The sequence below is a fragment of the Devosia sp. FKR38 genome, from assembly GCF_005222805.1.
Lineage (GTDB): Bacteria > Pseudomonadota > Alphaproteobacteria > Rhizobiales > Devosiaceae > Devosia.
The window spans coordinates 1-57,671 of the sequence record NZ_STGC01000002.1 but is presented as its reverse complement, the minus strand read 5'-3'; the positions used below and the strand labels follow the sequence as shown (position 1 = coordinate 57,671).

Genomic DNA, 57,671 nt, shown 5'->3' with positions numbered 1-57,671 from the left:
GGCTGGGCCGAGGCCAATGGCTTTGCCGGCCAGCGCGGCCGATTGCTGGCTTTGCCCGATGCAGAGGCTGGCCTCAGCGGCTATCTCTTCGGCACCGGGCCAGCCGAAGATCGGCCCACGCTGGTGTTAGGCCTTGCCGCCGCGGCGCTCCCGGCAGGCAATTATGAACTGGCGGGGGCATATGGCGACCCCACCCTGGCAGCGCTGGCCTTCCGCCTGGGCGCCTATCGCTTTGACCGCTATCGCGCGGTCAAGCCTGCCCCGACCCTGGTCCTGCCGCCAGGCGCGGACGCCGATGAAGTCGAGCGCCTGCTTGCAGCCGCAACCATTGCGCGCGATCTGATCAACACCCCGGCCAATGACCTGGGCCCCGACGCTTTCGAGGCCTTCATCCAGACTTTCGCCGCAGACCGGGGCATGGCGATCACCGTGACGCGCGGCGACGATTTGCTGGCGCAGGGCTTTCCCATGATCCACGCCGTCGGCCGCGCTGCCGCCGAGGCGCCGCGCCTGATCGACCTGAGTTGGGGCGACCCCAGCCATCCCAAGGTGACCCTGGTCGGCAAGGGCGTGACCTTTGACACCGGTGGCCTCGATATCAAGCCGTCCTCGGGCATGCTGATCATGAAGAAGGACATGGGCGGCGCGGCCAATGTGCTGGGCCTGGCCCATGCCATTGTCGCGGCCGGGCTCAAGCTGCGCCTGCGGGTGCTGATCCCCATCGTCGAAAACGCCATCTCCGCCTCGGCCTTTCGCCCCGGCGATATCCTGCGCTCGCGCAAGGGCCTGACTGTCGAGATCGGCAATACCGATGCCGAGGGCCGGTTGATCCTGGCCGACGCCCTGGCCCTGGCCGACGAGGAGAGTCCGGACCTACTGCTCGATATGGCCACGCTCACCGGCGCGGCCCGCGTCGCCCTGGGGCCCGAACTGCCCCCGCTCTACAGCACGGACGACGCGCTCGCCGGTGCCTTGATGGCGTCGGGCCTGCGCAGCGACGATCCGCTGTGGCATATGCCCCTGTGGTCGCCCTATGACGCCATGATGAGCTCCAAGATTGCCGATGTGAACAATGCCGGCACCGGCGGCTTTGCCGGCTCGGTCACGGCGGCACTGTTCCTGCGCCGCTTCGTCAGCAATGCCAAAAGCTGGGTGCATCTGGATATCTATGGCTGGGCGCCCGACGCCCGTGCCGGTCGCAGCCAGGGCGGCACCGATCAGGGCATCCGTGCGGTCTATGGCCTGCTCAAGCAGCGCTATCCCAGATAGTTGACTAAAGCAACTAACTCGTTGATCATGTCAAGCATTCGCTTTGGGTGATGGCCGATGACTGACCAGCAGATTGCCGATATTCGCGCTTTCAACCGCTTCTACACCAAGCAGATTGGCCTGCTTGAAGAGCATTTCGCCGATGGGCCGCTCAGCCTGCCCGAGGCGCGGGTGCTCTACGAGATCGACGCCCGCGGACACGTTACCGGCAGCGACTTGTTCCACGAACTGCGGATGGATCGCGGCTATCTGAGCCGCATGCTGGCCAAATTCGTCGATGCCGGTCTGACCGCAGTATCGCCCACCCCGGGCGACCGGCGCAGCAATACCATTGCGCTCACCGCCGATGGCGACCTCATCGTCGAGCGTCTCAACCGACGTTCCGACGACGCCGTAGCCGACCTGGTCTATCGCCTCAGTCCGTCCCAGAAGGGCGAATTGGTCGATGCCATGCGCACGGTCCGCCGTCTGCTGGGCGATGCGTCGCTGTCCCGGGGCCCGGTGGTCATCCGTGGCCACCGGCTGGGTGAACTGGGCTGGCTCGTCCACCGGCAGGGCCTTGTCTACAATGAGCAATTTGGCTGGAATATCGAGTTTGAGGCGCTGATCGCCGCGATCTATTCACAGTTCCAGTTTGCCCCGGATGCGCCGCCCAAACAGCTGTGGGTCGCCGAGCAGGATGGCGCCATTGTCGGGTCGATCTTTGTCATGCCGTCCGATGGGCTGCCCGGTTCAGCCCAGTTGCGCATGCTCTATGTCGAACCGGCCGCGCGCGGGCAGGGAGTCGGCGCCGCGCTGGTCGGCCAGGCCGTCAGCTTCGCCAGGCAAAGCGGCTATCAGCGGATGCGGCTCTGGACCCATGCCAACCAGACCTCCGCACGCAAGCTCTACGCTGGCGCCGGCTTCGAAATCGTCGAGACCATGCCCGAGCACAATTTCGGCAAGGACCTTGATGGCGAGATCTGGGAGCTGGCGCTTTAGGTCAGCAAGCTCAGTAGCCGCGAGCGCGATCGACAACATTGATCAGCGGCGCTCCGGCCTCGTGATCCCGAATGATTTGGCTGAAATAGGCGACGCCGCTGGTTTCAGAACTGATCGCCGCAATATGGGGCGTGATGTAGCAGTTCTCGATATCCCACAGCGGGCTATCCTGCGGCAGCGGCTCGGTCTCGAACACATCCAGGCTCGCCGCGCCCAGCGTCCCATCCTGGAGCGCAGCCACGATATCGGTCTCGCGCTGGTGTCCGCCGCGCGCCGCATTGACGATCACCGGCCCGCCCGCCAGCCGGTCGCGCCGCAGCTTGCGGAACGTTTCCATGTTGAGAATGCCAGCCGTCTCCGGCGTCAGCGGCAGCAGATTGACCAGAATGTCGGTGCCGGCGAGGAAGTCGTCAAAGGCTGCGGCGCCGACAAAGCCGGTGACGCCCTCGATCTGCTTGAGTGTGCGGCTCCAGCTGCGCAGGTCAAACCCCAGCGGCAACAGCCGCCGCACCGCATCCTGCCCCAGCACGCCCATACCCATGATGCCCACCGTGCTTTCTGAGGCCGCCGGCGGATAGAGCTGGCTCCAGCGCCGCGCCATCTGGTCGGCCCGGAAGCGGGTATAGAGCCGGTGGTGCATGGTCACATGGGCCACCACATAATCGCTCATGCGCTGGCTGAGATCGGAATCCACAAAGCGCACGATCGGCGCTGCGGGCAGTGCCGGGTGCTTGAGCAGGGCATCCACGCCCGCCCCCAGTGACAGAATGGCCTTGAGCCCGGTGATCCCGTCAAAGGCATCGGCCTTGGGCTTCCACACGAACATGTAGCGCACCTCGCGCGGGTCGAAGTCATCGCCGCGCCGCACCACGCGATAGCCGCCCAGCGCCTGGCGCAGCTTTGTCGCCCAGCTGGCTTCATCGACATCGGACAGGTGCAGCAGCAGCATGATCGGTCTCCTCAAACAAAAAAGAGCCGCGCCATATTCGGGCGCGGCTCTGAAATCGGTTCAGGCGATGAAACGCCCTATTGAGCCGTCGTCGCCGCCGGAGCAGCCTCGGTGGCGGCAGCCGGTGCGGCTTCGGTGGTTGCCGCAGGAGCCGCTTCGGTGGTGGCGGCAGGTGCTTCGGCTGCCGGGGCGGCTGCGGCAGGCGCAGCCTCGGCCGGTGCAGCAGCCGGTGCTGCGGCGTCAGCCGCAGGGGCAGCTTCGGCCGCCGGAGCCGCTTCAGCAGCCGGTGCTGCTTCGGCGGTCGGGAACGGCACCGGAGTGGCCGACAGGGTCTGCAGATAGGCCAGGATATCGGCGCGCTCTTCAGCCGTGCGAATACCGGCGAAATTCATCTTGGTGCCCTTCACATAGGCACTCGGCTTGGTCAGGAACGCATTGAGGTTCTCATAGGTCCAGACGTCGCCATTGGCATTGTGCTCTTTCATGCCATCGGAATAGGCGAAATCGGCAACGCTGCCCTCGGGGCGACCGACCACGTCATACAGATGCGGACCCTGCTTGTTGGGCTCGCCCTCGCCGAAATTGTGGCAGGACTGGCACTTCTTGACGTCATTGGCGCCCTTGGCCGGATCGGCGCTGGCCAGCAGCACGGCCAGCGGCACTTCGGCCGGGGCTTCGGTGGCGGCACCAGCATCGGCCACTTCGGGCTCGGGCAGGGCATAGCCCGGGCCACGGCCTTCAATGGGGTGGTACACTGCCTCGGCGACGAAGCCGACACCCATGACAAACAGTAGAGTGCCCAGAACGGCGCCCATGATCTTGTTTAGTTCGAACGAATCCATTTGGTCTCTCTGCCAGTCCATCCCGCCAGGACGATAGCCGAACTCCGCCCAACTTTCGATTGTCCAAACGGAAAATCGCCTCAACAGCGGTGCTCGACGCGCGCGGAAGATAGTCGCAAGGCCGTGATGGTGCAACCATGCAAAGCCCTGGTGCGACATTTCCCCCACAAGTGCTGCACATGCCCGCCTTTCGGCGGCGAATTGACTCCGCTTTGTGCCGGGTTCAAAAGCCTCCTGCCTTCCACGAACGGACCTGCAGATGACCAACAAGATTGCCTTCCAGGGCGAGCCCGGCGCTTTCAGCAATGCCGCCGCCAACAATGTGTTCCCCGGACAGGACATGCTGGGCTGCGTGACCTTCGAGGAGACCATCGCCGCCGTGCAATCCGGCCGCGCCGACTATGCCGTCGTGCCGGTCGAGAATTCGCTCTATGGCCGCATCACCGATATCCACCACCTGCTGCCCCAGAGCGGGCTGTTCATCATCGGCGAGACCTATCTGCGCGTGGAAATGACCCTATTGGGCGTGCCGGGCGCCACGCTGGCCGATATCAAGTCGGTGCAGTCGCTGTCGGTGGCCCTGGGCCAGTGCCGCCGCTTCATCACCGAAAATGGCTATCGCACCATCAATGCGGTCGACACGGCCGGTTCGGCCCGCGAAGTGGCCGAAAAGGGCGACAAATCCGTGGCCGCCATCGCCTCGCGTCTGGCCGGCGAGATCTATGGCCTCAACGTGCTGGCCGCCAATATCGAGGACGCCAGCCACAACACCACGCGCTTTCTGGTGCTCTCGCCCCACGAGCAGCGCGCGCCCCAGGGCGGCAAGGTCAAGACCACCTTCGTGTTCCGCGTGCGCAACGTGCCGGCCGCGCTCTACAAGGCCATGGGCGGCTTTGCCACCAATGGCATCAACATGACCAAGCTCGAGAGCTATATGGTCGATGGCAATTTCACCGCCACCCAGTTCTATGCCGATATCGAGGGCCACCCCAACGACCCGGGCGTCATCCACGCCTTCGAGGAACTCGATTTCTTCACCGATTCCATGCACGTGCTCGGCGTCTATCCGGCCGCCGACCACCGCTAGAGCGTTTCCAGCAAAAAGTGGACACCACTTTTGCGGTTCGGAAGCGCGACCAAACAAGATCCGAGAGCAATTTCACCGGTTCAACGATGCGGTGAAATGCTCTCGGCGCAGCGCGCCCCGGCGCATCCGCCGATTGACACCGGGCGACCCACCGCTATGGTCCGCCCGCAACGCATTGAGGAACCAGCCATGTCGCACGCCGATCTCGCCCAGATCATTGATGATGCCTTCGAGGCCCGCGCCGAGATCAATTTCGGCACCACCGGTGCGGTGCGCGAGGCCGTCGAAGAGGCGCTCAACCTGCTCGATACCGGCAAGGCTCGCGTCGCCGAAAAGATCGATGGCGCCTGGCAGGTCAACCAGTGGCTCAAAAAGGCCGTGCTGCTGTCCTTCCGCCTCAACGACAACAAGATGATCGAAGGCGCGCCGGGCGGCTCGTCCTATTGGGACAAGGTGCCCACCAAGTTCGAGGGCTGGAGCGAGAACACCTTCCGCGAGGCCGGCTTCCGCGCCGTGCCGGGCGCCATCGTGCGCCGCTCGGCCCATATCGCCCGCAATGTCGTGCTCATGCCCAGCTTTGTGAACCTGGGCGCCTATGTCGGCGAGGGCACCATGGTGGACACCTGGGTCACCGTCGGCTCCTGCGCCCAGATCGGCAAGAATGTGCATATCTCGGGCGGCGTCGGCATTGGCGGCGTGCTCGAGCCGCTGCAGGCCGGCCCGGTGATCATCGAGGACAATTGCTTTATCGGCGCCCGCTCCGAAGTGGTCGAAGGCGTGGTGGTCGGCGAGGGCTCGGTGATTTCGATGGGCGTCTTCATCGGCGCCTCCACCAAGATCGTCGATCGCGCCACCGGCGAAATCCACATCGGCAAGGTGCCGCCCTATTCCGTGGTGGTCTCCGGTTCGCTCCCTGGCAAGCCGCTGCCCAATGGCCAGCCTGGCCCGAACCTTTATTGCGCGGTCATCGTCAAGACGGTGGACGCCCAGACCCGCTCCAAGACCGGCATCAACGAGCTGCTGCGCGACTGACAAGGAAGCCGAGCCCATGATCAAGCTGCTGTTCTCGCTCGATGGTCGCATCAATCGGCAGCGCTTCTGGCTGGGTGTCCTGCTGGTCGTGGTGCTCAATGTCGTGCTCTCGGCCCTGCTGCTGCAGCTCGGGTTCGGCAACAGCCAGACCCAGTCGGGGACGGTCGCCATCGACGGCCAGATCCAGCAGCAGTTCATGCGCACCGTCTTCGTGCTCGCGCCGCTGCCGTCACTGCTGCTGAGCCTGGTGTCGGCCGTGCCGATGACCATTCTGTCCATCAAACGCCGCCGCGACCGCAATGTCTCGGGCATTGACGTGATCATCTTCACGGCCCTGGCCATGCTGACGCAGGTGCTGGCTCTGGCCGGACTGGGCGGCAGCATGGTGGTCGGCGTGCTAGGCACCATCCAGGGTATCTGGAGCCTGGTGCTGCTGGTGCAACTGGGCTTTCTCAGCGGCACGCGCGGCGCCAACCGCTATGGCCCCGATCCGCTGGGCTATGGTGACGCCTGATCCCAGCGCGCAAGGAGCATGTGCAGATGACTGACGTTTCGGCCCTGGCCATCACGCTCCTCAAGCAATTGATTGCCTGCCCCTCGGTGACGCCGGCCGAAGCCGGGGCGCTCGATGCCCTGGACGCTGCCCTGACCGCCATGGGCTTTGCCGTGACCCGCCTGCGCTTTGAGGGCGATGGCTCCTATCCCGTCGATAATCTCTTCGCCACGCGCGGGCAGGGTGGGCGTCGCCTGCTGTTCGCCGGCCATACCGACGTCGTGCCGCCCGGCGATCTGGCAACCTGGACCAGCGATCCCTTTGTGCCGCGGGAGGCCGACGGCAAGCTGTTTGGCCGCGGCGCTGCCGATATGAAATCGGGCATTGCCGCTTTCGTCGCCGCCTGCGCCGCCATTCCGCCCGAGGCCGGCACCATCCAGCTCGCCATCACCAATGACGAGGAAGCCGACGCCATCAATGGCACGGAAAAGCTGATGGCCTGGGTCAGCCAGCAGCAGCACCATTTCGATTTCGCGATTGTCGGCGAACCCAGCTCGGCCAGCACTTTGGGCGACAGCATCAAGATCGGCCGGCGCGGCTCGCTGTCCGGCCGCATCACGGTTTCGGGCACCCAGGGCCATGTCGCCTATCCCGACAAGGCCAACAATCCCCTGCCGGTACTGGCGCAACTGGTCACCGCGCTCGACACCACGATCGATACGGGCACCGCGCATTTCCCGGCCACCAATCTGGAAGTGACCTCCATCGATGTCGGCAACGACATTTCCAATGTCATTCCGGCGTCCGGCAACCTGCGCTTCAACATCCGCTACAATGATCTGTGGACGCCCCAGACTCTGGCCGACTGGGTGCGCGGACGCATTGCCACGGTTGATCCGCGCGGCACCCAGATCGACTTTGCCGTGTCCGGCGTGCCATCCCGTTCGTTCCTGTCGCCGCTGAGCGCCGATGTGGACGTGCTGGCCAGCAGCATTGCGGATGTCACCGGCAAGCGCCCAGAATACTCGACCGGCGGCGGCACATCGGATGCCCGCTTCATCGCCCAATATGGCCCGGTGGTGGAATGCGGCCTTGTCGGCCCCTCCATGCACAAGGCCGATGAGCATATTGCCCTGAGCGATCTCGAAGGCCTCGCCGAGATCTACCGTCGCTTCATGCTGGCCTTCTTTGCGGTGCCGCAATGAAGAGCTTGAGCATCCTCTCCCGCGCCGTCACCGGCTGGCGGCTGATCGTCCAGAGCCATCCCGGCTGGCGCAGCCAGTTTGCGCTCACCGTGCCGGGGCTGGTGACGGCGCTCCTGCTCTATGCCTTTGTGGCGTTTCTGGCCGTGGCGCTGACCTCGATGAGCATCGGCATGCCGGGCCTCGTCGGCGTCATCGCAGCCATGGCCGTGCTGGCGCTGCCCATCCTGGCCTTTGTGCTGGTGCTGCTGGGCACCCGCAAAATGCTCAACGATACTCAACCGCTGGTGCCAGCGCTGGTGCCGGGCGTCTATGCGCTCACGGCTCTCTTGCTGCTTGAGGGGCTGTTGGCGCTGTTCGCCGGCCCGCTCGTCATGCTGGCCTGGGTCGGCGTCGCTTATCTGCTCTATTGCCTCATGCGCGTCGCAATGGGCTGGCATCCGGGGATTGCCGCCGGTTCTGCGGTTTTGACCTTCGTGCTGCTTGTCGCCCTGCGCATGGCGCTCTACATGGTGTCCAACGCTGCTTCCCCTATCTGATTGATCGAGATACGCCTTGGCCCAACCGACCCAGACTTTCTTCGATGAATTGATCGCCGCAGCGCGCGGCTGCGTGGCCCTGCTGACCGGCCGGCGCAATGCGCCCGACTATTTCGACTTCAGCCAGCGAGGCCTTGTCGGGTCCTTCATCGCCTTGGTGCTCAGTCTGGCCGTACAGGCCTTTGGGCCGCAATTGATCGGCATCTCGACACCGCCCGGGGTCTCCATGAGCGTGGTCATCCTGGCCTCGATTGTCACGGCGATGCAGTTTGGCATTGCCTTTGTTGTGCTGCGCCTCCTGGGACGAAACGATGGTTTTGTCCCCTTTGTGGTCGTGCAAAACTGGGCGACCCTGTTTCAGGGTATTCTTGCTGTCACCGCCATCGGCGTGTTTGGCCAGCCCTTTGCGATGAACACCGCCGGCGAGGCCGCCCAATTGACCAGTGGCAGCATTCCCTTTGTTGTCCTGGGCATCGCCGCACTTGTCATGTCGGTCAATATTGCTCGGCTGATCGTCACACTGCGCCCAACCTATGTTGCGCTCTTTGTGGCCTCACAACTGGGCACCGCCCTGGTGCTGCAGCTGATGCTGGGGTCGATGTTCTAGTAGTCCACGCGCGTCAAATAGAGCCCATCGGGTGGCGCCATGGCGCCGCAGCGGCTGCGCTGGCGCGCGTCGAGCGCGGCACGGAAATCCTTGGGCGACCATTTGCCTTCGCCCACCAGCTTGAGCGAACCCACCATCGAGCGCACCTGGTGATGCAGAAAACTGCGGGCGCTGGCGACCACCACGATATGGTCGAGTTCCCGCCGCACCGAAAAGACATCCAGCGTCCGTACCGGAGAATTGGCCTGGCACTCCGCCGAGCGGAAGGTGGTGAAGTCATGCTTGCCCAGGATGAGCCCGGCAGCATGGTCCATGGCATCGGCATCAAGCGGCATGGGCACATGCCACACGTGCTGCCGTTCCATCACTGCCGGCGCCCGCCGGTTGAGAATGCGATATTCATAGTGTCGCGCCAGGGCAGAGAACCGCGCCTCAAAACTCTCGTCCACCGCCTCGACCAGCAGCACCGCCACCGGATCGGGCCGCAGGTGATAGTTCAGCGCCTCGCGGATGCGGAACGGGTCCCAATCCTTGCCGAGATCGACATGCACCACCTGGCCCAGCGCATGCACGCCCGCGTCCGTGCGTCCCGCCGCCTGGATGGAGATGGTCTCGCCTGACATGCGCCCGATGGCTTCTTCCACCGCCTGCTGCACGCTGGGGCGATCGGCCTGGCGCTGCCAGCCCGAAAACGGGGTTCCGTCATATTCGATGGTGAGCTTGTAGCGCGGCATCTAGAGGACGCTGGAGGGCAGCGTGCCGGCGCCGCGCAGGAAGGTGGCGGCATCCATGGCGCCCTTGCCCTCGCGCTGCACCTGGGTCAGCCGTACGGCACCGCTGCCGCAGGCAATGGTGAGGTTCGGCCCCAGCGTGCCGGGCGCGCCGCTTCCGCTGGCGAGCGTCGAGCGCAGCGCCTTGACCCGCACCGGCTTGCCGCCCAACTCGATCTCGAACCAGGCGCCGGGGAAGGGCGAGAGGCCGCGGATATGGTTGTGCACCGTCTCGGCGGGCAGCGACCAGTCGATGCGGCTCTCGGCCTTTTCGATCTTTTTGGCATAGACCGTGCCGTCTTCGGCCTGCGGCGTGAAACTGAGGCTGCCGCGCTCAAGAGCCGCCAGGGCCCGGCCCATCAGGTCGGCGCCCACCCGCATCATGGTGTCGTGCAATTCGCCCGCCGTCATGTCGGGGGGGATGGCGATCACTTCGCCCAGGCCGATCGGGCCGGTATCAAGGCCCTCTTCCATCTGCATCACCTGCACGCCCGTCTGGGCATCGCCGGCCATCACGGCGCGCTGGATGGGTGCCGCGCCGCGCCAGCGCGGCAGCAGCGAACCATGCAGATTGATGCAGCCCAGGCGCGGCGCATCCAGCACCGGCTTGGGCAGCAGCAGGCCATAGGCCACCACCACGCCCAGATCGGCATCAAGCGCTGCAAAGGCGGCCTGTTCGTCTTCGCCCTTGAGCGAGCGCGGCGTGAACACCGGAATGCCAAAGCCTTCTGCGGCCACATGCACCGGCGACTTGCGCTCTTCCTGCCCGCGCCCGGCGGGTTTTGGCGCGCGCGTATAGACAGCCACCACCTCATGGCCCGACGAGACGATCTCGGTCAGGGTCGGAACGGAGAACTCCGGCGTTCCCATGAAGACGATGCGCATGCGTGCGGCTCCTCGGTCTGGGCCTCTGCCCTCAGTCATTCCGTGCGGGCACCTCGTGATGCCGGCCAGAAAATGGATCACCGGGACAAGCCCGGTGATGATGGTCGTCAACTCTTAAGGGGCGAAGGCGCTAGCCGGCGGCGCGCTTGGCGGCCTTTTCAAACTTCTTGATCACCCGGTCGCGCTTGAGGCGGCTGAGATAGTCGATATAGAGCACGCCATCGAGGTGATCGAGCTCGTGCTGGATGCAGACGGCCAGCTTGCCCTCGGCGTCCAGCGTCACCTCTTTGCCCTCGAGGTCGGTATAGGTCACCGTCACCTCATTGGGGCGCTCGACCTCATAATACAGCTCGGGGATCGACAGGCACCCTTCCTCGGTCACCTGCATCTGCTCGCCGAAATGGGTGATCTCGGGATTGATCATCACCAGCGGCGTGGGCGTTTCGTCCTCGCCGGCCAGATCCATCACCACGATGCGCTTCATCACCCCGATCTGCGGGGCGGCCAGGCCGATGCCGGGCGCGTCATACATGGTGTCGAGCATGTCCTTGGCCAGTTCCTTGATGGAGTCATCGACCGTATCGATCGGATCGGTGACGGCCCGCAGGCGCGCATCAGGAATGACAAGAATGGGGCGGATAGCCATGTGTGTTGATCCGGCGAAAGGGGAATTGCCTTTCGATATGGTATTTCCGCGCAGCAGGTCAACTCTTGTGGCCTTTCGACACGCCTCTGTTGTGGGGCTGGACCTGCGGAACATTCTGGCAACGCCTCGAATCGGCTAGACTCCCCCCATGGACACACAGCTCTTCATGCTCGGCGATTGGCCGATCACCACCGCCACCGCCGCCCTGGCCGCCGGGCTCCTGCTGGCCCTCGGCCTCGGCATTGCCGTGATCTCATCCATGCGCGCCAGCGCCGCCCGGGCCGAGGCCGCCGCCCAGCAGGCGGCCGATCAGCTCCGCAGCAATTTCCAGGCCCAGATCGCCGAGCGCGACCGCCGCATCGAAGACATGGATCGCCAGATCCAGCAGGAGCGCCAGCGTGGCGAAGGCCTGCTGGACGCCGAACGCAGTCGCAGTGCCGAGCTTCTGGGCGAAGTCTCGGGCCTGCGCGCCCGCATGGCCGAGCAGGAAAAGCAGTCCGCCGAAAACCTCAAGCGCTTTCTCGAAGCGCGCCAGCACATGACCGACGAGTTCAAGGCCATTGCCGGCGACGTGCTCAAAAGCCATGGCGAGACCTTCTCCAAGCAGAACCGCGAGCAGGTCGACAACCTGCTCAAGCCGCTCAACGACAAGATCATCGCATTTCAGAGCGAACTGCTACGCGATCGGGCAACCATGGGTGAACAGATTCGGGCCCTTGCGGCTAGCAATTTGCAGATCACCACCGAGGCGCAGAACCTCACGCGCGCGCTCAAGGGCAATTCGCAAACCCAGGGCGCCTGGGGGGAAATGATCCTCTCCACCATCCTCGAGGGCTCAGGCCTGCGCGAGGGCGAGGAGTTCATCACCCAGACCAGCCACACCGCCGAGGACGGCAGCCGGGTGCGCACCGATGTCGAGGTGCTGATGCCCAACAATGACCGGTTGGTCATCGATTCCAAGGTCTCGCTGACCGCCTTCGAGGCCTATGTGAATGCCGAAGAAGAGACAAAAGGCCAGTATCTACAAGCCCATATCGTCTCCATCCGCACCCATATCCGCACGCTGGGCGAAAAGACCTATCAACGCCATGCGCGCAGTAGCCTGGACTATGTGATGATGTTCGTGCCCATCGAATCCGCGCTCGCCACGGCAATCCAGGCCGATGCCAAGCTCGTCGAATACGGCATGAGCCAGGGCGTCATGCTGACCACCCCGACCACGCTGATGACCGTGCTGCGCACCGTGCGCAATGTCTGGGACATCGAGAAGCGCCACCGCAACGCCGAGGAAATCGCCAGCCGCGCCGGCGCGCTCTACGACAAGGTGGTGGGTTTTCTCGGCAGCATGGACAAGCTCGACGGCCATCTCGACAAGGCGCGCAGCAGCTTTGATGCGGCGCGCGGGCAGCTGTCGTCCGGCAAGGGCAATGTCGTGCGCCAGGTCGAAATGCTGCGCGAACTGGGGGCCAAGTCCAGCCAGATCATTCCGACTGGCTGGGAAGGCAGCGACGAGCGTCAGGACCCGCCGGCCTCGACGCTTCGCCTGGTGGTGGATGACCCCGGCGATCTGGCCTGAAAGCGCAGGACGCTGGCCGGTCGGTGCGACAAGACGCCACCAGCCGGTGGTAATTGCTGCAATGGTTACCGATCATTGACGGCCAGTCTAAAGGGCTGGCATTGCCTGTTTCTAGAATTGTCCGGCGGGCGAGAACTGTGAGAACTCGACCCCTCTTACTTGGCTGCCCGCCGATTGCAGACAATTGTATCGAATTGTTTGCATGCCCCTTAAAATGGCAGTCGCATTGTCGTCCCAGACAGCCACACAGGCGTTTGGGGACGGCAATGGACACGATTTCTACCGCTCAAGAAGCAACACTGCGCAAGTATTTCTGGGTTGAGGAGCGCCGGTTCTATGACCGCGCCCGGGCGGACCGGTCCGCCGGTGCTGTCGTCGCCCAGTGCCTCGGCCTTGACCTGTCCAAGGCTGATGCTTTCGCCGACCAGGTTGTCGAAGCGGGCATTCGCTCCCGCGATGGGCGCGGCGGGTTTGACTTCCTCGCCACCCAGATCGCGGCCTGCGGCTACGGCATCGACCAGCTGCGCGCGTACTATGCCGCCGTGACCGCCGATGTTGGCGGTCTGGCCCAGGCCGCTTAGGCCAACGGCGCTTGGCTAGATGCTGGTGCGGGCCTTGAGCGCCTGGCTCAGCGTGCCTTCGTCGAGATAATCCAGCTCGCCGCCCATGGGCACGCCATGGGCCAGCCGCGTGATGGTCAGGTTCTGCCCGCTCAGGCGGTCGGTAATATAATGCGCGGTGGTCTGGCCCTCGACCGTGGCATTGACCGCCAGCACGATCTCGCGGAACTGCGGCGCCCGGGCGATCAGCGCATCGATGGTGATGTCATCGGGCCCCACGCCATCGAGCGGGGACAGCACGCCCCCCAGCACATGATAGCGCACGGCGCCAACGCCGGCGCGCTCCAGCGCCCACAGGTCCGCCACATCCTCGACCACGATCAGCATGCCGCTCTCGGCCCGCCTCGGGTCTGCGCAGATGGTGCAGGGGCTCACCGTATCGACATTGCCGCAGATTTCGCAGGTGCACACCGCCGCGACGGCGCGGTCCAGCGCCGCCGACAGCGGGATCATCAGCTGATCCTTCTTCTTTATCAGCTGCAACACAGCCCGCCGCGCCGAGCGGGGCCCAAAGCCCGGCAGGCGCGCCATCAGCTGGATCAGCTGCTCAATCTCGGGTCCGCCATTGGCCAATTGTGCGGCAGCCTAGAACGGAAACTTCATGCCGGGCGGGATCGGCAGGCCGGCGGTGACCTCGGCCATCTTGCGCTGCATCTCGGCTTCGCTCTTGCCCTTGGCATCGGCATGGGCGGCGATGATCAGGTCCTCGAGCACTTCGACATCGTCTTCCTTGAATAGGGACGGATCGATCTTGAGGGCCTTCAGTTCACCCTTGCCGCTGAGCGACACGGTGACCATGCCGCCGCCGGAACGGCCTTCGACAACCAGCTCGGCAAGCTCGGCCTGCATGGCCTCCATCTTGCCCTTCATTTCGCTGGCGGCCTTCATCATACCCATGATGTCTTTCATTCGTCGTCCTCTTCGGGTGGTGGGGGCGGCACATCGTCAACCACGGCGGCGGCCTCGTCGCGCACCGTCACATTGACGACCTTGGCGCCTGGAAATGTCTCGAGAATGGCCTTGACCAGCGGATCGGCATGGGCGGCCTCGTGGGCGGCCTGCTTGCGCTGCTCAGTCTCCTGGCGCAGCGTCAGCCCCTCGGGCGGCTTGGTGGAGACCATGACCAGCCAGCGCTCGCCGGTCCACAGCTGTAGTCGGGCCGAGAGCGTGGCGATAATGCCGGGATCGGTGCCGTCCATCAGGGCCACTTCGATGCGGCCCTGTTCAAAGGAAATCGGGCGCATCGAGCCTTCGAGCGCCAACTTGACCAGCACATCGCGCTTGGCGCCGGCCAGGGCAATCAGATCCTTGTAGCTGGTGACGGTCGCCAGCGCCGGCTTGGGTATGGCAATGGCCTGCGGCGCCTCAGGCGCTGCCGCCACGGCGTCAACCGGCTCGGGCTGTTCGATCCGCATGGCCGAGGCGCTGGATGCACCACCACCTGAGGGTCCCGAGGGGCGGTCGCTGCGCGGTGGCAGGGCCATGCTGGGCATGGCAGGGGCCGGCGCCGGCTGGTTGGCCAGCTTGGCGATCAGATCGTCCGGGCTCGGCAGATCGGCGGCATAGGCCAGCCGGATCAGCGCCATTTCGGCCGCCTGCAGGCTATTGTTGGCTCGCGAGACTTCCTCATGGCCCTTGAACAGGATCTGCCAGGCGCGCGTCAGCGCGCGCATGGGCAGCTTGCTGGCCAGTTCGGCGCCGCGGCGGCGTTCGTCCGGCGTCAGCGAGACATCGTCAGCCGCTGCCGGTACCACCTTGATGCGGGTCACCAGATGGGTGAAATCGGCGAGGTCCGCCACCAGCGTCTGCGGATCGGCGCCCAGGTCATAGAGCGTGCGCATGGTGCCGATGGCCTCGCCGATACGGCCGCCCATCAATTCCTCGAACAGGTCAATGATGCGCGCCCGATCGCCCAGGCCCAGCATGGCCTTGACCGTGGCCGCCGTCACCATGCCATTGCCATGGGCAATCGCCTGATCGAGCAGGCTCAGATTGTCGCGCGCCGAGCCTTCGCCCGCCCGCACGATCATCGCCAGCGCCTCGGGCTCAAAGCCGATCCCCTCCTGATTGAGGATCGATTCGAGATAGGCCGACATGATCTCGGGCGTGATGCGCCGCAGGTCGAACCGCATGCAGCGGCTCAGGATCGTCACCGGAACCTTGCGGATCTCGGTGGTGGCAAAGATGAACTTCACATAGGGCGGTGGCTCTTCCAGCGTCTTGAGCAGCCCGTTGAAGGCCGCCGTGGAGAGCATGTGCACTTCGTCGATGACATAGACTTTGTAGGGCGCCGACGATGGCGCATATTTCACCGAGTCGATGATTTCGCGGATGTCGCCGATGCCGGTATTGGAGGCCGCGTCCATCTCGATCACATCGACGTGGCGGCCTTCGATGATGGCGCGGCAGTGCTCGCCCTCGACGCTCAGGTCGAGCGTGGGATGGGGGCCGCTGGCGTCTTCATAGTTGAAGGCGCGGGCCAGGATGCGGGCGGTGGTGGTCTTGCCGACGCCGCGCACGCCGGTCAGGATAAAGGCGTGGTGAATACGGTTCTGCGCAAAGGCATTGCCCAGCGTCTGCACCATGGCGTCCTGGCCGACGAGCGTGGTGAAGTCGCGCGGGCGATATTTCCGCGCAAGCACGAGATAGGGCGATGATGCAGAATCGGAGCCAGCCATTTCGCTTTCTTACCACATCGGGTGGGAAAGCCTCTGCCTGGGCTGTGCAAACCCTGTGACGGCCAAAGGCTGCAGTAGGAGGCTGGCAACGACCCGTGAAGGTCTCGTTGGGGCTGCTTCCTTCCGGACCTGACCCGGTTGGCGAGGAACACGTCCGCGCCAACCTCCCGATGCGCTATATGCGAACAAAAAAGGGCGTTGGCAAGACCCAACGCCCTTTGACCTGCAGGGGGCCCGACTACTGGCGCGGATCGCCGCCCTGGGGCGTGATCTCAAGCGGGGGATTGAAGCTGTTGGCGATCAGAGCCCAGTCGACGAACTTGAAATTGGTCGAGTCGACCTCGCCGTCCAGGCCGTTGAGGTCCGCAGCATAGCCATCCTGGGTGATGAACAACCCGTTCTCAAACCCGGGCAGACCCAGCGACAGCACATCGGCGCCATCACTTTCCTGCACGGCATCGATGTCACCGGCCGCCGCCACGCGGAACGAGCCGAGCAGGCTCATGTCCTTGGTGATGTCAAACACGGCGAAGCTGTCGTCATAGGGCGCATCGGGCGCCGGCGCATCGCCGTGCGCGCCGCCCTGGCTGGACGCCAGCAGATATTTCGTGCCGGTCGCGGCGTAGTAGATGCTCAGCCCTTCCACATCGCGCGCGATGACGCTGTCGGGATGGTGGAAGCTGCTGCTGGCCGAACCGCGCGTGGTGTAGGCCAGCTTGGGCTCGCCACCCGTAACCGGAACAGTCCAGATGCCCACATCTTCCTGGCCGGCGTAGATCGTGCCCGTGGTCCGGTCGATCACGGCGCCTTCGAACTGCGGGCTGAAATCGAGCAGCGGATCGTCGTCATTTTCGGCCCATAGGTCCTGGCCATCCTGGGTGGTGACGCCGCGGAATTCATGGTCGAGCACAGCCTGAACCTTGCCGCCAGCCGTTGCCATCAGCGTGAACACGCCAACCGTCGGCTGATGTCGCTGTGTTCCCACGATCCAGGTCTTGCCGGCGGCCGGGTCGCTCCACGCGGCAAGGCCATAGACCGTATTCTGGTCATCGACCGGATTGTCCTCGGTCGCAGTGCCGTCATTGGTGTAGCGCTTCGGAAAGGCACGGGCGGCTGCCGGATCGGTGATCTCGCTCAGCGGCTCGGCGGCCGCCGGGTCGATGCGGAAGGCGCGGATGATATCGAGCCCGCGATCCGCGGCCAGCACGAGGTCTGCCTTGGAGCCGTCATCCAGCGTGAAGCCATAGACGATATCGACATTGTTGATGCGGCCATCTTCGGCGGGGAGAACGGTCTGGATCAGGCTGCCGTCGAGACCATAAACGCGAATGCCGCCATTCTTGACCGCCGTAACCACAAGGCTTTTGGCGCTGTCTGCAGCATTGACGAAAATTGCCGGATCGTCGGCATCTGCGTCCGCATCCGCCTCGGTCAGGATGGGGGTCTGCAGCGTGGGGGCAACCTCTGCAACGCTCTGGGCCAGCGCGGGCAATGCGCTCGACGACAAGAGAATAGCAACAAGCACACAGGGCAGGGTTCGCATGGAGGATCTCCCGGGGAAATTTCACAAACTCCTGCCGCGCCTCGGCAACAGCGTGACGACGCTGCAATGACGCTCTCGTGACGGCGTCGCTAACTTTCGCATCGGCACGGCAACGCGCTACAAGGGCCCCACCAAGATGGAGCCCAACAATGGCCAAACGCCGCCCCACACCTTTGCGCACCTCTGGCGAGGATGTCGCCGCCAGCAAGCGCGCCCCGCACACTCCCCAGACCGAATCGGCGGCATTCCGCCTGGCCTTCGCCGACGATGAATTCCTCACCTCCGAGGACACGCGCGGCATTCGCTTCCAGCTCGAGTATCTCAAGAGCGAGTTCCGCCTGCGCGAGCGCGGCATCAATTCGACAGTCGTGCTGTTCGGCGGTGCCCGCATTCCCGAGCCGGGTAAGGCGGCCTGGGCGGCGCGCAATGATGTCCAACGCGCCAATCTTGAGGCGGCTTCGCACTACTATGACGAGGCGCGCCATTTCGCCCAGCTCGCCTCCGCCACCTCCAAGGCGCTCGACTTCAAGGACTATGTGGTGGTCACCGGCGGTGGGCCCGGCGTGATGGAGGCCGGCAACCGCGGCGCGGCCGATGTCGGCGCGCCCTCGATCGGGCTCAACATCGTGCTGCCGCATGAGCAGGCGCCCAATCCCTATGTGACGCCGGAACTGAGCTTCAACTTCCACTATTTCGCTACCCGCAAGATCCATTTCCTGATGCGGGCCAAGGCAGTGGCCGTATTCCCCGGCGGTTTCGGCACGCTGGACGAGTTCTTCGAGACCCTGACCCTGATCCAGACCGGGCGCATGGCGCGCATTCCGCTGCTGCTGTTCGGCGCAGGCTTCTGGAGCAAGGTCATCAATTTCGAGGCCCTGGCCGAAGCCGGCACAATTGCCCCCACCGATCCCGACCTCTTCACCATCGTTGAGACCGCCGAAGAGGGCTGGGATGTGATCCGCAAGTTCTACAATCTGCCGGAGATCAATGAAGTGCTGCGCGGCGACTAGCGCTGCATTTCAGCCCTACCGCACCAAACATTGCGCGATGCGCAATGGCAGTGTCACAGTCTGCGGATAGGCGTCGCTGGCGTCGAATCGGGGGCAGCAGTTGAACACATATAATCTCGTCGTCATCGGCAGTGGTCCGGCCGGCCGTCGCGCCGCCATCCAGGCGGCCAAGCTGGGCAAATCGGTTCTGGTGGTGGAGAACCGGCTCCGCCTGGGCGGCGTGTCGGTCCACACCGGCACCATCCCGTCCAAGACGCTCCGCGAGACCGTGCTCAACCTCTCCGGCTGGCGTGAGCGCGGCTTCTATGGCCTGTCCTATCGCGTCAAAAAGGACATCGAGGGCAAAGATCTCGGTGCCCGCCTGCGCATGACGCTGGACTATGAGATCGAGGTGCTCGAGCACCAGTTCGCCCGCAATGGCGTGCGCACCTTCGCCGGCAAGGCGCGCTTCATCGACGCCAACCACATCAGCGTCACCGACCCGACGGGCGATGTGCACACCTTCGGCTTCGAGCATGCGGTGATCGCGGTGGGCACGGCGCCCTATCGCCCGGCCAATATTCCGTTCAACGACCATTCGGTGGTCGATAGCGACAGCCTGGTGTTCGAGCCGCGCGTGCCGCGCAGCCTGACTGTGGTCGGCGCCGGCGTTATCGGCATTGAATATGCCACCATCTTCTCCGCGCTCGACGTGCCGGTGACCATCATTGAGCCGCGTGACACCATTCTCGATTTCATCGACCGCGAGATCATCGAGGAATTCACCCACGACCTGCGCAAGCGCGGCATGACCATTCGCTTCGGCGCCAAGGTCGAGACGGTGGAGCTCGACGAGCAGGGCTGGCCGGTGGCCATTCTCGCGGACGGCCGTCGCATCCGCTCCGACATGCTGCTCTATGCGGCCGGGCGCAGCGGCGCCACCGCTGACCTGGGGCTGGAGAATTGCGGCATCGTCCCGGCCGATCGCGGGCGGCTCAAGGTCGATCCGATCACCTTTCAGACCTCGACGCGCAATATCTATGCCGCAGGCGACGTTATTGGCTTTCCCTCGCTCGCCTCGACGTCCATGGAGCAGGGGCGCATTGCCGCCCTGCATGCCTGCGGCGCGGCCATGCCGCCAGCGCCGGCGTTCTTCCCCTATGGCATCTATGCTGTGCCCGAAATCTCCACCGTCGGTCTCACCGAGCAGCAGGTGCGCGAACAGGGCATTGCCTATGAGAGTGGCGTCGCCCGCTTCCGCGAGACCTCGCGCGGCCACATCATGGGCCTGCAGTCGGGCATGATGAAGATGATCTTCTCGCTCGAAACGCGCAAACTGCTGGGCGTGCATATCGTCGGCGAAGGCGCGACGGAGCTGATCCACATCGGTCAGGCCGTGCTCAACCTGGGCGGTACGCTGGATTATTTTGTGGAGAATGCCTTCAACTATCCCACCCTGGCAGAGGCCTACAAGATCGCGGCCCTCGATGCCTGGAACCGCATGCCGCGCAATACGCCCATCGCGCCGATTGAATAGAGCGGGCTGGCGCCGCAGCGATGGCCGGACTAGGTTCGCGCATTCTGTTTGTGAGAGCGTGCTGCCATGTCTGAACCCTTTGATGCCATTGTCATCGGCGCCGGTCAGGCCGGCCCGTCGCTGGCGGCGCGTATGGCCGGAGCCGGCAAGCGCGTTGCGCTGATCGAGCGCCGGCATCTGGGCGGCACCTGCGTCAACGATGGCTGCACACCCACCAAGACCCTGGTCGCCAGCGCACGGGCAGCCTGGGCCGCCCGGCGGGCCGGCGATTTTGGCGTCATGGTCAAGGGACCGGTCAGCGTCGACATGGCGGCGGTGCGCGCCCGCATGGATGGCGTGGTTGCGGCCTCGGTTGCCGGCCTTACGGACTGGCTGGCCGGCTACAGCACGCTTGAAGTCATCCGCGGCGAAGCCAGTTTTGCCTCGCCCACCGAGGTCGCAGTGAACGGTCGCCTGCTGCGTGCGCCGCAGATCTTCATCAACACCGGCGGCCGAGCGAGCCTTCCTGATTGGCCGGGCCTGAACAAGGTGCCCTACCTCACCAATACCTCCATCCTCAGGCTCGATAGCCTGCCCGGACATCTGGTGATCGCCGGGGCCAGCTACATCGGGCTCGAGTTTGCCCATATGTACTCCCGGTTCGGGTCCAAGGTGACTGTCGTCGAGCGCGGGCCTCGGGCGGCGCAGCGCGAGGATGCCGATATATCCCAGCACATCCGGCAGATCCTGGAAGCCGAGGGCGTGACCTTCCTGTTCAACACCACCATTGAATCGGTGGCCCGGGCCGGCCATGGCATGCTGGTGTCGTTCAAGAGCGGTGAGCGTCGTGCCTCGGTGGAAGGCAGCCACCTGATGGTGGCGCTGGGGCGGACGCCCAACACCGAAGCGCTAAATCTGTCTGCCGCCGGCGTCTCCACCGATGCGCGGGGCTATATCGTCACTGACGATCACCTGCGCACCAATGTGCCGGGCATCTGGGCTCTGGGCGACGTCAACGGTCGCGGCGCCTTCACGCATACCGCCTACAATGACTTTGAAATCGTCGCCGACAATGTCCTCGACGGCGGCACGCGCTCGGTGGCCGGGCGCATGCCGGTCTATGGGCTGTTCATTGATCCGCCGCTGGGGCGCATCGGCATGACTGAAGACGAGGTTCGGCGATCCGGGCGTCCGGCGCTGATTGGTACAAGGCTGATGAGCAATGTCGCGCGCGCCCGCGAGCGCGGCGAAACGCAGGGCATGATGAAAGTGCTGGTCGACGCCGAGAGCAAGAAGCTGCTGGGCGCCGCGGTGCTGGGTATTGGCGGCGATGAGGTGGTGCAAAGCCTGTTGCAATTGATGGCGGCCGGCACGCCCTACACCACCATGATGCAGACCGTGCATATTCACCCGACGGTCAGCGAGCTGATCCCCACCATGTTGGGCGAGCTCAGGCCGCTCGACTAAAGGCTCTGGAACACAACCGCCGTGCTGCGGCCGCGCGCCTTGGCCGCATAGCAGGCCGCATCGGCCTCGCCCATGAAACCCAGTGGTGACGACGGCGCCTCGGTGATGACGGTTACGCCCACGCTGGCCCCCACACGATAGGTGCGTCCTGCCCAGTCAAACAAGAGGGCGCCAATGGCGCGCACAATCTTGTCCGCCAGCGCCTTGCCGCTCGCCATGGGGCAGTCGAGCAGCAGCACTGCAAATTCATCGCCGCCAATGCGCGCCGCCAGATCATGTCGTCGGCAGCTGCCGCGAATGGTCTGGGCGATCTGGCGCAGCAAAGCATCGCCCGCGGCATGTCCCGCCGTATCGTTGACGGGCTTGAAGCGATCCAGATCCAGATAAAGCAGGCAATGCGTGCTCTGCGTCGACCGCGCACTGGCAATGGCCGCGTTGAGCGCCCGCTCAAAGGCGGCGCGGTTGGGCAGGCCCGTCAAATCGTCATGGGCGGCCGAATGGGCCAGCGCCCGCTGCATGGCCCGGCTCTGCGTAACGTCCTGGAATACCAGCACCACGCCGGCAAGGCCGCGGTCACCGGTCTTGACCGGCGAAGCAGTGCAGCGGATGTCGCGGCCAATGCCATCCGGCCCAGTGAGCAGGACGTCGCCATCGATATAGGCGACCTCGGAGGTTTCCAAACACTGCGACACCGGGCACGGAAGTCGATCGCCGCTTTCGCCGCTGGACAGCGGAAAGATGTCTTGGACAGGCCGCCCCAGGCCGTCAGCGCTGCTGACACCGGTGAGCAGTTCTGCCGCCGAGTTCATGAAGATCACCGTGCCCATGGCATCCGTAGAGATCATGCCGTCGGCAATCGACTCCAGCGTCACGCGCAGCCGTTCCTTCTCGGCCGCCAGTTCGAGTTCCACGGTCTTGAGCCGGGTGATGTCCGTGTCCGTACCCAGGGTTCGGATCGGTGTGCCGTTCTCATCCCACTCTACCGGCTTGCCCCGGCTGAGGATCCACACATAATTGCCATCACGCTTGCGCTCGCGATACTCAAGCGCGTCAAAATCGTCGTCGCCTCGATCCTGTTTTTTCATGTTGATCAGCACATGCGCGACGTCATCGGGATGGATGCGCTTGATCCATTCCGCATGGTGGTCTGCCGGCACCGGCTCGTCGGGCGGAATACCCCGCATGACGCGCCACATGCGCGAATAATACATGGTGTCGGTGCGGATATCGTGGTCCCACACGCCCTGCCGCGCACTCTCCAGCGCATAGTTGAGGCGGCTCTCGGAGAAAGCCAGCGCCGCTTCAGCCGCTTTCTGCCGCTCGATGCTGGTCAATTGCAGAATCAGACACTCGCGCCCCTCGGCAAAGTCGGCGCGCAGCAGAGAAATGGCGAGCATCACCCAGACCAGGGAGCCATCGGCATGCCGGACGCGATACTCGCCGCGATAGCTGCCGACCTCGCCGCGGATAAGCCGTTGCACATGCAAAGTGACAGCGGTTTCGCCTTCGCCATCGTCGCGCACCAGATCGGTCAGTCTGCCGCCAATGGTCAGCGCTGCGGCCTGCCCGAGCATCGTCTTGATGGCGGTATTGGCATAGAGCACCACCCCGGCAAGGTCACAGACCACCATGCCAACAGGTGCCGCATCCAGGATGCGATCCAGGATGTTGTCGAGCCGCGCAAGGCGGCCCGGCTTGGCAATGGCTGCAGTCGGCGACGCACTATTCATGGTGATAGTGTGCGCCAATGGCCTTAATAGCTCATTGAACTGATAGCTGAATATGCCGACTGGGGTTCAGCTATATTCCGAAGGACTTAATAAAGTCTCGCTCTATTGCTAAACCATTCCATTCGCCCGGAATTTCGCTATCGAAAATCAGCGTGTAGGGGCCTTTGTAGCCCGCCTCTTCTGCCAGGGCGACACAGGCGCCGAAATCGGCTTCGTCCAAATCGCCATCCAGGAAGCTCGCCTTGGCGTGGCAGAGCTCGGCGCGACCGAAGATCGACTTGAGATCGGAATACTTGTCCGGCCCGCCCCAATTGCCGAAATCGCCCAATAGGCCAACGCGCCCGTCGAGCTTGTCGAGCAGATAATGCACATGGGCGGGTTCGGCCAGAAGGTCAAACCAGTTCTCGGTGACGAGCCGCACGCTGGAGCCGGAATTGCCGTCGGCCAGCGCCGTCAGCGCCTTGACCGAACGGTCCAGCGCATCGCGCGTCGGTTTCTGCTTGCCGGCGATGATGCGCGCATTCTCGGCACCCAGCTCATTGGCCACCTCGATCCAGCCGGCAATCCAGGCCTGGTCGCGCGCGCCATGCTCGGGATGGCTGATGTCGCCGGCATCGATCAGCAGCGTCTGCAGCCGCACATTGGCGATGCGCAGCTGGTCGCGCAGCTCAGCCAGATAGATCGGATCGCGGCTGCGCATGTGGAACGAGACGATCTCGAGGCGATGATAGCCATGGTTGGCCAATACCGACGGCAGGCCGAGCAGGGATTCCTCGCCAGCGCCATAGGTCTCCTGCATCGGACCGACTTCTGAGGTCGTCAGGTCGTGCGGATAGGTTTCGCCCAGCAGGCGGTGCAATGACCAGGTGGATACGGCGATACGGTCGGGGCTGATCTGAGCCATGGCTTCGTCTCCAGTTTCGTCGCGGACATTTTCATGCCGGTTCTGCCGGTTCAACCGGTATTGTCGTTCAAACTATGGCGGCGCCTGACGAAATCAGGCTTTGGCGCTAGAGCTTGTAGATGCGTTCGGCATTGCGGTGCAGCAGCTTGGCCTGTTCGTCCGGGCTGGCCGACTGGATGATCTCACGCGTCGCATCGACCCAGCGGGTCAGCGAACCGGTCAGCATTACCACGGGATGGTCCGAACCCCAGACCACACGGTCCCAGCCGAAGCATTCGATGATGTGCTCGACATAGGGACGGATCGTGTCGACGGTCCAGTCCGCGCCGGCATAGGCCACCACTCCGGACACCTTGGCCATCATATTGGGCAGCCGCGCGATCGAGCGGATATGCTGCCGCCATGGGTCGAGCCCTTCACCGGTGATGTCGGGCACGCCGCAATGATCGAGGATAAAGGTCACGTCCGGGGCCTTTTCGGCCAGCATCTGGCCGATGGGCAGCTGGTCATGGCGCACACAGAGATCAAAGCTCAGGTCATAGTCGGGCAGGTGGCGCAGGTTTTCCACGAACAGATCGGACTGGCTGAGATCATCGGGCGCTTCATGCAGGATACGCCGCACGCCTTTGACATGGGCGTGTTCGCTCAATTGCTCGATCTGGTCGACAAAGCCCATGCTTTCCGGACGACAGGCCGCGATGGCGCCGGCAATGCGTGGCAGGGTGAGGACAAACTCGGTCTCGGCCAGCATGTCGGGGTCGGCCACATCAACCTCCATATGCAGGGCCGTCTCGATCCCCAGCGGCACAGCCTCGGCAAAATAGGACTCAACGCTCCAGGGCTTGTTGATGCTGGGACGCCGGACCAGCCAGGGATAGCTGAAGCGCTCGGGGTAGATCAGATGCAGATGGGTATCGACGATGCGCAATGAACAATCCTCACTCAGACGCCTGAACTGAGGCTAGCAGACGGACCGCGTGCTGCGACAGCCCTTGCGTGCCCCAACTGACATGTTAGTTCTTGCCAGCGTCCGGCAATTGTGGTCACGCTCACACCAAAGCGTGGCCTGCCAGCCTAGGCGCATGCACCATCAGCCAGAATACAGGATCACACCATGGCCGACCTTGCCGGCAAAATCGTCCTCATCACGGCCGCCGCCCAGGGCATCGGGCGCGCCTCTGCCGAAGCCTTTGTCAGGGCCGGCGCCAAGGTGATTGCCACCGATGTGAATGCGGCCAAGCTGGCCGAGCTCGACGGGCTGCCCAATATCACGACGCGCGTCCTCAACGTGCTATCTGCCGATGCCGTCACTCAGGCGGTGGCCGAGATTGGCCATATCGACGTGCTGTTCAACTGCGCCGGCGTGGTGCATTCCGGCACGGTGCTCGAGATGACCGATGCGGAGATGGATTTTGCCTTCGATCTCAACATCAAGGCGCAGATCCGCACCGTGCAGGCCGTGTTGCCGCAGATGCTGGCGCGCAAGGATGGCGCCATCATCAATATGGCGACCGTCGCCAGCTCGGTCAAAGGCGTGCCCAACCGCGCGGCCTATACCATTTCCAAGGCGGCCGTGATCGGCCTCACCAAGTCCATCGCCGCAGACTATACCGCCCAGGGCATCCGCGTGAATGCCATCTGCCCGGGCACGGTCGATAGTCCGTCTCTACATGAGCGTTGGCACGCCACCGGCGATTTCGAGGCGGCGCGCAAGGCCTTCATCGCCCGCCAGCCTATCGGTCGCATCGCCCAGCCCGAGGAAGTGGCCGATCTGGCCGTCTATCTGGCCGGCGCCACTTATACGACCGGGCAGATCCATATCATCGACGGCGGCTGGACGGCGTGACGACATAAGAAACGGCACGGGGCTCAGACGAGCACCCGTGCCGCTGTCTAGACCTTATGCGCCTAGTAGGCCCATTCGCCCTTGCGCATCACCGGCTCGACGCTGCCATCGGCATGCACGCCATCGATGTCGATCTTGTCGCTGCCGATCATCCAGTCGATGTGGATGTTGGAGCTGTTGCCGCCCTGGGCATTGATCTGCGCCTGGGTGAGATCCTTGCCGCCCACGAAGCAATCCGAATAGCACTGGCCCTGCGCAATGTGGCACGAGGCGTTTTCGTCGTAGAGCGTGTTGAAGAACAGGATGCCCGAGGCCGAAATCGGCGAGGAATGCGGCACCAGCGCCACTTCACCCAGGTGACGGCCACCCTCGTCGGTGTCGAGCACCTTGTTGAAGATGTCCTGTCCCTTGGAGGCCTTGAGCTCGACCAGGCGACCGCCCTCGAAGCGCGCCTGCATCTCTTCGATCAGCGTGCCATTGTGGCTGAGCGGCTTGGTGGCCGCCACATGGCCCTCGACGCGCAGGCGATGCGGCGTGGTGAACACTTCTTCGGTGGGGATATTGGGATTGCAGGTGATGCCGTTCTTGGCTTCCGACGCGCCACCCTTCCAGCGATGGCCATCGGCCAGGCCCACCGTCAGGTCGGTGCCGGGGCCAGTGTATTTCAGCGCCGAGAAGGCCTTGCCATTCAGCCAGCTCCAGCGCGCCTTGAGATTGGCATTGTGCTCGGCCCAGGCGGCAATGGGGTCGTCGACATGGACGCGGCTGGCCTTGAAGATGGCATCGGCCAGCTTGCCGACGGCAACCTCTTCGCTGTCATTGGGGAACACGAGCTTGGCCCAGGCGGCGCTGGGGTAGGAGACGATGTTCCAGTTGATGTCAAAGCCGGTGATCAGCTGCAGGGCCGGCTTATAGGCCGCCGAATTGGCGCGGTTGGCGCGGCTGACCTTGTCCGGGTCCTGGCCGGACAGCATCATGGGATTGTCGCCAGCAATGGCCAGACGCGCCGCATTGCCCTTGAAGGCCTCGGCCATGCCCGAGTAGAGCCAGCCGGCGGCCTTGTCGAAGCTCTTGTCATTGGCGTGCTTGTAGCGGGCGAGCGTGGCTTCCTCGTCGGAATAGATCGTGGTCACCAGGCCCGCGCCGGCCTTGTAGGCATGCTCGGTGATGCGGCGCACCAGCGGGGCGGCGGTGAGCGGCGCCGTCATCACCAGGTCCTGGCCCTCGGCCAGTTGCAGGCCCACCTTGATGGCAACCTGGGCGAGCTTGTCGAGCTTGATGGGATCAATGGTCATGGCGGCACTATCTCTTGGTCTTGAATCGGTTGCCGGAGCCTAGTCCCGCCGCTGCCCATGCGCCACCCGTGGCAATCGCAAAAATGTTTGACCCAGATCAAAGGCGGAGCGGCAACGCCCATGGCATGCATCGAGCAACAAAGGAGGCCGGAATGGCTGAGAATCTGCATGTGGTCGTGATCGCAATCGTGGCGTTCTTTGGTGTGTTCACCCTGGGGCTGGCCTATGCCCAGTGGCAGACCCGCAATATCCCGGTCTATCGCAAGAACCCGCCAACCCCTTGACTTCACCTTGATGCAGCGTTGTCTTGAGACCGCCTTAGTGCTCCGCCATTGCGGTGGCCAGCACTTGAGACCGGATCATCATGACAGACGCACCCAGTCCATCCCGCCGGCGCGCCCTGATGCTGGTCAATCCCAATTCGCGCCGGGGCGGAACTGCCCTTGATTCCGTCATAGAGCGCCTGCGGGCTGGCGGCGTGGATGTGCTCATCGAGCAGCTCGGCGCACCCCAGGAGGTGCCGGCCCAGATCGTGGCGCTGCGCGACCAGGCCGATCTGGTGATTGTCTGTGGCGGTGACGGCACGCTCAATGCGGCGGCCGGCGGCGTGGTCAAGACGGGCCTGCCCATGGCCATCCTGCCCATGGGCACGGCCAATGACCTGGCGCGTACCCTGGGCATTCCCGAGAACCTCGAGCTTGCTGCCGACATCATCATTGCCGGCCGCCAGACGCGCATTGACCTGGGCGAGGTCAATGGCCATCCGTTCTTCAACGTCGCCAGCCTGGGCCTCTCGGTCGATCTGGCCCGAGGCCTGACCCCTGAGGTCAAACGCCGCTGGGGCAAGCTGGGTTATGCCCTGGCCGCCTTCAAGGTGCTGCGCCAGGCCAAGCGTTTCCGCGCGGAAATCATCAGCGAAACCGGGCGTGTCCGCACGCGCACGTTGCAGATCGCTGTGGGCAATGGCGTGCACTATGGCGGCGGGACGGTGATCCAGGCCGATGCCACCATCCACGACGGTCGCCTCGATCTCTATAGCCTCGAGCTGCGCAATGTCTGGAAGTTCGGCCTGATGCTGGGCGCCTTCCGCCGCGGCCAGCATGGCCTGTGGGACGAGGTGCGCACAGACCAGGGGACGGATTTCGAGATCCGCACGATCCGGCCCATGCCGATCAATACCGACGGCGACATCGTCACCCATACACCGGCCCGCTTCACCGTTCATCCTAGTGCAGTATCGGTCTTCGTGCCCGAATAGGCCATGTGACCCGGGCGCTGATGTGCCTGTGGCTTTTTCGCATCACTTGCCGGGCCGGTTGCTGCGCGTCGCTTGGCAAAGCGGACCGCTTTGCGTACAGCTTGCACACCGCTTCAGATCAAACACAGGGAGGCGTTGTATGACAGTGACATTCATCGATCTCCCAGCGGGCAAGTTTCTGGCTTAGCCACTTGCCCCCCGCGGCCCGCCACATTGGCCTGCCGCACGCGGTCTTCTCACCACAGCCCATTGTGATCTGACGGGACAGTTTCGCCCCGTTCCGGCTGTGTCTTTCACCCGATGCTTTTGAGGGCCGGCCACCGGATAACGGCGCCGGGATAGCCATAATGAGTCGCAAGAAACTCGATTTCCGCGCCGACGCGTTCCGCGATGTGCTCGGTTACACCTTCCGTCACTGGGGCAAGCAGCCCTGGCGGGCGGCCGCGATCGCCCTGACGGTTCTGATCACCACGCTGGCGGAAGCCTTCAGCCCGATCTTTGCCGGGCGCCTGGTCGATGCTGTTGCCGGAGGCAGCGGCACCGACGAGGCCAACTGGCAGCCGGCCGTCACGGCCTTTGCCATCATGGTCACGCTGTTCATCGCCTCAGTCGTGCTGCGCCAGCTGGTGTTTCTGAACCTGATCACCTTCACGCTCCGCATGATGAAGGACGTTATCGCAGACGCCTTCCATCGCGTGCAGCGGTTCTCGACCGACTGGCACGCCAACAGCTTTGCCGGCTCGACCGTGCGCAAGATCACGCGCGGCTCCGGCGCGCTCGACCTGCTCAACGACACGCTGCTGATTGCCCTCTGGCCCTCCATCGTCATGCTGGTGGGCGCCACGGTGATCCTGGGGTCGGTCTGGCCGGTGATGGGCCTCGTGGTCGGCCTGGGCTCGCTGATCTATGTGGGGCTGACCCTGTGGATGCAGGTGGGCTTTGTCGCCCCGGCCGGCACCCTGGCCAATGCCTGGGACACCCGCATGGGCGGCGCCCTGGCCGATGCTGTCAGCTGCAATTCGGTGGTCAAGGCCTTTGGCGCCGAGACGCGCGAAGAGGCCATTCTCGAGCGTGTTGTGGGCAAATGGCGCAAGCGCACCCGCCGGCTGTGGCAGCGCGGCACGCTGAGCGGCGGCGCGCATGGCCTGATGCTGGGCGTCATGCAGGCGTCCATCCTGGGCACCGCACTGCTGTTGTGGCGTCAGGGCCTGGCGACGCCGGGCGACATCACCTTTGTGCTGTCCATGTTCTTCGTGTTGCAGGGACACCTGCGCGATGTGGCCCAGCACATCCGCAACCTGCAGCGCTCGGTCAACGACATGGAAGAGCTGGTGGCGCTCGACAGCCAGAAGCTCGGCATCGAGGACAAGCCCGGCGCCAAGCCGATCCGTATCACCGACGGCGCCATCGCCTTCGATCGGGTGACGTTCCAATATGGTTCGCACCCCACGCCGCTCTACAAGGATTTCTCGGTGCGTATCGCGCCGGGCGAACGCGTGGGCCTGGTGGGGCACTCGGGCTCGGGCAAGACGACATTCGTCAAGCTCATCCAGCGTCTCTATGACGTCAACGATGGCCAGATCACCATCGATGGTCAGGACATCTCGGGGGTCCAGCAGGCCAGCCTGCGCGGCCAGATCGCCATCGTGCAGCAGGAGCCCATCCTGTTCCACCGCACACTGGCCGAGAACATTGCCTATGCCCGTCCTGGCGCCACCCGCGCCGAGATCGAGCAGGCGGCGGTGCAGGCCAATGCGCATCACTTCATCGTCGATCTGCCCAAGGGCTATGAGACGCTGGTGGGCGAACGCGGCGTCAAGCTCTCGGGTGGCGAGCGGCAGCGCATCGCCATCGCCCGGGCCTTCCTGGCCGATGCCCGCGTGCTGATCCTGGACGAGGCGACCTCGAGCCTGGACAGCGAGAGCGAGGTGCAGATCCAGCAGGCCATGGAACGGCTGATGGTGGGCCGCACCACGCTGGTGATTGCCCATCGTCTGTCCACGGTGCGGGCGCTCGACCGCCTGCTGGTGTTCGACCATGGCCGCATCGTCGAGGAGGGGGATCATGCCTCCTTGATCGGCTTGCCAGATGGCATCTATCGCCGGCTCTTCGAGCGCCAGGCGCTCGAGCTGACCAAGGGCCTGCAGATCGCCTGAAACAGAAACGCCGGGGCAGGGCCCCGGCGTTCTGCTTTTTTCCAGAGGTCGATGACTTAGGCGGCGCGGGAATAGCCGCGGCGGCTGCCACCGGCGTCGCTGACCTTGAAGATCTCCACGATCGCATCGAGCTGAGTGGCCTGGTTCTCGGTCTGCTCGATGGCCGCGTTCATTTCCTCGACCAGGGCGGCATTGTGCTGGGTCATCTCGTCCATCTGGCGGACGGCAATGCTGACCTCGGTGATGCCGGTGGACTGTTCCTGGCTGTCGCGGGCAATGCCCACCATCAGCGTCGAGCTGGCCCGCACGCCTTCGAGCATGCCGTTGAGGCGCTCGGCCGCATCGGCCACCAGGCGGCTGCCATCGCTGACTTCACGAGCGCTCTCCTCGATCAGCAGCTTGACGTCAGCCGAGGCGGAGGCTGCCGATTGGGCCAGGCGCCGCACTTCTACGGCCACCACCGCAAAGCCCTTCCCGGCGTCGCCGGCACGCGCTGCTTCCACCGAGGCATTCAGCGCCAGCAGATTGGTCTGGAAGGCGATGTCGTCGATCAGCCCGATGATGTTGGAGATCTTGGATGAGGACGTGGTGATCCGTTCCATGGCGCCGGTTGCCTTGGCCATGACCTCGCCGCCCTGTTCGGCCGATACGGTCACGCGGGTGGCATTCCCATTGGCATCCTGGGCGCGCTGGGCATTTTCCATCACTGTCGAGGCCAGAGTTTCCATGGCGGCCGAGGTTTCCTCGATGGTGGCGGCCTGGCGGGTGGTGCGTTCGCTCAGGTCATTGGCGCCGGCCAGGATCTCGCTGGTCGCCGTCTTGAGCGAGCGCGAGGTGCTGCGCAGCTGCGAGACGATGTCAGCCAGCTTCTCGGCCACGGCATTGGTATTGTCCTTGAGGGCGCCGAAGGCACCCTCGTAGTGACCGGTGACGCGGTGCGTCAGATCGGTATTGGCGATGGCCGACAGCACGGTGCCGGTCTCGGCCAGGCCGCGGTCGACGGTCTCGACCAGGCCATTGACGCTGGCGGCCAGGCCATTGAGCTCGACATCGCTGAAATCGGTCGGCACGCGCTGGCTGAAATTGCCGGCGCTGGCAGCCTTCATCACTGAGGCCAGTTCGGCCTGCAGCAAGGCCATCATGTCTGCCCGTTCCACGATGGCCAGGTTGTGGGCGGCCTCTTCGGCGCTGAGGGCAGCAACGCGCTTGGCGTTCTGGCGGAACACTTCCACGGCGCGGGCCATGGCCCCGATCTCATCCTTGGCATCGGCATTGGGGATGTCGACGTCGAGCTTGCCATTTGCCAGTTCACTCATGGTGACTGTCAGGCCGCGCACCGGATTGACGATGCTGCGGCGGCCCACCAGCATGCTGACCGCAATGCCCAACACAATGCCCACGCCGGCCGAAATGGCCAGGGTCAGCATGGCCGTGAAGGCCGAGTTCTCGGCAGCTTCGCGCATGCTGGCCATCAGTTCACCAGAATAGGCGCTGTAGACCTTGATGGTGTCGGTCACCACCTTCTGGGCATCAAGCGCTTCGGCCAGGGCAACGTCCAGCGCCGCCGGATCGAAGGGCTGCGCTGCCGCAACGTCAAGCATGGTATTGATCTTGGCGAAGTAGGCATCCATCGCGGGCTTGACGGCGGCGAGCTGGTCCAGCTCGGTCGCATCGGCAGCCGCCTCAATGATGGGGAAACGGGCCTTCATCTCGGTCATGCGACCATTGGCCTGGGTAACGAAGTCAGCAACGGCGTCGGGCTTGAGCACGAGCTGATAGGTCATGCGGCTGATGGCCACCACGTCCATGCGCAGGTCCATGGCTTCGCGGGCGGCCACTTCCTTCTGGCCGACTTGGTTCATCACGGCGCTGAGCGAGCCCAGCTCGCGCCAGGCGATGCCGGCAATGGCAGTGGCGACCAAGCCCATCAGCAGGACGGTCAGGATCAGCTTGTGCAGAATGGGGAGGTTCTTGATCGACATGGGAAAAGTTCCGGCGGTCAACTGGCGTGCGCAGCACGGGTGAAACTGTCCACTACTAGGTACAAAACTGCTTAAATTTGCATGAAATTGCTTCCTTTCCAGCAGTTAAGCATGGCTCCCATGTTGTTTTGGTGGGGCTGAAATGCTGTTTGCTGTGCTGCATTGGCAAGCATTCGCCGAACGATGACTTCGTCGCAGTTGGCGTAGTGAAGGGGCGGTCTGCGGCCTATATCGGGTCCAACAGACACTTGAGGAATTCGCTATGATCGATGCCTCCGTTCAGACCAATGTCAAATCCGCGCCGCTGATCCCCCTCACCACCAAGCTCGGGCCGGTGCATCTGGCCGTGACCGACCGCGCCAAGGCTCTGGCCATATGGCAGGACGTGGTCGGGCTCGACCTGATTGCCGAGACCGGCAATGTGCTAACTCTGGGCGCCGGCGGCCTGCCGCTGATCGTGCTCGAGACCGGCGCCATCCGTCCGGTGGTGCCGCGCAGCATCGGGCTCTACCACCTGGCCATCCATGTGCCCAAGCGGGTCGACCTGGCCCAGTTCGCCGTGCGGGCGCTGCAGCGCAATGTGCGCATCTCGCCCACCGACCATCTGGTGAGCGAGGCCATCTATCTGTGGGACCTCGACGGCAATGGCATCGAGATCACCTTCGAGACTCCATGGCGCGGCACGCTGGGAGACCCCGACAAGGGCCAGACCTATGCGGTGACGGCCGATGGCAAGCCGCATTCCGGCCGCGAGCCAATCGATCTCGATGGCCTGCTGGCTGAACTGGGCGACAACCCGACCGTGGCCGCCCGTATGCCCAAGGGCACCCGCATTGGTCACGTGCATGTCCATGTCAACGACCTGGCCCAGGCGATGGGCTTCTATCGCGACGTCATCGGCTTTGCCGGCTTCCTGATGATCCACTCCTTCGGCATGGGCGATGTCGGGCTCGACTACATGCCGCATTCGCTGGCGTTCAACATATGGTCCGGCCCCAATGCGACGCTGCCGCCGGCCGGCTCGGCCGGGCTGCGTTGGTTCACCATTGTTGTGCCCGACGATAGTGTCCTCGACGCCATTCGCAGGCGCCTCGCCGCGGCCGGCGCCACCGTTGATCCGCTGGCCAATGGCATCGAGACGCGCGACCCCTTCGGCAACCGCCTGCAACTGCTGGTCGGCTGAGCGCCCGGGTTCACAGCAGCGCCCTGGCCGGGCTAGTCTGGCCCGGGGGGCGCCCTTTGGTATGGCGCTATCGCCTTGAGGGAGAACGCCCATGCAAACGCCGGACGCCATCATGGACTTCTGGTTTGTCGCGCATGGCCAGGATGACTGGTTCAGCGGCGACGCGGCTTTTGACGCCCGGATTGCCGAGCGCTTTGCCCTCACCCATCGTCAGGTTGCCGCAGGCGAAGCCTGGACGTGGCGGGTAACGCCCCAGGGGCGGCTGGCCGAGATCATCGTGCTCGACCAGTTCAGCCGCCAGCTGTACCGCGGCTCTGCCACAGCCTTCGCTCGGGACTGTATGGCGCTGGCCCTGGCACAGGAAGCCATTGCCGCCAAGGCTGACGCTGACCTGAGCAGCGACCAGCGCATGTTCCTCTACATGCCCTTCATGCACTCCGAATCGCTGGTGATTCAGGACGAGGGCGTCCGATTGTTCGCTGCCAATGGCGACGACAAAGCCCTCGATTTCATGTTCAAGCACCGCGATTGCGTGGCCCGGTTCGGACGCTTCCCCAAGCGCAATGCTGCCCTCGGGCGCACCAGCACGCCCGAGGAGCAGGCCTATATTGAAGACATCGGCGACCGCATGTTCTAGCGGCGTGCGGACCCCAGCAGTGCCGGATCGACCAGCGCGCCCTTCTGCCCGATCACCACGCCGGCCACCGCATGGGCGGCTTCTGCCGCCGCCTGCAGCGATTGCCCGGCCAGGCGCGCCGAGAGATAGGCGCCATTGAAACTGTCGCCGGCCCCGGTGGCATCCACGACCTTGGCGCCGGGCTTGGGGCCGACCTTGACCCGCTCGTGTGCGGTGGCGATCACGGCCTCGCCGGCGCCGTCCTTGACCACGACTTCCTCGACGCCCAGTTCGAGATAGCGGTCCGCCGTTTCATCCGCATTGGCGTCACCAAACAATGGCGCTTCGTCACCATGTGTTGGCAGAACGACATCACAAAGTGTGGCAACTGCTGTCAGTACAGAGGTCATCACGCGCGGGCTGGTCCACAGCGCCGGGCGGATATTGGTATCAAAGACGATGCGGGCGCCGGCATCGCGAGCCCGCACGATGGCCCCCAGCAGCCGCCCCCGGGCGCGCGGCGCCAGGATGGCCAGCGTGATGCCGGAGAAGTACACCATGCTCGCGCCCTTGACCGCAGCGTTGAGCGCATCCTTGTCATCGGCCAGCAACTTGGCCGCCGAGGTGTCGCGCCAATAGGTGAACTGGCGGTCGCCATCCTGCTGGTGGATCATATAGAGCCCCGGCCGGCGGCCCGGCACGGTATGGATATGGCTGGTGCCGATATCATTGGCATCGAGAAAGGCGCGGATGTCGGCGGAATATTTGTCCTCGCCCAGGCCGGTGAAATAATCGACCGACCAATCCTTGCCCAGCAGCGCCCGCATATACCAGGCTGTGTTGAGCGTGTCCCCGGCATAGCCAAGGCGATAGAGGCGATCTTCGCCACCGCTCATCTCGATCATGCATTCGCCAATGCTGACAAAGCGCTGCTGTACCAAAATCCTTGCCCTCCGGAACCTGCTTGAGGTCTATGCGGCCAAAGCCGATTTGGCCACACGCTACTCGCTTCCATACAAGATCGGAAGGCACTATGGTGCGCCCGATTGCATCCGCTGGAGACTGCCATGCCGCGCCTGAGTGCCGCCACCCTTGCCAAAGTACCCGCCGGCGTCCGGCTGCCCGACTATGACCGCAGCGCCGTGACCGCGGGCATTGTCCACCTGGGCATTGGCGCTTTCCATCGCGCGCATATGGCCGTCTATGTCGATGACCTGCTCAAGGACAATCCGGACTGGGCCATTGTGGGCGCCAGCCTGCGCCGCCCCGACACCAAGGAGGCGCTCGAGCCGCAGGACGGGCTGTACACGATTGCGATCCGCGACGCTTCGGGCACGCGGCCGCGAGTCATTGGCTCGATCCTCAAGGTGCTCGATGCCAACACCCAGCGCGAAGAGCTGCTGGCGCTGATGGCCAGCCCGCAGATCCGCATCGTCTCGCTGACCGTGACCGAAAAGGGCTATTGCCACGATCCGGCGACGGGTGAGCTGGACCAGGGCCATCCCGATATCGCCCATGACCTGGCCAATCCCACCGCGCCGCGCTCGGCGCCCGGCATGCTGGTGGAGGCCCTGGCGCGCCGCAAGGCCGCCGGCATCGCCCCCTTTGCGGTGATGAGCTGCGACAACCTGCCGTCCAATGGCGCGACGGTCAAACGCATCGTTACCCGCTTTGCCGCTCTGCGCGAAACCGCACTGGGTGCCTTTGTGGCCGACGTGGCCTTCCCCGGCACCATGGTGGATCGCATCGTGCCCTCGACCACTGATGCCGACCGCGAGACCGTGGCCACGCTGATCGGCGCCCAGGATGCCTGGCCGATCATGACTGAGCCCTTCACCCAATGGGTGATCGAGGACCATTTCCCCCAGGGCCGCCCGCCCTTTGAAAAGGCCGGCGCCCAAATGGTGGCCGATGTCGAACCCTTCGAGCGCATGAAGCTGCGCATGCTCAATGGCAGCCATTCCACCATGGCCTATCTCGGCTATCTGGCCGGCTATGAGTATATCTCCGACGTCATGGCCGACGCCGACTTCGTCAAGCTGATCCACGGGCTGATGACCGAGGAGGCCATGCCGACCCTGGACATGCCGGGCGTCGACCTGGGCGCCTATCGCGACGAACTGCTGGCCCGTTTCCGCAATCCGGCGCTCAAGCACCGCACCTGGCAGATCGCCATGGACGGCAGCCAGAAGCTGCCGCAGCGCCTGCTCGGCACCATCCGCGAGCGCCTCAAGGCCGGCCAGCCGTTCGAGCGGCTCGGCCTGGGGGTCGCCGCCTGGATGCGCTATGTCACCGGCATCGACGAAAAGGGCGAGAATATCGACGTCCGCGATCCGCTGGCCATGCGCATGATGGCCATCGCCGCCGAGGCCGGTGATGACGCCGAGGCGCTCTATGTCGGCCTGGCTGGTCTGACCGAAGTGTTCGGCACCGATCTGGCCGACAACCAGACCTTTGGCGAGACTGTCGCCACCCATCTCGACGACCTGTTCGAAATGGGCGTCAAGGAAACGGTCGCCGAACTGGTCGCCCGCTAGCGTGATGGACGCTGCCCTTCCCCGACTTGGGGGAGGGCCTCTCTGCATCGGATGCGCCCAGCAGGCTAGACGCGGCCCTCCATGGCCCGGTCGAAGATCTCTAGCGCCAGCGCGCGGGTAAGCTTGACCGGATTGCCGCCTGCGGTGGGATCGACAATGGCCATGTCACCGATCAGCTCGCGCTTGCTGGCATCAACCTTGAACTCAGCCAGGGTGTGCGGAACATTGAGCCGCAGGCGCAGACCGATGACGGCATGCTGGAAGGCCTCGAAGGTTGGGGCCAGACCCAGATAGGCCGAAAGCCGGGCGATGCGCGCCTCGATGGCCGATTTGTTGACGGCCAGCACATAGGGCATGAACACGGCATTGGTCATGCCGTGGTGGGTGTCATAGAGCGCACCAACCGGGTGGCTCAGCGCGTGGATGGCGCCGAGCCCTTTCTGGAAGGCCGTCGCGCCCATGGCGGCCGCGCTCATCATATGGCCGCGGGCCTCGACGTCACCGGGATTGGCGACAACCTTGGGCAGGTTCTCCATGACCAGGCGGATGCCTTCCACGGCAATGCCGTCGGCGAGCGGATGATAACCGGGCGCGCAATAGGCCTCCAGGCAATGGGCCAGCGCGTCCATGCCGGTGCCGATGGTGATCATGGCGGGCATGCCAACGGTGAGCTCGGGGTCGGCAATGACCACCTTGGGCATCATCAGGGGGTGGAAGATCACCTTCTTGGTATGGGTGGTCTCATCGGTGATGACGCCGGCGCGGCCCACTTCCGAGCCGGTGCCGGCCGTGGTCGGAACGGCGACGATGGGGAAGATGCCCTTGGGGTCGGCGCGGGTCCACCAGTCGCCAATGTCCTCGAAATCCCACATCGGCCGGGTCTGGCCGGCCATGAAGGCGATGACCTTGCCCACATCGAGCCCCGAGCCGCCGCCAAAGGCGATGACGCCATCGTGGCCACCCTCGCGCAGCACCTTGATGCCGGCCTCGACATTGGCCGAGATCGGGTTGGGCTTGACGTCAGCGAAGACGCCCACGGCAAAGCCAGCGGCCTTGAGCAGGGCGATGGTGTTCTGCGTCACCGGCAGATTGACCAGCCCGGCGTCGGTGACCAGCAGCGGCCGGCTGATCCCGGCGGTCTTGAGCGCGTCGGGCAGTTCGGCAATGCGCCCGGGGCCAAACTTGATGGCGGTGGGATAGTTCCAGTTGGCTTTGGTCATGTCGGTCACACCCGCTTCAAGTGATAGGATTTTGGCTGCGTCAGATTGGCATAGCCGATTTCGCTCAGCGCGCCGCCCTTGCCAGTGTCCTTGACCCCGGTCCAGACCAGCGCCGGGTCAAGATAGTCGCAGCGATTGGCAAATACGGTCCCGGTTTCGACCTGGGCGCCGAGTCGCGCTGCGGCATCGAGATCCTGCGTCCAGATTGAGGCGGTCAGGCCATAGGGGCTGTCGTTCATCAGCGTGATGGCTTCGGCATCGTCGGCCACCTTCATGATGCCGACGACCGGCCCGAAGCTCTCCTCGCGCATGACACTCATCTGGTGGTTGACGCCGGTCAGCACCTCAGGCGCCAGATAGGGCGAGCCAGCCTTGTCCAGCGCGTGCCGTGTGTTGAGGTGGCGCGTTGCACCGCCGCGAACGGCTTCCTCGGTCTGCTGGCGCACATGATCGGCAAAGTTGCCGCGCGCCATGGGGCCGACGATGGTGTCGGGGTCGCGCGGATCGCCCAGCGTCCAGCCCTTGGCGGTCTCAATGAAGCGTTCGACAAAGCCATCATAGATGCTCGCGTGCACATAGATGCGCTCGACGCCGCAGCAGGACTGGCCCGAATTAAAGAACGAGCCATCGACCAGGTTTTCGACCGCATTGTCGAGATTGGCGTCTTCGCGGACATAGGCGGGATCCTTGCCGCCCAGCTCGAGGCCCAGCGTGGCAAAGGTGCCCGCCGCCGCCTTTTCGATGCGCCGGCCGCCCTCGACCGAGCCGGTGAAATTGATGTGGTCGATCTGCCCGGAGGCAATGAGCTTCTCGGTGTCGGCATGGCCGAGCACCAGGTTCTGGAACAGGCCCGCCGGCAACCCGGCGCTTTCGGCCGCCATGGCGAAGCGCTCGCCGGCCAGCAGCGTCTGGCTGGCATGCTTGAGGATCACCGCATTGCCGGCCATCAGCCCGGGAATGATCGAATTGACCGCCGTCAGGAACGGATAGTTCCACGGCGCAATCGCCATGACCGTGCCCAGTGGCTCCCGGGTGATGGAGCGGACAAAGCCTTCCTTGGGCGGCAGCTGCAGCGGCGCCAGCGCCGTCGAAGCCAAATCGATCATATAGCGGCTGCGTTCCTCGACGCCGCGCTTTTCCCCGCCAAAGCGGATCGGGCGGCCCATCTGCCAGGCCAGTTCGGGCACGATCTCGTCATTCATCAGCAGCAGGGCATCGACGAAATGGCTGATGATCTTGGCGCGCTCGGGCAGGGTGGTCGCGCCCCAGGCCCGGCGCGCCGCCTTGGCCCGCGCCACGGCGCTCTCGATTTCGGCGCTACCGGCCAACGGACGCTCGGCATAGACGCTGCCGTCGATAGGGGAGATGATTTTTACGGTGTCAGTCATAGGTTCCGAACTCGTCCTGCCCTCAGTGTCATCCCGGCCTTGCGCCGGGATCCATCCTGAGATTCTTGTCATGCCGCCAGATCGTGCTTTCGAGCAACCGTGCGGCAGCGGTGCTATCTCGGGATGGGCCCCGGCTCAAGGCCGGGGTGACACCGAGTATGCGCTGCCTTCTATGGCAGCAAGGAGACCTCAGCTCCGTTCGAAGCCGCGCTGCAGTTCCCAGTCTGTAACGCGGCGGTCATATTCGAACTGCTCCCATTCGGCCGTATGGACATAGTGGTCCACCACCTGGTCCCCGAAGGCCTCCTTGAGCATTTTCGACTTGCGCAGCGTGTCGGTGGCCTCGCGCAGCGTCTTGGGGATCTCGCGCAGTTTCTTGGTGATATAGGCATCGCCGACAAAGGCCGGTTCGAGTTCGAGCTTGTCCTCAATGCCCTTGATCCCAGCCGCGATCAGGGCGGCCAATGCCAGGTAGGGATTAAGGTCTGCTCCGCCCATACGGCACTCGACGCGGATGGCCTTGGAATGCTCGCCGCAGAGCCGGAACCCGGCGGTGCGGTTGTCCGGCGACCAGATCGCCTTGGTGGGCGCGAAGGTGCCGGCCTGGAAGCGCTTGTAGCTGTTGATATAGGGCGCGAGGAAATAGGTGATCTCGCGGGCATAGGCCAGTTGGCCGGCCATGAACTGCTTCATGACCACGCTCATGCCGCGCGCATCCTTGTCGTCGACGAATACCGGCTTGCCGCGCTTGTCGGCCAGCGACATGTGGATATGGCTCGACGAGCCGGCCAGACCATAGTCCCACTTGGCCATGAAGGTGACGGCCTTGCCGGCCGCCCAGGCGATTTCCTTGGTGGCGGTCTTGAGCACCACATGGCGGTCCGCCATGGTCAGCGCATCGGCATATTTGACATTGATCTCTTCCTGCCCGGGGCCCCATTCGCCCTTGGAGGATTCCACCGGAATGCCGGAGGCCTGAAGATGCTTGCGCAGCGCGCGCATCACGCCCTCTTCCTTGGTGGTCTGGAAGATATGGTAGTCCTGGATGTAGTCGCCGGCGGTCTGGGCCGTGCGATAGCCCTTTTGGGCTATGCTGCGATAGTCCTCGTCGAACAGGTAGAATTCGAGTTCGGTGGCCGCGTTGGCCATGTAGCCCATGGCCGCCAGACGATCGATCTGTGCCTTGAGGATCGCCCGCGGACTGTGTGGGATCGGCTGATGATGATGGTGGTCGCTGAGGTCGCAGAGCACGATGGCCGTGCCGTCGAGCCACGTGGCCTTCATCAGCGTGCTGAGGTCCGGCTTCATGACGAAATCGCCATAGCCCTTGCCCCAATTGGCGGCCTGGTAGCCCGGCACGGGCTCCATGTCGATGTCGTCGGCCAGCAGATAGTCGCAGCCATGCGTCTCGTCATGCGCCGATTCCAGGAAGTATTCCGCCTGGAAGCGCTTGCCGATCATGCGGCCCTGCATATCGGGAAAGGCAACGAGCACGGTATCGATGCTGCCTTCGGCAACATCCTTGCGCAGCTGGTCAAGACTATAGGCCATTGTCGGTTCTCCTCGCTGTCATCCCATCGGGCGCGTCACCCCGGCCACCCGGCCGGGATGACGCCTGCTGCCTGGGTCAGGCCTTGTGTTCGAGCGCAAACTCTTCTTCGGGCGACATGATCAGCTTGTGGCGGCCGACCAGCGCGAAGTAGATGATGCCCACCGCGCACCACAGCACCACCCAGATCACGCCCTTGAAGAAGTTCGGGTCCTGCAACTGGTAGTAGAGGGTGACAGCCGCGATGATGATGGTCAGCACGGCGCCCGGAATGCCCAGCGGCGAGCGGAAGGGCCGCTCGATATTGGGCTGGTTGCGCCGCAGGATGATGAAGCTGAGCGCCTGCATGATGTAGCTCAGCATGGCGCCAAACACGGCCATGTTGAGCAGAACCGAGCCGATGATGTCATCGCCCAGCTGGGTTTCGCCCGCGCCGCCACCGCCATTGACGAACCAGATCGCCAGCATCACGACCAGGCCCAGCGTCGCCCCGGCGATCATGGCCAGATGCGGCGTCTTGTGGGTGGGGTGGGTCACCGACAGCGCGGACGGGAAATAGCCCGCACGGCTGAGCGAATAGACCTGCCGGCCCTGCGCATAAAGAATGGTGTGGAACGAGGCCACCAGACCAATCAGCGCCACCACGCCGAAGATCGGGGCCGCAGCATCGCCATAGATGGCGCGGATGCCGTCCAGCGCCGGCTCAAGCGAGGAGCCCAGCGCAAAGCTGCCCACGCCGGGGATCGACGGATTGAGCAGCACGATCAGGAAAGCCGACAGCACCAGAGTGCAGAAGCCCAACAGGATGCCGCGCGGCATGTCGCGACGCGGATCCACCGATTCCTCGGCAGCCAGCGGCACCTGTTCGATGGCCAGGAACAGCCAGACCGCGAAGGGAAGGCTGGCCAGCACGCCCTGCCAGCCAAAGGGGAACCATTCGCCATTGCCCTCGGGCAGCTCGACCGCTGCGCCGTCCGGCCCAACGCCGATGTTGAGCGCCCAGCGGCTGAAGTCGATATTGGGGAAGGCGCTGAACCAGAAGAAGGCCAGGCCCGCCAGCGAGATCAGCGTCACCACGAGCGTGACCTTGTAGCTCAGCGCCACGCCATAGATGTTGAGGGCGAGGAAGATGATGAAGAACACCACCCACAGCACCGGATAGAGCGATGTATCGAGCCCCGTGATGGAGCCGAAATAGCCCGAGATGAAGGTGACGATCACCGCCGGTGTCAGCACATATTCGACATTCTCGAACAGGCCGGTGACGAAGCCGCCCCAAGGCCCCATCGAGGTGCGAGCAAACGAATAGGCCGCACCGGTATGGGGCAGGGCCGGGCTCATCTCGGCGATAGAGGACACAAGGCCCAGATACATGATGGCGATGATGGCGGCTGCCACCATCATGCCGCCCCAGCCGCCGGTGCCAAAGCCGAAGTTCCAGCCGCTGAAATGGCCCGAGATCACCGCCCCCACGCCCAGTGCCCAAAGCGACCAGATGCCGGCATAGCGCTGCAGGCCGCGTTTTTCGAAATAGGCCTTGTCGCGCGTCGCATAAGCAACGCTGCCCACTTTTTTCGTCTCAGCCATAGTCACGTCCCCCTGAATTTGCCCACGGATAGATCTAGACTGCCATTGCCCCGCGACGCGCCTCACGCGCCGCAGCCAGGCAACGGGCCAGCCGCTGCGACCACTGGTCGACACCGGCAGGTTCGAGAATTTCATCATTGCGGATTTCGATCATGGTCGCGTCCAGCCCGCGCCCGTCGCCATGCTTTTCCAGCGTCAGCGTCACCCCGTTGAGGGCGGCATAGGGCTGGTTCCAGCCCAGGTTGAGCCCTGGCGCGTCTGCCGCAAGAGCATCGCGCAGCGCGGCGGTATAGCCCGTGTCCTGCCCATGGATCAGCCCGATCGGCCAGGGCCGGGCAATGCCCAGATAGACCGGCGTGAAGGAGTGTACGCAGACCAGGATCGACTCTCGCCCCGCCGCCGCCCTTGCGTCGAGCAGCGCGGTGATGGCGTCATGATAGGGCTGGTGGAACTGGGCGATGCGATAGGCCCGCTCCGCCAGGCTCAGGCCCTGGTTGGCGACAATGGGCGTGGCCTCAGACAGCGTCCAGATCAGATCCGGCGCGTCGAGGTCGCGATTGCAGTCGATGATCAGCCGCGACACGGTCGATTGCACCAGCGGCGCATCCAGCAGATCGACCAGGCGCAGGCTGACGGCCAGTGCGCCGGGGTCCCAGGCGATATGGCTGACCCGCTCGGATTGGGTCAGCCCCAGCGTACCGTAACGCTCGGGCAGGCGGTTGCTGGCATGGTCGCACACCAGCACGAAGGGGGAGTGCCCCTCCGCATTGCTCACCAGCACCGGACTTTGTTCGGCAGCGCGCACGTTGTCCCTAGCACCTTTGGTTAACTTGTGTATCAGTAGTTTCATAAATGCAAAAACTGTCAATGCTGAAATCTGAAATTCAGGAGCGGACATGGACGGCAAATCCGTCGCCGGCCGTATTCACGACGCGATCCACCGCCTGACGGCTGCAGAAAAACGCGCCGCCCGCGGGCTGCTCGGCTCCTATCCGACGCTGGGCCTGGCGCCAGTGGCCGAGTTTGCGGAACAGGCCGGGGCCAGCTCGGCTACCGTGCTGCGCTTCGTCGCCCAGCTCGGCTACAAGTCCTATCCGGACTTTCAGCGGGCGCTGCGCGAGGAGATGGAGGCCCGCTCCAAATCGCCGCTGCAGCGCGGCGTTCCGCTCGGCGACCAGCGGGAGCCGGACAGTCATTTCCTCGACCAGTTCATCAGCCGCGCCGCCGACAATCTGCGCGCCACGGCGGGACTGATCCCACCATCCGAATTCGAGGCCGTCTGCACCCGCCTCGCCGAAACCAAGGCGCAGTGCTGGCTGGCCGGCGGGCGCTTCACCGATTTCCTGGCTGGCTATATGGAGGCCCATCTGCGCCTGATCCGGCCCGGCGTCCGGCGCCTCGATGGCCGCCCGGCCACGCGGACCGACCAGCTGATCGATATCCGCCCGGGCGACACGGTGATCATCTTCGACGTGCGCCGCTACGATCCCGCCCTGGTCGAGCTGGCCGCCGAGCTGGCCAGCCAGCGGGCGCAGATCGTGCTCATCACCGACGAATGGATGAGCCCGGTCAATCGCTTCGCCAAGCTGGTGCTGCCCTGCCGCACCGAGATGGACCGCACCTGGGACGCCAATGGCTCACTGCTGGCGGTGGTGGAGGCCCTTCTGGCCCGCACTACCGAACTGGCCTGGCCCAGCGCCAGCAAGCGCATGGGCGCTATCGAGCGCAGCTAGTCGGACTTGACCATTTTGAGGAAATCGGGCCCAGAGAAGCGGATCTGGGGATCGATATCGCCGATGGCGGCATTGTCCTTGCCCTTGAAGTCGAGCTGGCTGAGCACGCTCTGGATCACCGCGATGCGGCCGCGCCGCTTGTCATTGGCGCGGATCACCGTCCAGGGCGCATGCGCCCTGTGGGTCCGGGCGATCATCACATCGCGGGCCTGCGAATAGTCGCCCCATTTGTCGAGGGCCTCGAGGTCGATGGGCGACAGTTTCCAGGTCTTGAGCGGATCGTGGCGGCGGTCGTGGAAACGCTTGAGCTGCATCTCCCGGCCGATCGACAGCCAGAACTTGAACAGGTGAATGCCGTCCTTGGTGATGCGCTTTTCGAATTCGGGCGCCTCGTCGAGAAAGTGCTCGGTCTGCTCGGGCGTGCAGAAGCCCATCACCCGCTCGACCCCGGCGCGGTTGTACCAGGAGCGGTCAAACAGCACCGTCTCGGTGGCCGCCGGCATCCAGTCGACATAGCGCTGGAAATACCATTGCGTCCGCTCCCGGTCATTGGGCTTGGGCAGCGCGGCGATGATGGAATAGCGGGGATTGAGGTTCTCCAGATAGACCTTGATGGTGCCGCCCTTGCCGGCGGCATCGCGCCCCTCGAACACAATCATCACCCGCTCGCCGCTGGCCGCCAGATGGGCCTGCAGCGTCACCAATTGCTTCTGCAAATCCAGCATGTGGGCTTCATAGATGGCGCGATCCAGCTTATCCTCATAGGGATAGCCGCCCGATGTCATCGCCTTCTTTTTGATGGCCTTGGGCAGTTCCGGATTGTCGATGTCGAAGCTGTCGATTGGATCAGTCACGCGTGTCGCTCCCTTGTCATGATCACCGTGCTACACAGACCAGTCCCTTTGCAAGGGGCCTGGCAACTGTCTGAATCACAGAAACAAATGCACGATACCCAAACCGGGGGGCCCGTTCCCCGTCTCCCACGGCTGCGCGCCCGACTAATCGCCCAGGCCGGCCCCTTGCTGGGCATTGCCGGCGTCTTTGTGATGCTGGTGCTGTTCGGCGACCTGGCGCCGCTTGCCGCAATCATCGGCATTCTGGCGGTGTTCAGCGCTGTGCTGCTGCTGTCACCGGCCCCGTCCGTGGTGCGCCCGCAACCGGCGCCGGTCGTGGTCGTGCCGGAGGTGATCGCCCCGACGTTGCCAACCATCCCGTCCTTTGCCGCCTTCGCCGATGCGCTGATCGATCCCTGCATGCTGCTGGATCGTCGCAGCGTGGTGCTGCATGCCAATGCCGCCGCGCTCCGCCAGTTCCCCGGCGTGGTCAACGGCAATCCCATTACCTTTTCGCTGCGCAATCCCGAGCTGGTGCAGGCCATCGACGGCGCCATGCGCAGCGGCAGCACCCGCAGCTTCGAGCTGCATGAAACCGTACCCGCCGAGACCTGGGACAAGGTGGTGGTGGCGCCACTGCGCCAACCCGGCAGCGACTGGTTCGCTGATGAGGAACGTCGCCTGGTGGTGACCTTCCAGAGCCTGACCGAGCTCAAGCGCGTCGAGGCCCTGCGCACCGATTTCATCGCCAATGCCAGCCATGAGCTGCGCACGCCACTGGCCTCGCTGCTGGGCTTCATCGATACCCTGCTTGGCCCCGCCGCCAAGGATCCGGCGGCGCGCGAAAAATTCCTCGGCATCATGCGCGGCCAGGCCGAACGCATGAGCAAGCTGATCGATGATCTGCTCAGCCTTTCCCGCATCGAAATGCACCAGCATGTGCGCCCCACCGCCAGCATTGATCTGGCCAGCCTGCTGCGCGAAGTGCGCGAAGGGCTGATGATGCAGGCCAAGACCGCCAAGGTCGAAATCCGCCTCAGCCTGTTTGCCGGGTCCACCACCACCATCGGCGACCGCAGCCAGCTCTATGAAGTGTTCGAGAACCTGCTCGACAACGCCATCAAATATGGCGCCAGCGGCGAATTCGTCGAGCTGAGCCTGGCGCCGGCCAATCGTGCTGGTTTCCAGCATATGGTGACGGTGATCGACCATGGTCCGGGCGTCGAGCCCGAGCATGTGCCGCGCCTGACCGAGCGCTTCTATCGCATCGACGCCGATGCCAGCCGCAAAAAGAAGGGCACGGGCCTGGGCCTGGCCATCGTCAAGCACATCGTCAATCGCCACCGCGGCCAGCTTTCGATCAAGAGCAAGCCGGGCGAAGGCATGCGGGTGGATGTGTTCCTGCCGTAAGGCTTTCCATTACGGGGTTAGCCACTGCTCAAGCGCGATGAGCAGCGCGGCGAGCGCTGCAATGCTGGCTGAGACGCTACCGGGTTTTTCGAGACCATGATCAAGTGCCTCGAACACTTGTGCAGTATGTCCTTGAGCGCGAAACCGAGCGACCATATCGGCATCATAGCCAGGATCTGCTGTTCCGATCGCCAAGAACGAGGCCTGGTGGCACTCCTGCATTCGCACAAATTCCGACGAGCCCCTTAGTAACGGCGTCAACCAAACGAGCCGCGTGGTGTCCTGTTGCGTCAATTGCGGCACCATATGCGCCATGAGCGCCGTCCCGATGGATTTTCCAACGACCACCAGGCTTTGCGAACTGGCAAGGCCACGCACGAACGACAGTATGGCTCTCGCATCCGCGTCGAGCCAGGTGCTTTGATCGGCTTCAGTTGCATCCATGAATTCGGCTATGCCGGGGTAGCTATAGTTGACAGTCAGCACGTCATAGCCGCGCTCAGCGAACAATTTTTGCGTGAAGTGAAGCATCGGGCGGTCATTGCCGTAGCGCAGACCGGGCAGAAACACCGCGAGCCCTGCGCCTCCATGCCGGGTGAGCAAGGTGGGGATCAGGTGGCCGCTGGATCCGACGATATCAAAGCTTTGGGTCTTCATAGCCTAATCGGTCTTTCTCCGCCGCAAGGTGCGAACACTACCGTCTCTTGTTGAAGGCAAGGTGGCAAGCGTGAGCAAGCCGGGCGAGGGCATGCGGGTGGATGTGTTCCTGCCGTAAGGTCATGGCAAAACCCCGCCTGTGTTGCGGTTATAATCGATGGACGAGCCCCGAGGCGGAGATCGCCTCTGGTTGAAACTAAACAGTGAGACGAAGCCGCCTCGGGGCGCCGGTTCTTGGAGCCGAACGAGCAGCAAAGGTCGCTCGCCCCTACTCTGGCAACTCGCCTGCGTACCTGTGGGGAATGCGCTCCCCCAAACCCACTCACCCCACCACTGTTCGCCTGCAGGCCGTCCGCGCGGGGTGGTGGGGCATTTTAGGCCCGGGGTTGGGGGGCGACATAGGGCAACCAGAAATCGTGGCTCCCATCACCCCCTCCTAGCCTCCCCCATTAAGGGGGAGGTGAAACCCGGTGGGTTGAACGCCATCGTGCCCAAAGAGTGGAGCGATACCTCCCCCTTGATGGGGGAGGAAGGAGGGGGGTGAGGGTCGGCCCCGATATCAGGCATTCAGCCCCACCGAGATCTGCTCCGGCTCAAGGCCGGCGTGACACCGTGGTTGGGGCTGGATCGAGGAACACCCTCAGGCGCAACAACAGTTCCGCATGCCCCAAAACGAAAAGGGCGCCGCGTGGGCGCCCTTGGTTCAGTGCTGGTCGGTGCGCTTAGCGGCGCTTTTTGTCGACCTGGTGGTAGGCGCGGCGCGAATGGAATTCGCAATAGGGGCCGCTTTCCAGGCTGTGCTGGCCGCAGAAGTAGAAATCCTTGCTCAGCGGATCGCCGATGGGCCACTTGCAGGTGCTCTCGCTCAGCTGCAGCAGGCTCAGGCGCTTGTCCTCGGGAATGAACAGCTCCTGCACGACCGGCGCGACATAGAGCTGGGTTTCCATCTCGGGATTGTGGGCCAGAGCAGTGGCGCCCATCGACTGTGGCCGCGATGACATGGTCGGACGGGGCTTGGCGGTGGCGCTCATATTGGACATGCCGGCCGAGGAGGGGCTGGCGACGCGGCGCGGCGCCGGACGGGCCGCCGGACGCGCGCGGGGGGTGGAGTTGGTCGGCTTGGCGCGGGCGGAGAGCTTGAGGCGGTGCACCTTGCCGATCACGGCATTGCGGGTGACGCCTTCACCGAGCTGTCCGGCGATCTGGCTGGCGCTGAGGCCTTCCATCCAAAGCTTCTTCAAAGTCTCGACGCGCTCATCAGTCCAGCCCGCCGTTTGTGCTCCTGAAACCATCGTCAAAACAGAATCCTTCATTGCGCTGCCAAATGGCCATGGCAGCCGTCAAACGCTAGGCGTCGTATGTTGAGTGGGTCCGCTACACGAGATATCGTGCTCCCAATGACTAGGAGTTTACGCTATCGGTGGAATCGGGATCAAGAGTCGGCCGGGAGTTTCCCCGTATATTCACTGGTTAAAATTCCGCTAACGATCTTTGAGTCAAATCAGGGGCTTGCCCTGCGATCATTGACTTATCTGGCAAAATTGGCCTAACTCTGCACCGCAAACGCGCTGAAAAAATGGCGCGTTTTTGGTTTTTGTGGCGCTATTGTCACGGCGTCATCAAAGCCTGCCATCATCCCTGTCTTTCTGAGAAGGAATTTGCCCCATGTCTGCGCTCTACGGCACCTATGCCCGCTCCGAACTCGCCTTTGAGCGGGGCGAAGGCATGCGCCTGTACGACCAGCACGGGCGATCCTATCTCGATTTCCACTCCGGCATCGCGGTCAACGCGCTCGGCCATGGCGACGCCCATATCGTGAGCGCGCTCAAGGCGGCGGCCGACAAGGTCTGGCATACCTCCAATGTCTTCACCATTCCCGAGCAGGAACGGCTGGGGCAGCGGCTGGTCGACGCCACTTTTGCGGACTCCGTGTTCTTCACCAATTCCGGCGCCGAGGCGATCGAATGCGCCATCAAGACCGCGCGGCACTATTTCTGGGCCAAGGGCGAGGTTGATCGCTACGAGATCATTGCCTTCACCGGCTCGTTCCACGGCCGCACGCTGGGCACCATCGCTGCTGGCGGCAACCCGAGTTATCTGGAAGGCTTCGGCCCGGCCATGCCCGGCTTCAAGCACACCAAGCCCGGCGATCTCGAGGCCGTGCGCGCCCTGATCGGGCCGCAGACCTGCGCCATCCTGATCGAAACCGTGCAGGGCGAAGGCGGCGTGACCGCCATGTCCAATGAGTTCATGCAGGGCCTGCGCGCCCTGTGCGACGAATTCGGCCTGCTGCTGGTGCTCGACGAAGTGCAGTGTGGCTATGGCCGCAGCGGGCGCTTCTTTGCCTTTGAATGGTCCGGCATCACCCCCGATATCGTGGCGGTAGCCAAGGCCATCGGCGGCGGCTTCCCGCTCGGCGCGTGCCTTGCCAAGGGCGAGGTCGCGGCCTCCATGGTGCCCGGCACGCATGGCTCGACCTATGGCGGCAATCCGCTCGCCACCGCGGTGGGCAATGCTGTGCTCGACCGCATCCTGGCCCCTGGCTTCATCGACCATGTCAACCAGATGGGCCAGCGGCTCGCCTGGCACCTGCAGCAGTTGCAGCAGAAATACCCCGACCAGGTGGTGGAGCTGCGCGGCAAGGGCCTGCTGGCCGGCATCAAGATCGCCCCGCCGGTGCGCGACTTCGTGGCGCGCCTGCGCGATGACCACCAGATGCTGGCGGTCGGCGCCGGGGACAATGTGCTGCGGCTCATCCCGCCGCTGATCGTCACCGAAGCCGATATCGAGGAAGCCATGGCCAAGCTCGGCGCGGCCTTTGAGGCCATCGAGGCCGAAACGGCCACGGCGCCGGCTGTTGGATAAATGACCATGGCCTTCTATCCCGAAGCGCGGCGTCGACGATAATTGCCTTTCTCTCCCCTGATTGGGGAGCGCTGGGGCCGGTGTCGTGCAGCAAGAGCTGACGACACCAGACCCCCAAACCCTCCCCAAAAGGGGAGGATAGGCATCAAACCGCACGCCATGGCGTTGCGGCCCTCTTCATAGCGTCACAAAGGAACCCGGCCCATGACTTCGACCGGCACCCCAAGGCATTTTCTCTCGATCGACGATTTCACCCATGCAGACCTGCGCGGCATGCTCGACACCGCAGCCTCGCTCAAGGCGCGCCTCAAGCAGGGCGATCGCCCCCAGCCCCTCAAGGATAAGGTGCTGGCGATGATTTTCGAGCGCCAGTCCACCCGCACCCGCGTCAGCTTTGACGTTGGCATGCGCCAGCTGGGCGGAGAGACCATCATGCTCTCCGGCCAGGAAATGCAGCTCAGCCGCGAGGAGACCCTGGCCGATACGGCCCGGGTGCTGTCCCGCTATGTCGATGCCATCATGATCCGCATTCTCAGCCACGCCGATCTGCTTGATCTGGCCGAGGCCGCCACCGTGCCGGTGATCAATGGCCTGACGCGCCGGGCGCATCCCTGCCAGATCATGGCCGATCTGATGACCTTTGAAGAACACCGCGGCAGCATCAAGGGCGCCAAGGTTGCCTGGGTGGGCGACAGCAACAATGTGCTGCACTCCTGGGTCAATGCGGCCGAGCTGTTCGAGTGCCACCTGACCATCGCCACGCCCGAGGAATATAGCCCGGAAAAGGATCTGATGGACGACATCAAGCGGGCAGGGGACTTCGTCAAGCTGATCGAAGACCCGCGCGAGGCCGTGGCCGGCGCAGACCTGGTCATCACCGACACCTGGGTGTCGATGGGTGACGTGGACGTCGCCGAACGCCGCCGGGTCTTGAAACCCTACCAGGTCAACACCAGCTTGATGGCCTTGGCGGACAAAAACGCCTTGTTCATGCACGACCTGCCGGCCCATCGGGGCGATGAAGTGACCGACGAGGTGATCGACGGCCCGCAGTCAGTGGTGTGGGACGAGGCCGAAAACCGCCTGCACGCGCAGAAAGCCATCCTGTGCTGGGCCTTCGGGGCCGACGTCAACTAGCTGCCCCTCTGCCGACGGGCGCGGCGCCGCCCGGACTTTGAAACCAGCCCGCAGTCTCTTGCCGAGGCCGCGGGCTGAGATCATTGTTGCCTAGCCGATTTGAAAGCCCACAGACCGCCATGACGACGGATACGACGACCATGACAGACACTCTCATGACTGCCCTCGGGCTCGACCGGCCGGAAAGCGGCGATGATGCGGTTGTTCCCTTCACCCTCGATCAGCTCGATACCCGCGGCCGCACGGTTCGCCTGGGCGATGCGCTCGACACCATTCTCAACCGCCACAACTATCCCGCCCCGGTGGCGCGCCTGCTGGGCGAGGCGGTGGTGCTGGCCGCGTTGATCGGCTCCTCGCTCAAATTCGAGGGACGCTTTATCCTCCAGACCCAGACCGATGGTCCGGTCAGCCTGCTGGTGGTCGATTTCGACGCGCCCGACGGGCTGCGCGGCTATGCGCGGTTTGACCAGGACGCGCTGGTCAAGGCGGCCGAGGAAGGCCGCACCCGTCCGGCGGACCTGTTGGGCAATGGCCACCTGGCCATGACCATCGATCAGGGTCCCAATACCGAGCGCTACCAGGGCATCGTGGCCCTGGAAGGCAATTCGCTCGAACAGGTGGCCCACACCTATTTCATGCAGTCCGAACAGATCCCCACCCAGGTCCGCCTGGCGGTGGCCGAGTTCACCAAGAAGGGCGACCATCGTCCGCATTGGCGCGCCGGCGGCGTGCTGATCCAGCATCTGCCCGAGCATGGCATGTCCCATGCCCAGGACCTGCCGGGCGACGGCAATTTTGACAACCACGACGACAATGCGCCCGATGGCTGGAACGAAGCCAAGGCGCTGATGGCGACCCTGGATGATCTCGAACTGGCCGATCCGGACCTCAGTGCCGAACGCCTGCTGTTCCGGCTCTATCACGAGACCGGCGTGCGCGTGTTCACGCCCCTGCCGGTCGTCGAGCGCTGCACCTGCTCGGCCGACAAGATCGAGGACATGCTGGCCACCAGCTTCACCGCGGAAGACCGCGAGGAAATGGCCGTCGATGGCGAGATCGAAGTGGTCTGCGAGTTCTGCTCGACGGCCTATCACTTCAATCCGCACCAGTTCGACGTGCAGCACTAAGCAGCGGACTGGTCTGCTCGTCGCGACGAATCGCCTCCTGACACCCCGGCAAACTGCTGGGGTGTCTTGTTTTTTGTGGCGGCTCTGTCAGTAATTCTACGGACGCCCGTGTGGGCGCCGGTTGCAGCATCATCCTGGCCGCTGGGGGCAAGCCATGCCGATGTCGGTTTCCCTGGGTTGTGTTCTCTGTTCGGCCGTCCGCCTGCGCCGCCTGAGACGGTGAGCGTGGGCCTTCGCCGTGGTGTCCGACGCGGTGTCGCTGCTGGCAGCCGTCCTGGGTGGCGCTGACCTCACAGCGGCCCGCGCCGCGCTCGACGCCGCCCTGGACGCCGAAACCGACCCGATCATCTATTGCTGCCTGGCTTTTGGCATCGACGAAACCACGGCCATGCAGCGCGCGGCGCGCTGGGCCGGCTATGCCTTTTATGAGCGCCTGCCGCCCTCGCTGGCCGGCCATGTGGAACCCACGCGGCTCGAGGCTTTGGCCGGTGTGCGGATCTTCACCCTGCACGTTCTGGACCGCGATGTGGCCTTTGCCGCCCCCGATTTCTTCGGCCTGCTGCGGCTGGCCCGCGCCCTCCGGCAGCAACCGCAGTTGCGCCAGCGTGTCTGCCTGCTGCCGACGCCCGCTCTGCGCGCCTATCTGGCCGATGCGGCGTCCGATGCGCTGGTGACAGACGCGCGTCAGGGCTTGGCGCGGCGCTGGCCCTATGCCTGTGCCCAGCTCGAGCTGACAGCGCTTGCCCGCTACGGCTTTGCCCTGGCTGTGCTGTTGCTGGTCACCATGGTGCTGGCCGCGCCCTTTGCCGCCGAACTCGTATTGCTGCCTGTGGCCCTGGCCCTGCTTATCGCCCCGGCCGCCATCCGGCTGGGCGCGGTCGGGACAGCCCCAAAGCCCGCGCCAATGCCGATCCGCCCGCCCGACGACGAACTCCCGGTCTATTCAGTGCTGATTCCGCTGCGCAATGAGGCCGCCATGGTGCCGCAACTGTTTGCCAGCATGCGCGCGCTGGACTATCCAGCCGCCAGCCTCGACATCAAATTCGTGGTCGAAGCCGCCTCGCGCCAAACCCTGGCGGCTGTCGAGGCCCGCCTGGGCGATCCACGATTTTCACTGGTATCGGTACCCGACACGGCGCCGCGCACCAAGCCAAAGGCGCTCGACTATGCCCTGCCGCTATGTCGCGGCGACTTCGTGGTGGTGTTTGACGCCGAAGACCAGCCCGATCCCGACCAGCTCTGGCAGGCGGCGCTGCGCTTCCGCGACACGCCGGATCTGATGTGCCTGCAGGCGCCCTTGGTTATCGACAATGGCCACGCCAATCTACTGGCGGCTCTATTTGCCGGGGAATATGCCGGGCTCTTTGCCGTGCTGCTGCCCGCGCTGGCCCGCTGGCGCCTGCCCATGCCGCTGGGCGGAACCTCCAACCACTTTCGCCTTGCCGCGCTGCGCCAGCTGGGCGGCTGGGACGCCTATAATGTCACCGAGGATGCCGATCTCGGCATGCGCCTGGCTCGCCGCCGCCTGCGTGTCGAAACCCTGGCCACCGGCACCCGCGAACACGCGCCCGAACGGCTGCGGCCCTGGCTGGGTCAGCGCACCCGCTGGATGAAGGGCTGGATGCAGACCTTTATCGTGCACAATCGGGCGCCGGTCCGCCTGGCGCAGGAGATGGGGCTGGGCCCCATGCTGGCCTTTGAGGCCCTGGTGCTCGGCATGATCCTGGCGCCGCTGCTGCATTGCGGCCTGATCATCGGCGTGGCCTGGCATTTGCTGCGCGGCCTGCCGCTGGTGCAGGCGGGGGGCTGGCCGGTGTTTTACCTTGGCGTGCTGTGTCTGGGCTATGCCAGCACGCTGGCGCAGACCGCATTGGGCCTTGTGCGCGCCGGCCGGCCCGCGCTTCTGCCGGCGCAGGTGCTGTTACCGGCCTATTGGCTGCTGATGAGCCTGGCGACGATGTGCGCCCTGGTCGAGCTACTGCACCGGCCGTTCTATTGGTTCAAATCCCCGCACCGCCCGGTGATGATGGCGCCGCGCCCTTAATAGGAGCCGTAGCGACGCTCCTTGCCGGCGACGCGCGCGCCAAACACCCTGTCGCGGCCGGCGGCCTTGGCACTATAGAGCGCATCGTCGGCCGCCTTGGCCAGCTCCAGCGCATTGCGCTCGAGATTGTCCGGCATATAGGTTGCCACGCCCACGCTGGCGGTGACAATGCCTTTGTCGCTGCGCTCATGGGTCAGCCTGGCCTGGGCGACGGCCCGGCGGAAGGCTTCGGCCACCAGATAGGCGCCATCCTCATCGGTATCGGGCAGGATGGCGGCAAACTCCTCGCCGCCATAGCGCGCCGCCAGATCGGCGGGACGCTTGAGACTGGCGCGCAGCAGTTCGGCCACCTGGCGCAGGCAGGCGTCGCCAGCCGGATGGCCATAATGGTCATTGAAAGCCTTGAAATGATCGACATCGATCATCAGCAGGCTCAGCGGCGTGCCGGTGCGGGCACTGCGCCGGATCTCGGCCTCCAGCGATTCATCAAAGGCGCGGCGGTTGAGCAGGTCCGTCAATCCATCGGTGCGCGCCAGCTGCTTGAGCTGGTCAGTAGCCGAATTGAGTTCGTCCTGCGCCTGTTTGAAGCGGGTGACGTCGCTCACCAGCACCATGGAGGTGCCATTGCTGGTGGTGTGGACACGCACCTGCAGCCAGGTGCCGTTGAACAGCTGGACTTCCTCGTCCCACTGGCTGGTCAGATGGGTCAGGGTGGTCGCGATCCACTGCGGGTCGGGCTGCCGCGGCGCGGTCAGCTGTTCGCCCGTAGCGATCACCGCCGCCAGCACGGTGCGCATGTCGGCGCCGGGCACCCGCAGATGGCCGGTATAGGGGAAGCTGTTGCGATAGCGGTCATTGCTGAAGATCAGATGGCCGCTGCTGTCGATCATGGCGATGCCGCCATTCATCTCCGACAGTGCATAGGACAGCGTATCGCGGTTAAGCGTGAGTTCCTCGGCCAGCTGCTGCGCAACCGTGATGTCGCGCATGACCCCGACCAGGCCGATGGTGCCACCATCGGGGGCATGGAGCGGCACCTTGGTGGTGGAATAGCTGCGCAACTGCCCGGAGGCATCCACCATCTGGCTGCGCAGATCGATAATGGGCTTGCCGCTGGTCAGGACCTGCTGATCCTGGCTGTGGTGTGCCTGGGCCGCCTCGGGCGGCAGCAGCTGAAAACAGGTCTTGCCGATCAGCGCCGTGGCGCTGTCGCGGCCAACCAGCCGGGCCGCCGCATCATTGGCCGCAACAAAGCGTCCCGATGCGTCGATGACATAGGCGTAGTCGGGCGCATGGAACAGCGCTGTCGCCATCAGTTCGCGATCGGCCGATAGCCGCCAGGACCGCAGATAGACGATGGCCGCTATGGCCGTAATACCTGCATTCATAATGGAATTGGGCAGCACGGCATCGACAAGCGACAAGGTGCCGCTCGGCAGCGCCAGATATTGCGCGATCGATGCGCCCACTGCCGACAGCACGGACATGATCGCCAACTGCCCGACATCGCGCGGGCGGTTGCGGAGCAGCGCTGGAATGGCCAGGCCCAAAAGGCTGGCAACCACAATGCCCACAATGCCGGCAAAGCCGCCGTCGCCGCCCATGGACAGTCGATAGATCGAGGCAATGGCCGTAGTCACCACTGCAGCCGGCCAGCCGCCGAAGAAGGCCGCAACCGCCAGCAGGGCATGGCGCAGATCGAAAAAGAGGCCCGGCTGGATCTCGACCGCCATATACATGGCGGCAACCGTGCCCAGGCTCATGCTGAGCGCGAAAAGGCCATCGCGCCAGGGACGCGGCACACTCTTGAGCCAATAGCCTGTGCGCGACCACAGCAGCACGAACAGGGCAACCACGGCAAAATTGCCGGCCAGCATCTGACCCACTGTGCCCATGACACCCTCACACTCACAACCAACAACGCAAAAGGGCCCCGACGGTGCCAGGGTCGGGCGCTACAACAAGGCCTTAAACCTATAGGTAAAGCGTTTGCTAAATCTGAATATCAGCGGAACCTGTCGATGGATTGCGCTGGGGCGGCAGTCGCGGCGGGCCGGGTCGGGGGCCAGGCGGGACAAGGCTCCCCCCAGGCAGTCGTGACGGAACGCTGGCGGACGTCGCCACAGGGCGACGCGGTCTCTCTGCTGGGAGGGGAAATCGGCTGGTCGGTGACGCGACGATAACAAGAGGCACAAAACCCCAGGCCAGCCCGGCCTGAGCGGGGGGCGACGCAGCGAGTTGTCCACAGCCGGGCATGCGCAGGCGACAGGAAAATGACAATGCCATGTCGATTTTTCAGAACCACCGTTGACAGGGGGGAGCCCCTATCCTAAAACCCGCCTCGTTGAACGACGTCGAGCGAAGCCGCTCCCACTGATCAACACTTTCTAGCACGAGCAAGCGCTCTGCCGGGCAACCGGACGATAGCGTGTTTGCGGTAGAAAATCAGACCGGACCGAAGCAATTCAGACCGGTTTGAAAAAAGAAAAAAGGGTGTTGACAGTCTTAAGTGACTTGAATACAACCCGGCGCACTGGACGACGTCGAGCGTGATGCTCCCACTGTTCTGGTGTTTTCTTTCAGAGGCGGTTCACTGCCGGTTTTACCGGATAGGGTTCTGCGTTCTGTTGGGAACTGGAAGCGAGATGCTTCTGTGACGATTTTGCCGGCGACGGCGATGTGGTCTGCTCTTTGACATTGTGAAGATAGAAGAAAGAGAAACGTGGACGGCGAGGTTCTTGCGAACTGAAGCTGGAAGCAATTCCGGTGGAAGTTAAAAGACTTTCGATGGGTGCACGTTTTCTAAGAGAAAACAGATTGTTCTCGCAGCGACTTCGGTTGTTGTTTGAGAGCAGTGTGAGTTCTCGTCAATCATGCAAACGTGCATTCAGCGACCATGTCAGATTTCAAACTTGAGAGTTTG

General features: G+C 64.1%; 50 protein-coding genes and 1 other RNA gene (1 of these 51 running past the window's edge). 26 read left to right on the top strand and 25 right to left on the bottom strand.

The window, feature by feature from the left end; all coding sequences use genetic code 11:
• Positions 1–1,269: the 3' portion of a leucyl aminopeptidase family protein gene (locus tag E8M79_RS00260; RefSeq protein WP_137149929.1), read on the top strand. The gene continues 75 nt to the left of window position 1, outside the view; the window shows 1,269 of its 1,344 coding nt (coding positions 76–1,344); its start codon lies off the left edge, out of view; it ends in the stop codon at positions 1,267–1,269.
• A 57-nt stretch (positions 1,270–1,326) separates the two neighbouring features.
• Positions 1,327–2,250, top strand: coding sequence for a helix-turn-helix domain-containing GNAT family N-acetyltransferase (locus tag E8M79_RS00255; protein ID WP_137149928.1), 924 nt, complete (start codon positions 1,327–1,329; stop codon positions 2,248–2,250).
• 10 nt (positions 2,251–2,260) lie between these two features.
• Here E8M79_RS00255 and E8M79_RS00250 read toward each other — a convergent pair whose 3' ends face one another.
• On the bottom strand, positions 2,261–3,199 hold the full coding sequence (locus tag E8M79_RS00250) for a glyoxylate/hydroxypyruvate reductase A (protein ID WP_137149927.1): 939 nt from the start codon (positions 3,197–3,199) through the stop codon (positions 2,261–2,263).
• 77 nt (positions 3,200–3,276) lie between these two features.
• Entirely contained in the window at positions 3,277–4,041 is a 765-nt protein-coding gene (locus tag E8M79_RS00245) for a cytochrome c family protein (protein ID WP_137149926.1), read from the bottom strand.
• Between the two features lie 259 nt (positions 4,042–4,300).
• Between E8M79_RS00245 and E8M79_RS00240 the strand changes: the two genes are divergently transcribed.
• From E8M79_RS00240 to E8M79_RS00215, 6 genes are all read left to right on the top strand, one after another.
• Positions 4,301–5,128: a prephenate dehydratase gene (locus tag E8M79_RS00240; RefSeq protein WP_137149925.1), complete on the top strand. Its 828-nt coding sequence runs from the start codon at positions 4,301–4,303 to the stop codon at positions 5,126–5,128.
• 189 nt (positions 5,129–5,317) lie between these two features.
• On the top strand, positions 5,318–6,160 hold the full coding sequence (gene dapD, locus E8M79_RS00235) for a 2,3,4,5-tetrahydropyridine-2,6-dicarboxylate N-succinyltransferase (protein WP_137149924.1): 843 nt from the start codon (positions 5,318–5,320) through the stop codon (positions 6,158–6,160).
• Between the two features lie 16 nt (positions 6,161–6,176).
• Positions 6,177–6,674, top strand: coding sequence for a DUF805 domain-containing protein (locus E8M79_RS00230; RefSeq protein ID WP_171015641.1), 498 nt, complete (start codon positions 6,177–6,179; stop codon positions 6,672–6,674).
• 26 nt (positions 6,675–6,700) lie between these two features.
• Complete coding sequence (gene dapE, locus E8M79_RS00225) at positions 6,701–7,858, top strand: succinyl-diaminopimelate desuccinylase (RefSeq protein WP_137149922.1); 1,158 nt, start codon at positions 6,701–6,703, stop codon at positions 7,856–7,858.
• Entirely contained in the window at positions 7,855–8,394 is a 540-nt protein-coding gene (locus E8M79_RS00220; protein WP_137149921.1) for a hypothetical protein, read from the top strand. The genes dapE and E8M79_RS00220 overlap by 4 nt, the downstream gene beginning before the upstream one ends.
• A gap of 16 nt (positions 8,395–8,410) precedes the next feature.
• Positions 8,411–9,001 carry a hypothetical protein gene (locus E8M79_RS00215; protein ID WP_137149920.1) on the top strand — a complete coding sequence of 197 codons (591 nt, stop codon included), beginning with the start codon at positions 8,411–8,413 and terminating at the stop codon, positions 8,999–9,001.
• On the opposite strand, the gene truA is transcribed toward E8M79_RS00215, so the two are convergent.
• From truA to def, 3 genes are all read right to left on the bottom strand, one after another.
• The gene (gene truA / locus E8M79_RS00210; RefSeq protein ID WP_137149919.1) at positions 8,998–9,735 is read right to left on the bottom strand and encodes a tRNA pseudouridine(38-40) synthase TruA; all 738 of its coding nucleotides are present in this window, start codon (positions 9,733–9,735) and stop codon (positions 8,998–9,000) included. The genes E8M79_RS00215 and truA overlap by 4 nt on opposite strands.
• A complete protein-coding gene (fmt, locus tag E8M79_RS00205; protein WP_137149918.1) occupies positions 9,736–10,656 on the bottom strand; it encodes a methionyl-tRNA formyltransferase in 921 nt (306 codons plus the stop codon).
• A 130-nt stretch (positions 10,657–10,786) separates the two neighbouring features.
• Positions 10,787–11,302, bottom strand: a complete 516-nt coding sequence (gene def / locus E8M79_RS00200; protein ID WP_137149917.1) for a peptide deformylase — start codon at positions 11,300–11,302, stop codon at positions 10,787–10,789.
• A 148-nt stretch (positions 11,303–11,450) separates the two neighbouring features.
• On the opposite strand from def, the gene rmuC reads away from it, so the two are divergent.
• Positions 11,451–12,878, top strand: a complete 1,428-nt coding sequence (rmuC, locus tag E8M79_RS00195; RefSeq protein WP_137149916.1) for a DNA recombination protein RmuC — start codon at positions 11,451–11,453, stop codon at positions 12,876–12,878.
• 266 nt (positions 12,879–13,144) lie between these two features.
• Positions 13,145–13,459 (top strand): ATPase inhibitor subunit zeta, encoded by a 315-nt coding sequence (locus E8M79_RS00190; RefSeq protein WP_137149915.1) that lies wholly within the window; start codon positions 13,145–13,147, stop codon positions 13,457–13,459.
• Positions 13,460–13,474: 15 nt separating this feature from the next.
• Here E8M79_RS00190 and recR read toward each other — a convergent pair whose 3' ends face one another.
• The 5 genes from recR to E8M79_RS00165 form a co-directional block, all read right to left on the bottom strand.
• Positions 13,475–14,071, bottom strand: coding sequence for a recombination mediator RecR (gene recR / locus E8M79_RS00185; RefSeq protein ID WP_137149914.1), 597 nt, complete (start codon positions 14,069–14,071; stop codon positions 13,475–13,477).
• Positions 14,072–14,083: 12 nt separating this feature from the next.
• Entirely contained in the window at positions 14,084–14,407 is a 324-nt protein-coding gene (locus E8M79_RS00180) for a YbaB/EbfC family nucleoid-associated protein (protein ID WP_137149913.1), read from the bottom strand.
• Entirely contained in the window at positions 14,404–16,176 is a 1,773-nt protein-coding gene (locus E8M79_RS00175) for a DNA polymerase III subunit gamma/tau (RefSeq protein WP_137149912.1), read from the bottom strand. The genes E8M79_RS00180 and E8M79_RS00175 overlap by 4 nt, the downstream gene beginning before the upstream one ends.
• 73 nt (positions 16,177–16,249) lie before the next feature.
• An RNA gene (ffs, locus tag E8M79_RS00170) (signal recognition particle sRNA small type) lies at positions 16,250–16,345 on the bottom strand.
• Positions 16,346–16,414: 69 nt separating this feature from the next.
• Positions 16,415–17,719 carry a phytase gene (locus E8M79_RS00165; protein WP_137149911.1) on the bottom strand — a complete coding sequence of 435 codons (1,305 nt, stop codon included), beginning with the start codon at positions 17,717–17,719 and terminating at the stop codon, positions 16,415–16,417.
• Between the two features lie 149 nt (positions 17,720–17,868).
• Here E8M79_RS00165 and E8M79_RS00160 point away from each other — a divergent pair, with 149 nt between their 5' ends.
• From E8M79_RS00160 to E8M79_RS00150, 3 genes are all read left to right on the top strand, one after another.
• On the top strand, positions 17,869–18,729 hold the full coding sequence (locus E8M79_RS00160) for an LOG family protein (RefSeq protein WP_137149910.1): 861 nt from the start codon (positions 17,869–17,871) through the stop codon (positions 18,727–18,729).
• 100 nt (positions 18,730–18,829) lie between these two features.
• The gene (gene sthA / locus E8M79_RS00155; protein WP_137149909.1) at positions 18,830–20,245 is read left to right on the top strand and encodes a Si-specific NAD(P)(+) transhydrogenase; all 1,416 of its coding nucleotides are present in this window, start codon (positions 18,830–18,832) and stop codon (positions 20,243–20,245) included.
• Between the two features lie 66 nt (positions 20,246–20,311).
• Complete coding sequence (locus tag E8M79_RS00150) at positions 20,312–21,691, top strand: FAD-containing oxidoreductase (protein ID WP_137149908.1); 1,380 nt, start codon at positions 20,312–20,314, stop codon at positions 21,689–21,691.
• Here E8M79_RS00150 and E8M79_RS00145 read toward each other — a convergent pair.
• The 3 genes from E8M79_RS00145 to E8M79_RS00135 form a co-directional block, all read right to left on the bottom strand.
• Complete coding sequence (locus tag E8M79_RS00145) at positions 21,688–23,421, bottom strand: diguanylate cyclase (RefSeq protein WP_137149907.1); 1,734 nt, start codon at positions 23,419–23,421, stop codon at positions 21,688–21,690. The genes E8M79_RS00150 and E8M79_RS00145 overlap by 4 nt on opposite strands.
• A gap of 70 nt (positions 23,422–23,491) precedes the next feature.
• Positions 23,492–24,325, bottom strand: coding sequence for a TIM barrel protein (locus E8M79_RS00140; RefSeq protein ID WP_137149906.1), 834 nt, complete (start codon positions 24,323–24,325; stop codon positions 23,492–23,494).
• A gap of 106 nt (positions 24,326–24,431) precedes the next feature.
• Complete coding sequence (locus E8M79_RS00135; protein WP_137149905.1) at positions 24,432–25,253, bottom strand: amidohydrolase; 822 nt, start codon at positions 25,251–25,253, stop codon at positions 24,432–24,434.
• Positions 25,254–25,439: 186 nt separating this feature from the next.
• On the opposite strand from E8M79_RS00135, the gene E8M79_RS00130 reads away from it, so the two are divergent.
• Positions 25,440–26,171, top strand: a complete 732-nt coding sequence (locus E8M79_RS00130; RefSeq protein WP_137149904.1) for an SDR family oxidoreductase — start codon at positions 25,440–25,442, stop codon at positions 26,169–26,171.
• A gap of 62 nt (positions 26,172–26,233) precedes the next feature.
• Here E8M79_RS00130 and E8M79_RS00125 read toward each other — a convergent pair whose 3' ends face one another.
• Positions 26,234–27,466, bottom strand: a complete 1,233-nt coding sequence (locus tag E8M79_RS00125) for an aminopeptidase (RefSeq protein ID WP_137149903.1) — start codon at positions 27,464–27,466, stop codon at positions 26,234–26,236.
• 152 nt (positions 27,467–27,618) lie between these two features.
• Here E8M79_RS00125 and E8M79_RS18630 point away from each other — a divergent pair, with 152 nt between their 5' ends.
• The 3 genes from E8M79_RS18630 to E8M79_RS00115 all read left to right on the top strand — a co-directional run bounded on the left by E8M79_RS18630 (position 27,619) and on the right by E8M79_RS00115 (position 30,880).
• The gene (locus E8M79_RS18630) at positions 27,619–27,750 is read left to right on the top strand and encodes a hypothetical protein (protein WP_282568090.1); all 132 of its coding nucleotides are present in this window, start codon (positions 27,619–27,621) and stop codon (positions 27,748–27,750) included.
• Positions 27,751–27,830: 80 nt separating this feature from the next.
• The gene (locus E8M79_RS00120; protein ID WP_137149902.1) at positions 27,831–28,724 is read left to right on the top strand and encodes a lipid kinase; all 894 of its coding nucleotides are present in this window, start codon (positions 27,831–27,833) and stop codon (positions 28,722–28,724) included.
• A 347-nt stretch (positions 28,725–29,071) separates the two neighbouring features.
• Positions 29,072–30,880 carry an ABC transporter ATP-binding protein gene (locus tag E8M79_RS00115; protein ID WP_137149901.1) on the top strand — a complete coding sequence of 603 codons (1,809 nt, stop codon included), beginning with the start codon at positions 29,072–29,074 and terminating at the stop codon, positions 30,878–30,880.
• A 56-nt stretch (positions 30,881–30,936) separates the two neighbouring features.
• Here E8M79_RS00115 and E8M79_RS00110 read toward each other — a convergent pair whose 3' ends face one another.
• Positions 30,937–32,862 (bottom strand): methyl-accepting chemotaxis protein, encoded by a 1,926-nt coding sequence (locus E8M79_RS00110; RefSeq protein ID WP_137149900.1) that lies wholly within the window; start codon positions 32,860–32,862, stop codon positions 30,937–30,939.
• Positions 32,863–33,124: 262 nt separating this feature from the next.
• Between E8M79_RS00110 and E8M79_RS00105 the strand changes: the two genes are divergently transcribed.
• Positions 33,125–34,045, top strand: a complete 921-nt coding sequence (locus tag E8M79_RS00105) for a VOC family protein (protein WP_137149899.1) — start codon at positions 33,125–33,127, stop codon at positions 34,043–34,045.
• A gap of 91 nt (positions 34,046–34,136) precedes the next feature.
• A complete protein-coding gene (locus tag E8M79_RS00100) occupies positions 34,137–34,682 on the top strand; it encodes a DUF924 family protein (RefSeq protein ID WP_137149898.1) in 546 nt (181 codons plus the stop codon).
• On the opposite strand, the gene E8M79_RS00095 is transcribed toward E8M79_RS00100, so the two are convergent.
• A complete protein-coding gene (locus tag E8M79_RS00095; RefSeq protein WP_282568089.1) occupies positions 34,679–35,602 on the bottom strand; it encodes a sugar kinase in 924 nt (307 codons plus the stop codon). The two genes, E8M79_RS00100 and E8M79_RS00095, sit on opposite strands and share 4 nt — an antisense overlap.
• A 126-nt stretch (positions 35,603–35,728) precedes the next feature.
• On the opposite strand from E8M79_RS00095, the gene E8M79_RS00090 reads away from it, so the two are divergent.
• Positions 35,729–37,198: a mannitol dehydrogenase family protein gene (locus E8M79_RS00090; RefSeq protein ID WP_137149897.1), complete on the top strand. Its 1,470-nt coding sequence runs from the start codon at positions 35,729–35,731 to the stop codon at positions 37,196–37,198.
• Positions 37,199–37,263: 65 nt separating this feature from the next.
• On the opposite strand, the gene E8M79_RS00085 is transcribed toward E8M79_RS00090, so the two are convergent.
• The 5 genes from E8M79_RS00085 to E8M79_RS00065 form a co-directional block, all read right to left on the bottom strand.
• Positions 37,264–38,427, bottom strand: coding sequence for an iron-containing alcohol dehydrogenase (locus E8M79_RS00085; protein ID WP_137149896.1), 1,164 nt, complete (start codon positions 38,425–38,427; stop codon positions 37,264–37,266).
• Entirely contained in the window at positions 38,424–39,806 is a 1,383-nt protein-coding gene (locus tag E8M79_RS00080; RefSeq protein ID WP_137149895.1) for an aldehyde dehydrogenase family protein, read from the bottom strand. Before E8M79_RS00080 ends, E8M79_RS00085 begins: the two co-directional genes overlap by 4 nt.
• Before the next feature lie 189 nt (positions 39,807–39,995).
• Positions 39,996–41,357 carry a glutamine synthetase family protein gene (locus E8M79_RS00075; RefSeq protein ID WP_137149894.1) on the bottom strand — a complete coding sequence of 454 codons (1,362 nt, stop codon included), beginning with the start codon at positions 41,355–41,357 and terminating at the stop codon, positions 39,996–39,998.
• Between the two features lie 76 nt (positions 41,358–41,433).
• Positions 41,434–42,942, bottom strand: a complete 1,509-nt coding sequence (locus E8M79_RS00070; RefSeq protein ID WP_137149893.1) for an amino acid permease — start codon at positions 42,940–42,942, stop codon at positions 41,434–41,436.
• A 34-nt stretch (positions 42,943–42,976) separates the two neighbouring features.
• The gene (locus E8M79_RS00065) at positions 42,977–43,747 is read right to left on the bottom strand and encodes an N-formylglutamate amidohydrolase (RefSeq protein ID WP_248304844.1); all 771 of its coding nucleotides are present in this window, start codon (positions 43,745–43,747) and stop codon (positions 42,977–42,979) included.
• 91 nt (positions 43,748–43,838) lie between these two features.
• On the opposite strand from E8M79_RS00065, the gene E8M79_RS00060 reads away from it, so the two are divergent.
• Positions 43,839–44,675 (top strand): MurR/RpiR family transcriptional regulator, encoded by an 837-nt coding sequence (locus E8M79_RS00060; RefSeq protein WP_137149891.1) that lies wholly within the window; start codon positions 43,839–43,841, stop codon positions 44,673–44,675.
• Here E8M79_RS00060 and ppk2 read toward each other — a convergent pair.
• Positions 44,672–45,529 (bottom strand): polyphosphate kinase 2, encoded by an 858-nt coding sequence (gene ppk2, locus E8M79_RS00055; protein ID WP_248304843.1) that lies wholly within the window; start codon positions 45,527–45,529, stop codon positions 44,672–44,674. The genes E8M79_RS00060 and ppk2 overlap by 4 nt on opposite strands.
• An 87-nt stretch (positions 45,530–45,616) precedes the next feature.
• Here ppk2 and E8M79_RS00050 point away from each other — a divergent pair, with 87 nt between their 5' ends.
• Positions 45,617–46,918 carry an ATP-binding protein gene (locus tag E8M79_RS00050; protein ID WP_171015640.1) on the top strand — a complete coding sequence of 434 codons (1,302 nt, stop codon included), beginning with the start codon at positions 45,617–45,619 and terminating at the stop codon, positions 46,916–46,918.
• 9 nt (positions 46,919–46,927) lie between these two features.
• Here E8M79_RS00050 and E8M79_RS00045 read toward each other — a convergent pair whose 3' ends face one another.
• Both E8M79_RS00045 and E8M79_RS00040 read right to left on the bottom strand, forming a co-directional pair.
• Complete coding sequence (locus E8M79_RS00045) at positions 46,928–47,575, bottom strand: hypothetical protein (RefSeq protein ID WP_137149889.1); 648 nt, start codon at positions 47,573–47,575, stop codon at positions 46,928–46,930.
• A gap of 722 nt (positions 47,576–48,297) precedes the next feature.
• Entirely contained in the window at positions 48,298–48,867 is a 570-nt protein-coding gene (locus E8M79_RS00040; protein ID WP_137150821.1) for a GcrA family cell cycle regulator, read from the bottom strand.
• A gap of 373 nt (positions 48,868–49,240) precedes the next feature.
• On the opposite strand from E8M79_RS00040, the gene E8M79_RS00035 reads away from it, so the two are divergent.
• The 4 genes from E8M79_RS00035 to E8M79_RS00020 all read left to right on the top strand — a co-directional run bounded on the left by E8M79_RS00035 (position 49,241) and on the right by E8M79_RS00020 (position 54,748).
• Positions 49,241–50,440, top strand: a complete 1,200-nt coding sequence (locus tag E8M79_RS00035) for an aspartate aminotransferase family protein (protein WP_137149888.1) — start codon at positions 49,241–49,243, stop codon at positions 50,438–50,440.
• 204 nt (positions 50,441–50,644) lie between these two features.
• Complete coding sequence (gene argF, locus E8M79_RS00030) at positions 50,645–51,577, top strand: ornithine carbamoyltransferase (protein ID WP_137149887.1); 933 nt, start codon at positions 50,645–50,647, stop codon at positions 51,575–51,577.
• Between the two features lie 140 nt (positions 51,578–51,717).
• A complete protein-coding gene (locus E8M79_RS00025) occupies positions 51,718–52,704 on the top strand; it encodes an Hsp33 family molecular chaperone (protein ID WP_137149886.1) in 987 nt (328 codons plus the stop codon).
• Positions 52,705–52,942: 238 nt separating this feature from the next.
• Positions 52,943–54,748, top strand: a complete 1,806-nt coding sequence (locus tag E8M79_RS00020; RefSeq protein WP_137149885.1) for a glycosyltransferase family 2 protein — start codon at positions 52,943–52,945, stop codon at positions 54,746–54,748.
• Here the strand turns inward: E8M79_RS00020 and E8M79_RS00015 are convergent.
• Positions 54,745–56,643 (bottom strand): diguanylate cyclase, encoded by a 1,899-nt coding sequence (locus E8M79_RS00015; RefSeq protein ID WP_137149884.1) that lies wholly within the window; start codon positions 56,641–56,643, stop codon positions 54,745–54,747. The genes E8M79_RS00020 and E8M79_RS00015 overlap by 4 nt on opposite strands.
• Positions 56,644–57,671 lie beyond the last annotated feature (1,028 nt).

Bases quoted from the DNA above. Each gene is read 5' to 3' on its own strand.
- E8M79_RS00245 (WP_137149926.1), bottom strand. From the start codon at position 4,041: ATGGATTCGTTCGAACTAAACAAGATCATGGGCGCCGTTCTGGGCACT.
- def (WP_137149917.1), bottom strand. From the start codon at position 11,302: ATGGCTATCCGCCCCATTCTTGTCATTCCTGATGCGCGCCTGCGGGCC.
- E8M79_RS00130 (WP_137149904.1), top strand. From the start codon at position 25,440: ATGGCCGACCTTGCCGGCAAAATCGTCCTCATCACGGCCGCCGCCCAG.
- E8M79_RS00120 (WP_137149902.1), top strand. From the start codon at position 27,831: ATGACAGACGCACCCAGTCCATCCCGCCGGCGCGCCCTGATGCTGGTC.
- E8M79_RS00240 (WP_137149925.1), top strand. From the start codon at position 4,301: ATGACCAACAAGATTGCCTTCCAGGGCGAGCCCGGCGCTTTCAGCAAT.
- E8M79_RS00220 (WP_137149921.1), top strand. From the start codon at position 7,855: ATGAAGAGCTTGAGCATCCTCTCCCGCGCCGTCACCGGCTGGCGGCTG.
- dapE (WP_137149922.1), top strand. From the start codon at position 6,701: ATGACTGACGTTTCGGCCCTGGCCATCACGCTCCTCAAGCAATTGATT.
- E8M79_RS00070 (WP_137149893.1), bottom strand. From the start codon at position 42,942: ATGGCTGAGACGAAAAAAGTGGGCAGCGTTGCTTATGCGACGCGCGAC.
- E8M79_RS00035 (WP_137149888.1), top strand. From the start codon at position 49,241: ATGTCTGCGCTCTACGGCACCTATGCCCGCTCCGAACTCGCCTTTGAG.
- E8M79_RS00175 (WP_137149912.1), bottom strand. From the start codon at position 16,176: ATGGCTGGCTCCGATTCTGCATCATCGCCCTATCTCGTGCTTGCGCGG.
- E8M79_RS00250 (WP_137149927.1), bottom strand. From the start codon at position 3,199: ATGCTGCTGCTGCACCTGTCCGATGTCGATGAAGCCAGCTGGGCGACA.
- E8M79_RS00090 (WP_137149897.1), top strand. From the start codon at position 35,729: ATGCCGCGCCTGAGTGCCGCCACCCTTGCCAAAGTACCCGCCGGCGTC.
- argF (WP_137149887.1), top strand. From the start codon at position 50,645: ATGACTTCGACCGGCACCCCAAGGCATTTTCTCTCGATCGACGATTTC.
- E8M79_RS00230 (WP_171015641.1), top strand. From the start codon at position 6,177: ATGATCAAGCTGCTGTTCTCGCTCGATGGTCGCATCAATCGGCAGCGC.
- E8M79_RS00060 (WP_137149891.1), top strand. From the start codon at position 43,839: ATGGACGGCAAATCCGTCGCCGGCCGTATTCACGACGCGATCCACCGC.
- truA (WP_137149919.1), bottom strand. From the start codon at position 9,735: ATGCCGCGCTACAAGCTCACCATCGAATATGACGGAACCCCGTTTTCG.
- fmt (WP_137149918.1), bottom strand. From the start codon at position 10,656: ATGCGCATCGTCTTCATGGGAACGCCGGAGTTCTCCGTTCCGACCCTG.
- rmuC (WP_137149916.1), top strand. From the start codon at position 11,451: ATGGACACACAGCTCTTCATGCTCGGCGATTGGCCGATCACCACCGCC.
- E8M79_RS00150 (WP_137149908.1), top strand. From the start codon at position 20,312: ATGTCTGAACCCTTTGATGCCATTGTCATCGGCGCCGGTCAGGCCGGC.
- E8M79_RS00105 (WP_137149899.1), top strand. From the start codon at position 33,125: ATGATCGATGCCTCCGTTCAGACCAATGTCAAATCCGCGCCGCTGATC.
- E8M79_RS00050 (WP_171015640.1), top strand. From the start codon at position 45,617: ATGCACGATACCCAAACCGGGGGGCCCGTTCCCCGTCTCCCACGGCTG.
- E8M79_RS00145 (WP_137149907.1), bottom strand. From the start codon at position 23,421: ATGAATAGTGCGTCGCCGACTGCAGCCATTGCCAAGCCGGGCCGCCTT.
- E8M79_RS00180 (WP_137149913.1), bottom strand. From the start codon at position 14,407: ATGAAAGACATCATGGGTATGATGAAGGCCGCCAGCGAAATGAAGGGC.
- E8M79_RS00100 (WP_137149898.1), top strand. From the start codon at position 34,137: ATGCAAACGCCGGACGCCATCATGGACTTCTGGTTTGTCGCGCATGGC.
- E8M79_RS00080 (WP_137149895.1), bottom strand. From the start codon at position 39,806: ATGACTGACACCGTAAAAATCATCTCCCCTATCGACGGCAGCGTCTAT.
- E8M79_RS00115 (WP_137149901.1), top strand. From the start codon at position 29,072: ATGAGTCGCAAGAAACTCGATTTCCGCGCCGACGCGTTCCGCGATGTG.
- E8M79_RS00015 (WP_137149884.1), bottom strand. From the start codon at position 56,643: ATGGGCACAGTGGGTCAGATGCTGGCCGGCAATTTTGCCGTGGTTGCC.
- E8M79_RS00125 (WP_137149903.1), bottom strand. From the start codon at position 27,466: ATGACCATTGATCCCATCAAGCTCGACAAGCTCGCCCAGGTTGCCATC.
- E8M79_RS00110 (WP_137149900.1), bottom strand. From the start codon at position 32,862: ATGTCGATCAAGAACCTCCCCATTCTGCACAAGCTGATCCTGACCGTC.
- E8M79_RS00255 (WP_137149928.1), top strand. From the start codon at position 1,327: ATGACTGACCAGCAGATTGCCGATATTCGCGCTTTCAACCGCTTCTAC.
- E8M79_RS00140 (WP_137149906.1), bottom strand. From the start codon at position 24,325: ATGGCTCAGATCAGCCCCGACCGTATCGCCGTATCCACCTGGTCATTG.
- E8M79_RS00165 (WP_137149911.1), bottom strand. From the start codon at position 17,719: ATGCGAACCCTGCCCTGTGTGCTTGTTGCTATTCTCTTGTCGTCGAGC.
- E8M79_RS00045 (WP_137149889.1), bottom strand. From the start codon at position 47,575: ATGAAGACCCAAAGCTTTGATATCGTCGGATCCAGCGGCCACCTGATC.
- E8M79_RS00160 (WP_137149910.1), top strand. From the start codon at position 17,869: ATGGCCAAACGCCGCCCCACACCTTTGCGCACCTCTGGCGAGGATGTC.
- E8M79_RS00025 (WP_137149886.1), top strand. From the start codon at position 51,718: ATGACAGACACTCTCATGACTGCCCTCGGGCTCGACCGGCCGGAAAGC.
- E8M79_RS00075 (WP_137149894.1), bottom strand. From the start codon at position 41,357: ATGGCCTATAGTCTTGACCAGCTGCGCAAGGATGTTGCCGAAGGCAGC.
- E8M79_RS18630 (WP_282568090.1), top strand. From the start codon at position 27,619: ATGGCTGAGAATCTGCATGTGGTCGTGATCGCAATCGTGGCGTTCTTT.
- E8M79_RS00190 (WP_137149915.1), top strand. From the start codon at position 13,145: ATGGACACGATTTCTACCGCTCAAGAAGCAACACTGCGCAAGTATTTC.
- E8M79_RS00040 (WP_137150821.1), bottom strand. From the start codon at position 48,867: ATGGTTTCAGGAGCACAAACGGCGGGCTGGACTGATGAGCGCGTCGAG.
- dapD (WP_137149924.1), top strand. From the start codon at position 5,318: ATGTCGCACGCCGATCTCGCCCAGATCATTGATGATGCCTTCGAGGCC.